The sequence below is a fragment of the Phytopseudomonas argentinensis genome, assembly GCF_900113905.1.
Taxonomy (GTDB): Bacteria; Pseudomonadota; Gammaproteobacteria; order Pseudomonadales; family Pseudomonadaceae; genus Aquipseudomonas; species Aquipseudomonas argentinensis.
This window is the reverse complement of record NZ_FORC01000001.1, coordinates 1,015,576-1,071,886: the sequence shown is the minus strand read 5'-3', so window position 1 is coordinate 1,071,886 and position 56,311 is coordinate 1,015,576. Positions and strand designations below refer to the sequence as shown.

At 65.0% G+C, this 56,311-nt stretch carries 52 protein-coding genes (2 of these 52 running past the window's edge); 17 read left to right on the top strand and 35 right to left on the bottom strand.

Annotated elements, in window-relative coordinates; translation table 11 throughout:
* A protein-coding gene (gene prfH, locus BM154_RS04890; protein ID WP_074881241.1) for a peptide chain release factor H crosses the window boundary here: on the top strand, positions 1–323 show its 3' portion. The gene continues 298 nt to the left of window position 1, outside the view; 323 of the gene's 621 nt are visible here — the last part of the coding sequence; the start codon falls outside the window, past its left edge; it ends in the stop codon at positions 321–323.
* 63 nt (positions 324–386) lie between these two features.
* Here the strand turns inward: prfH and BM154_RS04885 are convergent, their stop codons facing one another.
* From BM154_RS04885 to BM154_RS04875, 3 genes are all read right to left on the bottom strand, one after another.
* A complete protein-coding gene (locus tag BM154_RS04885; protein ID WP_074881240.1) occupies positions 387–1,160 on the bottom strand; it encodes a TerC family protein in 774 nt (257 codons plus the stop codon).
* Positions 1,161–1,262: 102 nt separating this feature from the next.
* Complete coding sequence (locus BM154_RS04880) at positions 1,263–2,567, bottom strand: CitMHS family transporter (protein WP_074881239.1); 1,305 nt, start codon at positions 2,565–2,567, stop codon at positions 1,263–1,265.
* 297 nt (positions 2,568–2,864) lie between these two features.
* On the bottom strand, positions 2,865–3,824 hold the full coding sequence (locus BM154_RS04875; protein WP_208609421.1) for an AEC family transporter: 960 nt from the start codon (positions 3,822–3,824) through the stop codon (positions 2,865–2,867).
* A 44-nt stretch (positions 3,825–3,868) separates the two neighbouring features.
* On the opposite strand from BM154_RS04875, the gene BM154_RS04870 reads away from it, so the two are divergent.
* The 7 genes from BM154_RS04870 (at position 3,869) to BM154_RS04840 (ending at position 10,446) form a co-directional block, all read left to right on the top strand.
* Positions 3,869–4,273 carry a GFA family protein gene (locus tag BM154_RS04870; RefSeq protein ID WP_074881237.1) on the top strand — a complete coding sequence of 135 codons (405 nt, stop codon included), beginning with the start codon at positions 3,869–3,871 and terminating at the stop codon, positions 4,271–4,273.
* A 228-nt stretch (positions 4,274–4,501) separates the two neighbouring features.
* On the top strand, positions 4,502–6,463 hold the full coding sequence (locus BM154_RS04865) for a methyl-accepting chemotaxis protein (RefSeq protein WP_074881236.1): 1,962 nt from the start codon (positions 4,502–4,504) through the stop codon (positions 6,461–6,463).
* A gap of 144 nt (positions 6,464–6,607) precedes the next feature.
* Positions 6,608–6,997 (top strand): response regulator, encoded by a 390-nt coding sequence (locus BM154_RS04860; RefSeq protein ID WP_074881235.1) that lies wholly within the window; start codon positions 6,608–6,610, stop codon positions 6,995–6,997.
* Positions 6,998–7,087: 90 nt separating this feature from the next.
* The gene (locus BM154_RS04855; RefSeq protein ID WP_074881234.1) at positions 7,088–7,408 is read left to right on the top strand and encodes a hypothetical protein; all 321 of its coding nucleotides are present in this window, start codon (positions 7,088–7,090) and stop codon (positions 7,406–7,408) included.
* A 110-nt stretch (positions 7,409–7,518) separates the two neighbouring features.
* On the top strand, positions 7,519–8,487 hold the full coding sequence (locus BM154_RS04850) for an XdhC family protein (RefSeq protein ID WP_074882380.1): 969 nt from the start codon (positions 7,519–7,521) through the stop codon (positions 8,485–8,487).
* A gap of 3 nt (positions 8,488–8,490) precedes the next feature.
* Complete coding sequence (locus BM154_RS04845) at positions 8,491–9,045, top strand: nucleotidyltransferase family protein (protein WP_074881233.1); 555 nt, start codon at positions 8,491–8,493, stop codon at positions 9,043–9,045.
* Positions 9,046–9,333: 288 nt separating this feature from the next.
* A complete protein-coding gene (locus tag BM154_RS04840; RefSeq protein WP_074881232.1) occupies positions 9,334–10,446 on the top strand; it encodes a metallophosphoesterase in 1,113 nt (370 codons plus the stop codon).
* A 2-nt stretch (positions 10,447–10,448) separates the two neighbouring features.
* On the opposite strand, the gene BM154_RS04835 is transcribed toward BM154_RS04840, so the two are convergent.
* Positions 10,449–11,435, bottom strand: coding sequence for a LacI family DNA-binding transcriptional regulator (locus tag BM154_RS04835; RefSeq protein WP_074881231.1), 987 nt, complete (start codon positions 11,433–11,435; stop codon positions 10,449–10,451).
* 158 nt (positions 11,436–11,593) lie between these two features.
* Here BM154_RS04835 and BM154_RS04830 point away from each other — a divergent pair, with 158 nt between their 5' ends.
* From BM154_RS04830 to BM154_RS04820, 3 genes are read left to right on the top strand one after another with little or no spacing between them, the layout of a single operon-like run.
* Positions 11,594–12,748, top strand: a complete 1,155-nt coding sequence (locus BM154_RS04830; protein ID WP_074881230.1) for a Gfo/Idh/MocA family protein — start codon at positions 11,594–11,596, stop codon at positions 12,746–12,748.
* Positions 12,745–13,812 (top strand): sugar phosphate isomerase/epimerase family protein, encoded by a 1,068-nt coding sequence (locus BM154_RS04825; RefSeq protein ID WP_425272806.1) that lies wholly within the window; start codon positions 12,745–12,747, stop codon positions 13,810–13,812. The genes BM154_RS04830 and BM154_RS04825 overlap by 4 nt, the downstream gene beginning before the upstream one ends.
* A 39-nt stretch (positions 13,813–13,851) precedes the next feature.
* Positions 13,852–15,087, top strand: coding sequence for a nucleoside permease (locus BM154_RS04820; protein ID WP_074881228.1), 1,236 nt, complete (start codon positions 13,852–13,854; stop codon positions 15,085–15,087).
* Between the two features lie 25 nt (positions 15,088–15,112).
* Here BM154_RS04820 and BM154_RS04815 read toward each other — a convergent pair whose 3' ends face one another.
* From BM154_RS04815 to BM154_RS04805, 3 genes are read right to left on the bottom strand one after another with little or no spacing between them, the layout of a single operon-like run.
* Positions 15,113–16,783: a phosphoethanolamine transferase gene (locus tag BM154_RS04815; RefSeq protein ID WP_074881227.1), complete on the bottom strand. Its 1,671-nt coding sequence runs from the start codon at positions 16,781–16,783 to the stop codon at positions 15,113–15,115.
* Positions 16,784–16,793: 10 nt separating this feature from the next.
* The gene (locus BM154_RS04810) at positions 16,794–17,333 is read right to left on the bottom strand and encodes a cytochrome b/b6 domain-containing protein (protein ID WP_074881226.1); all 540 of its coding nucleotides are present in this window, start codon (positions 17,331–17,333) and stop codon (positions 16,794–16,796) included.
* Positions 17,333–17,599, bottom strand: coding sequence for a PepSY domain-containing protein (locus BM154_RS04805; protein ID WP_074881225.1), 267 nt, complete (start codon positions 17,597–17,599; stop codon positions 17,333–17,335). The genes BM154_RS04810 and BM154_RS04805 overlap by 1 nt, the downstream gene beginning before the upstream one ends.
* Before the next feature lie 151 nt (positions 17,600–17,750).
* Here BM154_RS04805 and BM154_RS04800 point away from each other — a divergent pair, with 151 nt between their 5' ends.
* Positions 17,751–18,416 carry a response regulator gene (locus tag BM154_RS04800; protein ID WP_074882378.1) on the top strand — a complete coding sequence of 222 codons (666 nt, stop codon included), beginning with the start codon at positions 17,751–17,753 and terminating at the stop codon, positions 18,414–18,416.
* Positions 18,413–19,774 carry an ATP-binding protein gene (locus BM154_RS04795; protein WP_074881224.1) on the top strand — a complete coding sequence of 454 codons (1,362 nt, stop codon included), beginning with the start codon at positions 18,413–18,415 and terminating at the stop codon, positions 19,772–19,774. Before BM154_RS04800 ends, BM154_RS04795 begins: the two co-directional genes overlap by 4 nt.
* Positions 19,775–19,828: 54 nt before the next feature.
* On the opposite strand, the gene BM154_RS04790 is transcribed toward BM154_RS04795, so the two are convergent.
* The 15 genes from BM154_RS04790 to BM154_RS04720 all read right to left on the bottom strand — a co-directional run bounded on the left by BM154_RS04790 (position 19,829) and on the right by BM154_RS04720 (position 38,201).
* Positions 19,829–20,866: an HlyD family secretion protein gene (locus tag BM154_RS04790; protein WP_074881223.1), complete on the bottom strand. Its 1,038-nt coding sequence runs from the start codon at positions 20,864–20,866 to the stop codon at positions 19,829–19,831.
* The gene (locus BM154_RS24270) at positions 20,863–22,953 is read right to left on the bottom strand and encodes a TolC family protein (protein ID WP_074881222.1); all 2,091 of its coding nucleotides are present in this window, start codon (positions 22,951–22,953) and stop codon (positions 20,863–20,865) included. Before BM154_RS24270 ends, BM154_RS04790 begins: the two co-directional genes overlap by 4 nt.
* Before the next feature lie 14 nt (positions 22,954–22,967).
* Positions 22,968–24,296: a glycosyltransferase family 2 protein gene (locus BM154_RS04780; RefSeq protein WP_074881221.1), complete on the bottom strand. Its 1,329-nt coding sequence runs from the start codon at positions 24,294–24,296 to the stop codon at positions 22,968–22,970.
* Positions 24,296–25,672 carry a TackOD1 domain-containing metal-binding protein gene (locus BM154_RS04775; protein ID WP_074881220.1) on the bottom strand — a complete coding sequence of 459 codons (1,377 nt, stop codon included), beginning with the start codon at positions 25,670–25,672 and terminating at the stop codon, positions 24,296–24,298. The genes BM154_RS04780 and BM154_RS04775 overlap by 1 nt, the downstream gene beginning before the upstream one ends.
* 115 nt (positions 25,673–25,787) lie before the next feature.
* Positions 25,788–27,737 carry an Lnb N-terminal periplasmic domain-containing protein gene (locus BM154_RS04770; RefSeq protein ID WP_074881219.1) on the bottom strand — a complete coding sequence of 650 codons (1,950 nt, stop codon included), beginning with the start codon at positions 27,735–27,737 and terminating at the stop codon, positions 25,788–25,790.
* Positions 27,734–28,054, bottom strand: coding sequence for a DUF2388 domain-containing protein (locus BM154_RS04765; protein ID WP_074881218.1), 321 nt, complete (start codon positions 28,052–28,054; stop codon positions 27,734–27,736). The genes BM154_RS04770 and BM154_RS04765 overlap by 4 nt, the downstream gene beginning before the upstream one ends.
* Before the next feature lie 75 nt (positions 28,055–28,129).
* Positions 28,130–28,447 carry a DUF2388 domain-containing protein gene (locus BM154_RS04760; RefSeq protein ID WP_074881217.1) on the bottom strand — a complete coding sequence of 106 codons (318 nt, stop codon included), beginning with the start codon at positions 28,445–28,447 and terminating at the stop codon, positions 28,130–28,132.
* Positions 28,448–28,782: 335 nt separating this feature from the next.
* Positions 28,783–28,995 carry a DUF1127 domain-containing protein gene (locus BM154_RS04755; RefSeq protein ID WP_074881216.1) on the bottom strand — a complete coding sequence of 71 codons (213 nt, stop codon included), beginning with the start codon at positions 28,993–28,995 and terminating at the stop codon, positions 28,783–28,785.
* Positions 28,996–29,383: 388 nt separating this feature from the next.
* Entirely contained in the window at positions 29,384–30,820 is a 1,437-nt protein-coding gene (locus BM154_RS04750; protein ID WP_074881215.1) for an NAD(P)(+) transhydrogenase (Re/Si-specific) subunit beta, read from the bottom strand.
* A 3-nt stretch (positions 30,821–30,823) separates the two neighbouring features.
* On the bottom strand, positions 30,824–31,135 hold the full coding sequence (locus BM154_RS04745) for an NAD(P) transhydrogenase subunit alpha part 2 (RefSeq protein ID WP_074881214.1): 312 nt from the start codon (positions 31,133–31,135) through the stop codon (positions 30,824–30,826).
* A gap of 54 nt (positions 31,136–31,189) precedes the next feature.
* Positions 31,190–32,308 (bottom strand): Re/Si-specific NAD(P)(+) transhydrogenase subunit alpha, encoded by a 1,119-nt coding sequence (locus tag BM154_RS04740; RefSeq protein WP_074881213.1) that lies wholly within the window; start codon positions 32,306–32,308, stop codon positions 31,190–31,192.
* Positions 32,309–33,036: 728 nt separating this feature from the next.
* Entirely contained in the window at positions 33,037–33,408 is a 372-nt protein-coding gene (locus BM154_RS04735) for a hypothetical protein (RefSeq protein WP_074881212.1), read from the bottom strand.
* A 26-nt stretch (positions 33,409–33,434) separates the two neighbouring features.
* The gene (locus tag BM154_RS04730) at positions 33,435–34,244 is read right to left on the bottom strand and encodes a putative RNA methyltransferase (protein WP_074881211.1); all 810 of its coding nucleotides are present in this window, start codon (positions 34,242–34,244) and stop codon (positions 33,435–33,437) included.
* Complete coding sequence (gene dapE / locus BM154_RS04725; protein ID WP_074881210.1) at positions 34,244–35,386, bottom strand: succinyl-diaminopimelate desuccinylase; 1,143 nt, start codon at positions 35,384–35,386, stop codon at positions 34,244–34,246. Before dapE ends, BM154_RS04730 begins: the two co-directional genes overlap by 1 nt.
* A gap of 205 nt (positions 35,387–35,591) precedes the next feature.
* Positions 35,592–38,201 (bottom strand): glycosyltransferase, encoded by a 2,610-nt coding sequence (locus tag BM154_RS04720; RefSeq protein WP_074881209.1) that lies wholly within the window; start codon positions 38,199–38,201, stop codon positions 35,592–35,594.
* A gap of 218 nt (positions 38,202–38,419) precedes the next feature.
* Between BM154_RS04720 and tcdA the strand changes: the two genes are divergently transcribed.
* Positions 38,420–39,232, top strand: a complete 813-nt coding sequence (tcdA, locus tag BM154_RS04715) for a tRNA cyclic N6-threonylcarbamoyladenosine(37) synthase TcdA (protein ID WP_074881208.1) — start codon at positions 38,420–38,422, stop codon at positions 39,230–39,232.
* Here tcdA and BM154_RS04710 read toward each other — a convergent pair.
* The 4 genes from BM154_RS04710 to BM154_RS04695 all read right to left on the bottom strand — a co-directional run bounded on the left by BM154_RS04710 (position 39,229) and on the right by BM154_RS04695 (position 42,424).
* Positions 39,229–39,633 carry a SufE family protein gene (locus BM154_RS04710; protein WP_074881207.1) on the bottom strand — a complete coding sequence of 135 codons (405 nt, stop codon included), beginning with the start codon at positions 39,631–39,633 and terminating at the stop codon, positions 39,229–39,231. The genes tcdA and BM154_RS04710 overlap by 4 nt on opposite strands.
* Positions 39,630–40,835, bottom strand: coding sequence for an aminotransferase class V-fold PLP-dependent enzyme (locus BM154_RS04705; RefSeq protein WP_074881206.1), 1,206 nt, complete (start codon positions 40,833–40,835; stop codon positions 39,630–39,632). The genes BM154_RS04710 and BM154_RS04705 overlap by 4 nt, the downstream gene beginning before the upstream one ends.
* Positions 40,836–41,004: 169 nt before the next feature.
* Positions 41,005–42,039: a 2,3,4,5-tetrahydropyridine-2,6-dicarboxylate N-succinyltransferase gene (gene dapD, locus BM154_RS04700; RefSeq protein ID WP_074881205.1), complete on the bottom strand. Its 1,035-nt coding sequence runs from the start codon at positions 42,037–42,039 to the stop codon at positions 41,005–41,007.
* Positions 42,040–42,076: 37 nt separating this feature from the next.
* Positions 42,077–42,424 (bottom strand): ArsC family reductase, encoded by a 348-nt coding sequence (locus BM154_RS04695; RefSeq protein WP_074881204.1) that lies wholly within the window; start codon positions 42,422–42,424, stop codon positions 42,077–42,079.
* A 183-nt stretch (positions 42,425–42,607) separates the two neighbouring features.
* Between BM154_RS04695 and BM154_RS04690 the strand changes: the two genes are divergently transcribed.
* On the top strand, positions 42,608–44,248 hold the full coding sequence (locus BM154_RS04690) for a Na+/H+ antiporter (RefSeq protein WP_074881203.1): 1,641 nt from the start codon (positions 42,608–42,610) through the stop codon (positions 44,246–44,248).
* A 535-nt stretch (positions 44,249–44,783) separates the two neighbouring features.
* Here BM154_RS04690 and BM154_RS04685 read toward each other — a convergent pair.
* From BM154_RS04685 to leuS, 6 genes are all read right to left on the bottom strand, one after another.
* A complete protein-coding gene (locus tag BM154_RS04685; protein WP_074881202.1) occupies positions 44,784–45,935 on the bottom strand; it encodes an acyl-CoA dehydrogenase family protein in 1,152 nt (383 codons plus the stop codon).
* A gap of 220 nt (positions 45,936–46,155) precedes the next feature.
* A complete protein-coding gene (locus tag BM154_RS04680; protein ID WP_074882376.1) occupies positions 46,156–47,448 on the bottom strand; it encodes a lytic murein transglycosylase in 1,293 nt (430 codons plus the stop codon).
* Positions 47,449–47,519: 71 nt separating this feature from the next.
* Complete coding sequence (gene arfA / locus BM154_RS04675) at positions 47,520–47,672, bottom strand: alternative ribosome rescue factor ArfA (protein ID WP_013792548.1); 153 nt, start codon at positions 47,670–47,672, stop codon at positions 47,520–47,522.
* An 87-nt stretch (positions 47,673–47,759) separates the two neighbouring features.
* Entirely contained in the window at positions 47,760–48,794 is a 1,035-nt protein-coding gene (gene holA, locus BM154_RS04670) for a DNA polymerase III subunit delta (protein ID WP_074881201.1), read from the bottom strand.
* 196 nt (positions 48,795–48,990) lie between these two features.
* Positions 48,991–49,596, bottom strand: a complete 606-nt coding sequence (locus BM154_RS04665; protein ID WP_074881200.1) for an LPS-assembly lipoprotein LptE — start codon at positions 49,594–49,596, stop codon at positions 48,991–48,993.
* A gap of 97 nt (positions 49,597–49,693) precedes the next feature.
* Positions 49,694–52,300 carry a leucine--tRNA ligase gene (gene leuS / locus BM154_RS04660; protein WP_074881199.1) on the bottom strand — a complete coding sequence of 869 codons (2,607 nt, stop codon included), beginning with the start codon at positions 52,298–52,300 and terminating at the stop codon, positions 49,694–49,696.
* A gap of 176 nt (positions 52,301–52,476) precedes the next feature.
* On the opposite strand from leuS, the gene BM154_RS04655 reads away from it, so the two are divergent.
* Both BM154_RS04655 and BM154_RS04650 read left to right on the top strand, forming a co-directional pair.
* Positions 52,477–52,842, top strand: a complete 366-nt coding sequence (locus BM154_RS04655; RefSeq protein WP_074881198.1) for a hypothetical protein — start codon at positions 52,477–52,479, stop codon at positions 52,840–52,842.
* Between the two features lie 54 nt (positions 52,843–52,896).
* A complete protein-coding gene (locus BM154_RS04650; protein WP_074881197.1) occupies positions 52,897–53,661 on the top strand; it encodes a YdcF family protein in 765 nt (254 codons plus the stop codon).
* Positions 53,662–53,842: 181 nt separating this feature from the next.
* Here BM154_RS04650 and lnt read toward each other — a convergent pair whose 3' ends face one another.
* The 3 genes in view from lnt to ybeY are tightly spaced (at most 55 nt apart) and all read right to left on the bottom strand, a layout consistent with a single transcriptional unit that may run on beyond the window.
* Positions 53,843–55,360 carry an apolipoprotein N-acyltransferase gene (gene lnt / locus BM154_RS04645; RefSeq protein ID WP_074881196.1) on the bottom strand — a complete coding sequence of 506 codons (1,518 nt, stop codon included), beginning with the start codon at positions 55,358–55,360 and terminating at the stop codon, positions 53,843–53,845.
* A gap of 55 nt (positions 55,361–55,415) precedes the next feature.
* Positions 55,416–56,252 (bottom strand): HlyC/CorC family transporter, encoded by an 837-nt coding sequence (locus tag BM154_RS04640; protein ID WP_074881195.1) that lies wholly within the window; start codon positions 56,250–56,252, stop codon positions 55,416–55,418.
* Between the two features lie 24 nt (positions 56,253–56,276).
* Positions 56,277–56,311, bottom strand: the 3' portion of a protein-coding gene (gene ybeY, locus BM154_RS04635; protein ID WP_074881194.1) for an rRNA maturation RNase YbeY. The gene runs 424 nt beyond the window's last position; 35 of the gene's 459 nt are visible here — the last part of the coding sequence; the start codon falls outside the window, past its right edge; it ends in the stop codon at positions 56,277–56,279.

Here is a 56,311-nt window from a genome sequence, read left to right as displayed (position 1 = left end):
CGCCTGCCCAGGAACTGGCGGGCGAAATCCGCTTCGAAACCCTGCGCTCGTCCGGGCCGGGTGGCCAGCACGTCAACACCACCGATTCGGCGGTGCGTGCTACGCATGTGGTCAGCGGCATCAGCGTCAAGGTGCAGAGCGAGCGCAGTCAGCACGCCAACAAGCGTCTGGCATTGCTGCTGATCGCCCAGCGCTTCGCCCTGCATGCCCGGGCGCAAGCCGATGCGGCACGGGCGCAGCGTCGTGATGCCCACTTGCAGGTCGAGCGCGGCAACCCGCATCGTGTGTTTCGTGGCGAGCGTTTCGAACCCGCAATGGATTGAGCAACAGCCTAAAAAAAAACGGGGCCTCGAAGGCCCCGTTTTTATTGCATCAGCCTCAGTCAATCACTGGCCGGGCACGTCCTTGCGCAGCTTCACCGGCTCTACGTCGTCCTTGCCTTCGGCGCGGCGGCGGGCGGTGCGCATGCGGATGTTCAGCGCTTCCACGGCCAGGGAGAAGGCCATGGCGAAGTAGACGTAGCCTTTCGGCACGTGGACTTCGAAGCTCTCGGCGATCAGTACGGTACCGACCACGATAAGGAACGACAGAGCCAGAATCTTCAGGCTCGGGTGTTTCTCGATGAAGTCGCTGATGGTGCCGGCGCAGATCATCATGACGATGACCGCAACGACGATGGCCGCGACCATGACCGGCACGTGGGAGACCATGCCCACTGCGGTGATGACCGAGTCCAGCGAGAAGACGATGTCGATGATGGCGATCTGGATGATGGTACCCAGGAACTGCTTGCCGGCGCCCGAGGGCTGCTCGGGGCTTTCTTCCTCGCCTTCCATGCCGTGGTAGATCTCGGTGCTGCTCTTCCACAGCAGGAACAGGCCACCGAAGAACAGGATCAGGTCACGGCCGGAGATGCCCTGGCCGAATACGTGGAACAGGTCAGTGGTCAGGCGCATGATCCAGGTGATGGAAAGCAGCAGCAGGATGCGCGTGACCATGGCCAGGGCCAGGCCGAAAAAGCGGGTGCGCGCCTGCAGGTGCGGCGGCATGCGCGACACCAGAATGGCGATCATGATGATGTTGTCGATGCCCAGAACGATTTCCAGGGCGGTCAGAGTCAAGAAAGCAACCCAGATTTCCGGGTTGGTGAGCCATTCCATTAGAGGTTCCTTGTGGGTGATAGAAAAACTGGCGCGAGCCATCGGCATGGATGCCGAAGTCTAGCGCCAGCAATGTGAAAATTTCGTCAAAATGTTTGCGGATCAGCTACCGAACAGCGGAAATACGCCAAGTACCAGGGCCGTCGCCAGGATCGCCATGCACACCAGCACCGCCCACTTGAGGGTGAAGCGCTGCAGGTCGCCGAACTCGATCTTCGCCAGGCCGATCAGCAGGTAGGTGGACGGCACCAGCGGGCTGAGCAGGTGCACTGGCTGGCCGACGATAGAGGCGCGGGCCATTTCCACGGCGCTGATGCCATAGCCGGAAGCGGCCTGGTTCAACACCGGCAGGATGCCGTAGTAGAAGGCATCGTTGGACATGAAGAAGGTGAACGGCATGCTTACCAGCGCGGTGATCACCGCCAGGTGCGGGCCGAGGGCGTCCGGGATCACCGCCAGCAGGCTCTTGGACATGGCGTCGACCATGCCGGTGCCGGTCAGGATGCCGGTGAAGATACCGGCCGCGAAGATCAGGCCGACCACCGCCAGCACGTTACCGGCATGGGCAGAGATACGGTCCTTCTGCTGCTGCAGGCAGGGGTAGTTGATGATCATGGCGATGCTGAAGGCGATCATGAACAGCACCGGCATCGGCAGCAGGCCGGCGATCAGGGTGGTCATCAGCACGATGGTCAGCAGGGCGTTGATCAGGATCAGTTTCGGGCGGCGGGCCTCGGGATACTGGGACACGCTGATCTCGTCCTGGGTGATCTTGCCTTCCGGCAGCTGCAGCACGCCCAGGCGCTTGCGCTCACGCAGGCCATAGAGGTAGGCCACGCCGAACAGCACGATGGCGCCGACGATCATGCCGGGAATCATCGGCACGAAGACGTCCGACGGGTCCACATGCAGGGCGCTGGCGGCGCGAGCGGTCGGGCCGCCCCAGGGGGTCATGTTCATGATGCCGCCAGCCATGATGATCAGGCCGGCCATGATGGTCGGGCTCATTTTCAGGCGGCTGTACAGCGGCAACATGGCGCCGACGCAGATCATGTAGGTGGTCGAGCCGTCGCCATCGAGGGACACGATCAGCGCCAGGGCTACGGTGCCGACGGCAACCTTGAGCGGGTCACCCTTGACCATCTTGAGGATCAGGCGCACGGGCGGATCGAACAGGCCCGAGTCGATCATGATGGCGAAGTAGAGGATGGCGAACATCAGCATCACGCCGGTGGGCGCGAGCTTGCTGATGCCTTCGAGCATCATCGGTCCGATCTGCGCCGCGAAGCCGCCGATCAGGGCGAAGATGATCGGGATGATGATCAGGGCGATAAGCGCTGACAGGCGCTTGCTCATGATCAGGTACATGAAAGTCGAGACCATGGCGAAGCCAAGGAATGTGAGCATGGGAGTTCTCCGGACGGGATTCGGCTAGGGGCGGGTAACGCGAGTGGCTAGCTAGCTTCGAGGCGAGCGGAGGGGGCGATGCAGGCGTGAGGAACGGGGGCGCAGCATGGTTAATCACCTGTTTTGTTCTTGTTGACGGCAGCTGCGGGCCTCACTGGCGGCAGCTCATCGACCGATCTTTGTCGGTCAGTGGGCGGATGCTAGAACACGAAGCTTTCAGCCAGCTTTCGCCAGGCTCGCCAAATCGAGCAACCCGCGATGATCGGCGCGCGCCCTGCAGCCCGCGCCGTTGCTGGTCTAGAGCAGATGCTCGAGCAAAAACAGCATGGCCACCAGCGAAGCGGCGGCTAACAAGTGCTGCAAAGTGATGATGCCGGCCATCAGGTTGGCATCGCCGCCAAGCTGGCGGGTCAGCACATAGGCGGTCGGCGCGGTGGGCAGGGCGAAGAACAGCACCAGCACGGTGCTTTCCATGGTCGGCAGCTGCAGCCCATAGGCCACCGCCAGGGCCAGCAGGGGCATCAGCAGCAGGCGCAGCAGGCTGTTCCAGGCCAGGGCCGGGATCTCGCCGCCGAGCTGTTCGGGTTTCAGGGCGGCGCCCACGCAGAGCAGGCCCAGGGGCAGGCTCGCGGCGGCCAGCAGGCTGAGCAGCCGGCCGCTGCCGCCGGGCAGGCCCAGGCCGCTCAGGTTCACCAGGGCGCCGGCCAGGCAGGCCAGGATCAGCGGGTTGCGGATGATCGGCAGCAGCAGGCTGCGGGCGCTGACCCCACGTTCGGCGGTCAGTGACCAGACCGACAGCACGTTGACGGCCGGCACCATCAGCGCCAGCATCAGGGCTGCCAGGGTCAGGCCCGGCTGGCCGAACAGGCTGCCGACGGCGGCCAGGCCCAGGTAGGTATTGAAGCGCAGAATGCCCTGGCTGAAGGCGCCGAAGCGTGCCGCCGGCCAACCGCGCAGGCGGCGCATCACCAGCAGGGCCAGCCAGGCGATGCCCAGGCCGAGCAGCACGGCCAGTGCCATGCGCGGCAGTTGCGGGTTATCCAGCGGTGCGGTGGCCAGGCTGTTGAACAACAGCGCCGGGAACAGGATGAAGTAGTTGAGGCGTTCGGCGCCGGGCCAGAAAGCCTCGTTGGGAAAGCCACGACGGCTGAGCACGTAGCCGCCGACAATCAATGCAAAGAGTGGCCAGAGGGCCAAGAGCAGTTCGGTCACGGGAGCCCCCGGTGGTGGTGAGGGTGCATCTTCGCCAGTGCCGATTGATCAGGCAAGCAGCGATACCACAGTGTCTTCAGGAGGACAGGATGAGTAATCTGCATCAAGGCGGCTGCCAGTGCGGCGCAATGCGTTACCAGTTTCGCGCCCCCTTGCGGGATATCGCCCACTGCCACTGTTCTGTCTGCCGACGCAGCACCGGCGGCATCCTGGTGACCTGGATCACCGTGCCGCGCGACGCCTTTACCTGGCTGCAGGGTGAGCCGGCCTGTTTCGCTTCCTCGCCCAGCTGCGAGCGTTACTTCTGTGCGCATTGCGGGGCTCACCTGGCATTGTTCACCACCTTGAGCCCCCATAGCCTGGATGTGACCATCGCCACCCTGGATCACCCCGAGCGGGCCGCCGCGGATCGGCACATCTGGACGCAGGACCGACTGCCCTGGCTAGAGGTCGACCCCAGCTTGCCGTGCGAGCAGCAGGAACATATCGACTAGCACTGCAGGGCGGCCAAGCCACCGAAGCTAACGCGTCGCCTGGCGTTGCGAACTTTATTAAAGAATGGCTGTCGCGCGCCGATTATCCCTCTGTATCTCGTCTATTGCCTCTCGTGCCGCATGCCAAATGCGTCCTCCTGTTCAACGTGCCGCGCAGACGGCGTGACAACAGGCAACTCTTTCGCTTCGTTATCGAACTGCCGAAGTATTTTGAATAGGTGACCCACCGTGCTCAGAAACATCCCGTTGAGCCTCAAGCTCCTGTTGATCCTCGCCTGCCCGCTGCTGGGCTTCCTTTGGCTCGCCGCCCTGGAGGTCAGCGATAGCTACCAGACCTTGCAGGAAATGGATCAAACCCAGGAGGCCAGCGTCGTCGCGCAGAAAGTCAGCCAGCTGATTACCGTGTTGCAGCGCGAGCGGGGCGCCAGTGGCGTATTCCTGGGCAGCCAGGGCAAGAACATGCAGGACGTGCTGCTGCGCATGCGCGGCCAGACCGATGCTGCCCTGGCCGATGCACGTGCCCTGGCCGGTAGCGCCGATGCCGGGCTCGATGAAGCGCTGGCCAACCTGAGCGGGCTGGATGCCATGCGTGGGCAGATCGACAAGCTGGCAATCAACAACCGCGAATCCGGTGCGCGCTTCACCGATATCATTCGCAAGCTGATCGGCTATACCCATGCCGTCGAGCGTTCGGTCACCGACCCGACACTGTCGCGCGCCCTGTCGTCGCTCAACCAGTTCATCGAGATGAAGGAACGTGCCGGGCGCGAGCGCGCGACCCTTGGCGTGGTGTTCAACCAGGATCGTTTCGATGCCGATCTGCTCTCCACCTTCAGCCGCAACCTGGGCGAGTTCACCGCCTACTCGGAAGGCTTTCGCCGCAACGCTTCGCCTGAATTCCTGCGCAAGCTCGACGAGAAGATGCAGCAGCCCAGCGCCCTCGAAGTGGCGCGCCTGCAGAAACTGGCCTTTGATACGCCGCTTGGCCAGCCACTGGGCATCAAGGCCACCGACTGGTTCCAGACCTCCACCGCGCGCATCGACCTGATGGGCGAAGTGGAAACCGAGCTGGGCCAGAGCGTGGGTGAGCTGGCCGCCCAGGCCCGCGCCAAGGCCTCGGCCATGCTGTGGATGACGGCCATCAGCGTGCTGGTCGCCATGGCCGTGGTGGCCGTGCTGTCCTACCTGATCATCAGCAACATCAAACTGGCCGTGGGCGAGGCCAATCGGGCCCTGTTGTCGCTGTCGCAGCGCGACCTGACGGCCCGTTCGGCCTATGTCGGCAAGGACGAGTTCGGCGAGATCACCCGTAACCTCAACATCATGACCGAGGAGCTGACGCAGATCGTCCAGGAAATCGGTTCGGCCACCGCCCAGGTCGCCACCGCGGCCGAAGAGTGCTCGGCGGTCACCCTGCAGACCAGCAACAGTCTGGAGCGCCAGCGCCAGGGCACCGAGCTGGTGGTCACTGCCATCAACGAGATGAGCGCCACGGTTCGCGAAGTGGCGCAGAGCACCAACGACGCCGCGGAAATGTCGCGCCAGGTCAACGTCAACACCACCCAGGGCCGTCAGGAAATCGAACGCACCGTCGAGGTGATTCGGGAGCTGTCGACCCAGGCCGACGACACCGCGCGCATCATTGGTGAGCTCAAGCACGAGAGCGATTCGATCTCCTCGGTACTCGACGTCATCCGTGGGATTGCGGACCAGACCAACCTGCTGGCCCTCAACGCGGCCATCGAAGCGGCGCGCGCCGGCGATCACGGTCGCGGCTTCGCGGTAGTGGCCTCCGAGGTGCGCACCCTGGCGCAGAAGACCCAGGAGTCCACCGGCAACATCCAGGAGATGATTGCCAACCTGCAGCGCGGCTCCGACCTGGCCACCCAGTCCATGCAGGAAACCCTCGGCAAGGCCCGGGCCGGTGCCAGCAACATCGAGCGCGCTGGCGACCTGCTGGCCGAAATCGCCTCGGGCGTGTCCAGCATCAGCGACCGCAACATGCAGATCGCCGCCGCTGCCGAGGAGCAGAGCGCGGTGGCCGAGGACATCAACCGCAACGTGGTGGAGATCAACGACGTGGCCATCCAGGTCAGCTCCGGCGCCGAGCAGACCGCCGTGACCAGCCAGGAGCTGGCGCGCCTGGCCGATCACCAGCAGAAACTGGTGAGCCGCTTCCGCCTGGCCTGACCGACCGCGGCGAGTCGCCGCCCGGCCGATCCTGGCGGGCGGCGATCCAGCCGGTGTACACCGCCAGTCGGTGCCACGAAAAATTAATGAATTCTTGGCCGCCCAGGCCGGTCAGAGCCTGACCCTTACTGCTGGATCCCTGCAATGCCATTGATAGTCATAGCCGAAGACGAACGCTCCATCAGGGAGCTGCTCGTGGAAATCTTCGAAGATGAAGGCCATGAGGTCAAAGCCTTCCCCTGCGCTGACGACGCCTGGGATTACCTCTCCAGCAGCGACGGCCAGGTGGACATGGTGCTCACCGATTTCAGCATGCCGGGCGATATCGACGGGATCTTTCTCGCCCATCTGATTCGAGACCGTTTCCCGGATCTGCCGATCATCATCTCCTCCGGTTTCCTGGAAGGCACCACCGATTTCGACGGCCTCAACGTGGCCGTCATTCCCAAGCCCTGGAGCGTCAGCCAGTTGCTCGCCATGTGCGCCTCGATGACCCCAGCCAAGGCGCTGCCGCCAGGCATCGCTGGCGCCTGACCCCTCCTGTACCTGCCTGACAGGTGACTGCGCAGAAACCGCGGCAGATATGTAAAATCGCCGCCCCGTTTTACTGCTGGAGATGTCACCTTGGCCATTCACTACTCGCCGTCCTCGAACACCATCGCCTGCGGGCGCAGCGGCGCGAGCCTCAGCGCCACCGAGGATCAGGCGCAGGTTTCCTGCAAACTCTGCCTGCGCTCGCTGGACAAGGCGACGGCTCCCGTGGCGACCAATCGCACCCCAACCCTGGCCGAACTGCGCGCTGCAGCCCGTGCCGCCAAAGCACCAGCGGCCAAGCCGGCACTGCCAGCAACCGTCAGCGTGAAAGCTGCCTGGCAGCAGAAACTCGAACAGCTGCCTGGGCGCAACCGTCTGCCGCGTGGTGTCGCGCGCCAGTCCTTTGTCTAAGCTCCTTCACTGGCCGCAAAAACACTGAACCGAAGTGATGGCCTGGCTACCAACTTGCATGCCCGATATCGTCCGATTTGACGCACGAGGGGATGGCTGAGGTGGAGTCGATGAAGCAACTTGACCTGCAGGTGGTTCAGCAGGCTCGCAACTGGCTACAGCAGGGCCGTGCCGTGTGGCTGTGCACGGTGCTGTCCACCTTCGGCTCGGCGCCACGGGCGCCAGGGGCGATGCTGGTGGCGCTGCCGTCCGGCGAGTCCTGTGGTTCGCTGTCCGGCGGCTGCGTCGAGGAAGATTTTCTCGAGCGGGTGCAGAGCTCGGCATTCGCCCCATGCAACCAGATCGTGCGCTACGGCGAAGGCGGCTTGACGCCCACCCGTGCGCTGCCCTGCGGTGGCGTGCTGGACGTGCTGGTCGAGTACCTGCAACCGGGCGAGGCCACCGAGCGGATGCTCGGCCAGGTCGAACAGGCGCTTGGCGGTGGTGAGCTGCTGGTGCGCGAGGTGCCCCTGGGCGAGGGCGCCAGCCGCTGCCGGCCGGGCAGCATGGCGGATGCGAAGATCCAGCGCAGCGCCGAGCAGGTGTCGATTCGCGTCGGTGCCGTGCTGCGTGTGATCCTCGCCGGCTGGTCGCCGGTGGCCGAATTCTGTGCCGGCTTTGCCGTGGCACTGGGCTATGAGGTGATCGCCTGCGACCCTCGCGCCGAGGTCGTCGCCGACATCAGCGTGCCAGGCGTGCAGGCCATCGAAATTCTTCCTGCGCGCTTTATCGCCGAGCAGGGCGCCCATGCTGCCACGGCGATCCTGGCGCTGACCCATGACCCGCGCCTGGACGACCCGACCCTGATCGAAGCGGTGCGTACCGAGGCCTTCTATATCGGCGCCATGGGCTCCCAGCGTACCAGCGACAAACGCCTGGAGCGGCTGGCACGACTGGGCGGCTTGAGGCCCGAGGCCATGGCGCGTATCCATGCACCCATCGGCCTGCAACTGGGCAGCAAGTCGCCGGCGGAAATCGCCCTGGCGACCCTGGCCGACGTGCTACGGGTCGCCAACGGCATCGACCGCAGCGCGCTGTAACCCATGGCAACGAACAGCCCCGTGGTCATCGTGCTCGCCGCCGGGCGCGGCACGCGCTTTCAAGCCTCCGGCGGTGCCGGCAGCAAGCTGCAGGCCGACCTGCACGGCAAACCGGTGCTCGACCATGTGCTGGCGGCGGTCGAGCGCTCGGGGCTCGATCATCATGTTGTTCACAGCGCTGACGGCGACGGCATGGCCGATTCGATCGCCGCCGGTGTGCGGGCCACGGCAACGGCCTCGGGCTGGCTGGTCCTACCCGGTGACCTGCCGCTGATCAGCGCGCCCAGCCTGCACAGCGTGGCTCGGGCATTGGCGCAGCAGCCAGTGGTCGTGCCGACCTTCGAGGGCAGCAGGGGCCACCCGGTCGGGTTCGCCCGTGAGTGCTTTGCGGCGCTGGCCGCCCTGAGCGGTGAAGCCGGCGGTGCTGCGGTGGTTGAGGGTTACCGTCGTGAAGGCCGAACCCTGCTGTTGCCGCTGGATGATCCGGGCATTCTCACCGACGTCGACACGCTCACCGATCTGCAGCGAATCCACGCTCTGCTGGCCGCTGCCAAGTAGCGCCATCAGCGGGCCGCGGCGAAAAACGGCAGCCCCTCGATTATCACTATCGACGCAAATGATGGGGTGCTTCAGGGCTTTACCGATACCCTGTACCTCGATGAACACAACACCATGGGCTTTCGAAAGAAGCCGGTGGTCTCTCCGGTTCATCATCCTTTGGTTACCGCCTCTAGTTGGGGCGGTTTTTTTTGCCCGGCGAAAATGTCACGCATGTGAAGTGCACCCGTGGATGGCCGCGGTGTCACAGAGGGCGGCCTCCGATCCATCCTGAAGAGCGAGATAACGGTGTTTCATCTGATCACGGGCGCCCTGGCCCTGTATGTATTCTGGCGAATGGTGTGGCTGCAGCCCTGGCCGCGAGCGACCAAGGCGCTGCTCGGCGTGTTGCTCCTGGCGGTTGCCCAGCACCATCTGGTGACCCGCTATTTCTTCGGCAGCATGGCCTCGCCGGAAATTCCCGGCACCCTGCTGATGGCGCTGGGCTGCGCATTCGGCGCGTTGATCATCAGCGCCATGGCGCTGTCGGTGCTGGATATCGCCGCGCTGCTGCCACGCTTGCGGACGGCCCTTGGCGCTCCGCGGTTGCGTGCTGGGGTGGGTGTTGGAGCGATCCTGTTGTCGGCCCTGGGCGTCTGGCAGGCGGTGCGGGTGCCCGATGTGCGCGAGGTGGAAATCACCCTGGCGCAGCTGCCCGCCGAGCTGGACGGCCTGCAACTGGTGCAGCTCACCGACCTGCACGCCAGCCGTCTGCTGCAGCGCCCGTGGATGGAGGCGGTGGTGGCCAGGACCAACGCCCTGCAGCCGGACCTGCTGGTGATTACCGGTGATCTGGTCGATGGCACTGTGGCTGCGCGAACTGCCGATGTGGAGCCCTTGCGCGATCTGCGTGCTCGGCTGGGCGTGTACGCGATTGCCGGCAACCATGAGTACTACGCCGAGTATCAGCACTGGCTGGAGCACTTCGCGCAGCTGGGCCTGCCGATGCTGCTCAACAGGCATGTGACCATCAGAGACCGTGGCGCCAGCCTGGTACTGGCCGGTATCACCGATCCCGCTGCCGCGCGCTTCGGCCAGCCGCTGCCGGATATCGACGCAGCATTGGCCGGTGTGCCTGAGGACGCCGCGGTGATCCTGCTCAGCCACCGGCCCCTGGCTGCCGCGGGCAATGCCCTGGCCGGCGTCGACCTGCAGCTGTCCGGGCATACCCACGGCGGCCAGGTGCTGGGCATGCATTGGGTCACCCAGGCGTTCAATGAGGGCTACGTGTCGGGCGAATACGCGGTGGGCGACATGCGCCTGTACGTGAGCAACGGCACCGGCCTGTGGAACGGCTTTCCGCTACGCCTGGGCAAGCCTTCGGAGATCACCCGCATCACCCTGCGCTCGGCCAAGGGCTAGGGTCAGGCCGAGACGGCGGTACTTGCGCGTACCACCAGCTGGAAGGGCAGCACCTGGTGCCGCTCGCCGCTGGCCTTGCCGTCCAGCTGCGCCAGCAGCATGGCCACGGCGTGCTGGCCGAAGGCTTCGGCTGGCTGGGCAATGGTGGTCAGCGGTGGGCTGCAGAAGGCGGCGAAGGAGATGTCGTCGAAGCCGGCCACCGCGATGTCCTCGGGAACTCGCAAGCCGGCCTGGCGAATGCACTGCAGGGCGCCCATGGCCATCTCGTCGTTCTCGCAGAAGATTGCCGTCGGCCGCCCTTCGGTCTGCAGCAGAAGCGCCGCGGCGGCATGGCCTGACGGGCAGTCGTAATTGCCGTATTGCAGCAGGGCAGGGTCGACTGCGATGCCTGCGGCCTCGAGGGCGTGCTGGTAGCCGGCGAAGCGCTCGCGGGTCAGCGGGCTGTCCGCCGGGCCCTTGATCAGCCCGATGCGTCGATGCCCGAGGGCCAGCAAGTGCTCGGTCATGGCCCGTGCGGCGCCGCGGTTGTCGAGGCTCACGGTCGGCCAGGGCGCATCGTCGACGATCTCGCAGATGTTCACCAGCGGCGGGTGATCCTGGCGTGCGAACGGGTCGAAGGCGCGCAGCTGGATGACCCCATCGGCCTGGCGGGCATCCACCAGCGCGGCGAACTGCCGCTCGGTCTCGGGGTTGCCCAGGGTATTGCACAGCAACACCCGATAGCCGGCCGCGCTGGCCGCTTCCTGGATGCCGCGAATTACCCGGGCGAAGAAGGTATTGGCGATATCGGGCACCAGCACCACCAGGTTGTGGGTGCGCTGGGAACGGAACTGGATGGCCATCAGGTTGGGCGTGTAGCCTGCCCGGTCAACGGCTTCCAGCACCTTTTCGCGGGTGTCCGGCGACACCTGCTGCGGGCTCTTCAGGGTGCGCGAAACCGTGGCGACCGAAACGCCTGCCAGTGCGGCTACCTTGCGGATATTCGTCATGCATCCTCTGTCTGCTGGCCGGCTCTGCGCCTTTTGCGGCGGCTAGGTTACCCCAAGCCGACGGTCATGGCGCGCTTGACCTGAACCGCTTGGATGTCTATATATCAGCTTATGTAACCGGTTACATTCAATAAGAATAGCGCAATCGGAGTGTTGTAATGGCTGTGTCTCGAGTAAGGCTGGGCATGATCGGCGGCGGCGCCGGCGCCTTTATCGGCAAGGTGCACCGCCAGGCTGCGGCACTGGCTGGCGGCATCGACCTGGTGGCCGGGGCGTTCAGCCGTGACCCGGCCAGCAATGCCGAAACCGGGCGTGACTGTGGCCTGTCGGCGCAGCGTGTGTATGCCAGCTGGCAGGCGTTGCTGGACGGGGAAGGGCGTCTCGACCCTGCCGAGCGCATCAACCTGCTGGCCATCGTCACCCCCAATCACCTGCACGCGCCCATCAGCGGCGCTGCACTGCGCGCCGGTATCCATGTGTTCTGCGAAAAGCCGGCGGCGCTGAGCAGCGCCGAGATCACCGAGCTGGCGCACCTGCTGGCGCAGGGCAAGGCTCTGTATGGCCTGGCCCACACCTACCAGGGTTACCCGATGGTCTGGCAGGCGCGGCACATGGTGCAAGCCGGCGCGATTGGCCGACTGCGCAAGCTGCACGTCGAATACCCACAGGGCTGGCTCAGCGACGATCTCGCCGGCCAGGGCAACAGGCAGGCCGCCTGGCGCGGCGACCCGCAGTTGGCCGGGCAGGGCGGTTGCATTGGCGATATCGGCACCCACGCCTTCAGCCTGGCGGAGTTCGTCAGTGGTCAGCGTATCGAGCGTATCTGCGCGCACCTGGCGACCCATGTGCCGGGTCGTGCGCTGGACGACGATTGCGCCATGCTGTTCACCACCGAGCAGGGTGCCAGCGGCGTGTTGCTCGCCAGCCAGGTGTGCGCCGGTGAGGAGAACGCCCTGAAGATCCGCCTCTACGGCGACAAGGGCGGCCTGGAGTGGCGTCAGGAAGAGCCCAACAGCCTGATTCATCGCGCCCTCGATCAGCCCATGCGCGTGCTGCGCGCTGGAGCCAACCATGGCTGGTTGTGTGACGAAGCGCTGCGGCGCATTCGCCTGCCTGCCGGTCATCCCGAGGGTTATCTGGAAGCCATGGCCAATCTGTACGCCGACTTCGCCCTGGCGATTGGCGGTTCGCGCCGCGCCGCTGCCGCCTTGCCCGGCATCGAGACTGGCGTACGCGGCATGGCCTTTATCGAAGCAGCGCTGGCCAGCCACACCAGCGAGGCAAAATGGACACCCTTGGGAGCGTACCCATGACAGCCAAGACAGGGGGCATCCGCGGCCCCGGTATTTTCCTCGCCCAGTTCCTGGCGGCCGAAGCGCCGTTCGATACGCTTGCCAACCAGGCTCGCTGGGCGGCCTCGCTCGGCTACAAGGGCATCCAGCTGCCGACCCTGGGGCCGCAGTGCATCGACCTGCAGCGCGCCGCCGAGAGCCAGGCCTACTGCGACGAGTTCAAAGGCATCTGCGCCGAGGCCGGGGTGGAGATCAGCGAACTGTCCACCCACCTGCAAGGCCAGCTGGTGGCCGTGCACCCGGCGTTCGACAACCTGTTCGACGACTTCGCCCCGGCGCCACTGCGGGGCCGCCCGCAGGCGCGCACCGCGTGGGCCGTCGACCAGTTGAAGCTCGCCGCCCGGGCCAGCCGGCGCCTTGGCCTGGCGGCCCACGCGACCTTCTCCGGTGCGCTGCTGTGGCCCTATCTGTACCCCTGGCCGCAGCGCCCGACGGGCCTGGTGGAGGAGGGTTTCGCCGAGCTGGCACGGCGCTGGCTGCCGATCCTCGAAGCCTTCGACGAAGCGGGTGTCGATCTCTGCTACGAGCTGCACCCCAGCGAGGACCTGCACGACGGTGTCACCTTCGAACGCTTTCTGGCCGCCGTTGGCGATCACCCGCGGGCGAACATTCTCTACGACCCCAGCCACATGCTGCTGCAGCAGATGGACTACCTGGGCTTCATCGACCGTTACCACCCGCGCATCCGCATGTTCCACGTCAAGGACGCCGAATTCCGGCCCGATGCCCGCGCCGGTGTGTATGGCGGTTACCAGGCTTGGGTCGATCGCCCGGGGCGGTTCCGTTCCCTGGGCGATGGGCAGATCGACTTCAAGGCGATCTTCAGCAAGCTCACCCAGTACGGCTACGCCGGCTGGGCGGTGCTGGAATGGGAGTGCTGCCTCAAGGATTCCGCCCAGGGCGCTGCCGAGGGCGCGGCGTTCATCGAGCGCCAGCTGATCACCCGCGCCGAACGCGCCTTCGACGATTTCGCCGGGGTCGCCAGCAGCACCTCGCGCAACCGAGGGCTGCTTGGCTTGAAGTAGATCGTTTAACGCTGTCTCGTGAACAACAAGGATAAGAACATGAGCACTTTGACTGTCAGGCTGGGCGTGATGATGTTTCTCCAGTTCTTCATCTGGGGCGGCTGGTTCGTCACCCTGGGCACCTTTCTCGGCCGTACCCTGGAGGCCAGCGGCGGGCAGATCGGCATGGCCTACGCGACCCAATCCTGGGGGGCGATCCTGGCGCCCTTCGTGGTCGGGCTGATCGCCGACCGCTTCGTCAACGCCGAACGGTTGTTGGCAGTGTTGCACCTGGGCGGCGCGGTACTGCTCTACCAGCTCTACCGCGCCGAGGACTTCGCCACCTTCTACCCGCTGGTGCTCGGCTACATGGTGGTCTACATGCCGACCCTCGGGCTGGTCAACGCCGTGGCCTTCCGCCAGTTGAGCGACCCGGCGGCGCAGTTTTCCCGGGTACGGGTGTGGGGCACGCTGGGCTGGATCGTCGCCGGCCTGGTGATCAGCTTCGTGTTCGCCTGGGACGCCCAGCAGGCCATCGCCGATGGGGCGCTGCGCAACACCTTCCTGCTCTGCGCCGGGGCTTCGCTGCTTCTCGGCCTTTACAGCTTCAGCCTGCCGGCCACCCCGCCGGTGCCCGGCCAGCACACCGGCCTCAAGCGCCTGCTTGGCCTGGATGCCCTGCAGATGCTCAAGGACCGCGGCTTCGCGACCTTCTTTCTGGCCTCGATCCTGATCTGCATTCCGCTGGCCTTCTACTACCAGAACGCCAACCTGTTCCTGACCGAAATCGGCGTCGCCAACCCCACCGGCATGATGACCCTCGGGCAGGTTTCCGAAGTGCTGTTCATGCTGCTGTTGCCGCTGTTCATCAAGCGCTTCGGGATCAAGGCGACCCTGCTGGTGGGCATGGCGGCATGGGCGCTGCGCTATGTGCTGTTCGCCTACGGCAACAGCGGCGAGTTGGTGGCCTTTCTGGTCGCGGGGATCGTGCTGCACGGTGTGTGCTACGACTTCTTCTTCGTTTCCGGGCAGATCTACACCGACGGCAAGGCCGGCGAGAGCATCAAGAGTTCGGCCCAGGGCCTGATTACCCTGGCCACCTATGGCGTCGGCATGCTGATCGGCTTCTGGGTCGCCGGCGCGGTGTCCGATCACTACGCCACTGCGGGCCTGCACGACTGGCGCAGCATCTGGCTGTTCCCTGCGGTGTTCTCGGCCGGCGTGTTGCTGGCCTTCCTGCTGACCTTCCGCGAGCGCGCCGCAGGCAAGGCGGCCGTGGCCCACCGGGTGGGCTGAGGCGCCTTGCCTCCCGCGACCAGGTTCAACCCTCGCAGCGCGCCTCGGGCTGCTTGAGCAGCATGCTCAGCAGCTGTGGCGGCTGATGAACCAGGCCATCGGGCGTTTCGCAGACGCGCTGGATGAAGTTGTCGGTGAACAGCAGCTTGCCGTGCACGAAGTGCTCGTTGGGGCGCAGGTTGGGATTGTGGATGCGCGTGCCGAGGCGCGCGGCCAGCCACTTGCCGGCCTCGTAGTGGCTGATCCAGCGTTCGGCTGACAAGCCCGCCATGGTCTCGGCCTTGGCCTCGCGGCCGATGACGATCACCGGCACGTCGCTGACTTCCGGCACCAGGTCGTTATGGCCCCAGTGGCCGCCCTCACCGAGGCGTTGGCCATGGTCGCCAGTGATGATCAGGTAACGCTCGCCCTCCAGACGGTCGAAGTCGGCGATCACTTCGGCCAGCAGGCTGTCCAGGTAATGCACCGAGTTGTCATAGGCATTGCTCTGGCCGTTCGGACCTTCATCAACCCAGGGTGCCGGAGTCTTTTCATGGCGGTAGTTCTGCGCGTAGGGCAGGTGCGCGGTGCGCAGGTTGAGCACCACGAAGTTGCGCTCGGCCCAGCGCTGCGCGTCGAGTACGTCGAGCAGGGCGCGATCCTGCTGTTTGAGGAAACGCACCGGGTGGTCTTCGCGGGTGATCGACACGTCCAGGTAACGGCTGCCCAGGTTGGCCAGCAGCTTGGACTCCTGGGAAGAGATCCAGTGGGTGCGAAAGCCCGCCTGCTTGGCGAAGCGGAACAGGTTGATGTCGCCGGTGCGCAGCAGCGCATCCTTGCCTGGCTCGCGAATCGGGTTGATCAGATAGGGCAGGCTGACATCGGTGGCCACCCCGGCGGCGATGCCTGGGCGTACGAAGGCGCTGGGATGCCCGCCCAGGTAGGTGGCCAGTTTCGGCGTGGTATCCCGGTCGTAGCCGAACACGCCAAGACGATCGCTGCGCAGCGAATCGGCGACCACCAGCCAGACGTGTTTCGCCTCGCTCATGCTCGGGCTCAGTGCATAGGGCGCGAAGGATGTGGGCGGCAACTGCACCTCTGGCTTGAATGCCAGGTGCACCGCCCAGGCGGAGAACACGTTGAGGTTGTTGTGCAGGGCGCTGCGGCTCGGGCTGGCGGCGAAGGAGTCGAGGTTGCGGTAGGTGGCGCGATAGGGTTTGGAGAGTAGCACCACGGCGATCAGCAGCAGCGCCCAGCGGCTCTGCGGCAGGCTGACCCGGCCAGGCAGGCGCCAGTGCAGGGCCAGCAGCAGGCCGTAGGGAATGCCCACGCAGAGCAGCACCGGCCAATGTTGGGCCAGGCTGTGGGCGGCGGTCTCGCGCACTTCGCCAGGGTCGTTGAGCAGCGACTGGATGTCGATGGCGGTCAGCGGTTCGCCAAAGAAGCTGATGTTGGCCAGCTGCATCAGTTGCATCACCGCGAACAGTGTCAGGATGCCCATGCTCAGCGGGCGCAGGTTGCACAGCCACAGCCCCAGGCTGAACAGCCAGAGCACGGCCACGTAGCCCGCTTCCAGCTCGGCGTGGTTGTTGGTGGTGAACAGCTGCTGCAGGAAATCATCGGCGAGCAGCAGGGCGCAGCTCAGGGTGGCCAGGGCAAGCAGCGACAGCCAGGCGCGCGGGGCGCTGGCACGGCGAGGCGCAAGCAGGGTCAGCATGGGTCGAGTCTCAGCGATGTTCGGAAGGGGCACGGCGTTTACCGGTGATCATCGACAACGGCAGGTTCTCACGCAGGTGCAGGCTTTCGATCACGGCCGCGGCCAGGTGGATGACGACCAGCGTCGCCAGGCTGTTGGCAGCCCAGGCATGCAGGGTGAGCGGCCAGTCGGCGCCCCACAGGGCATCGACCTCCTGCATCAGAAAGCCGCTGATGCCGAGGGTGGCGATGGCGCTCATCATCAGCAGCATCACCAGGGCGCCAATCGGTGAGTGACCGAGGCGACGGTGCGGCTCCCTCTTGAAGACCAGAGCCAGGTGTTCGCGCAAGCGCGCGCGGGTCGGCCAGAAGTCCGTCCAGCGCGCACTGCGTGGACCGACGAAGCCCCACACCAGGCGCACCGCCAGCCAGGCGCAGGCGTAGTAGCCGAGCCAGGTGTGCCAGTCGTCACCTTCCTCGGTAAAGAAATAGTTGGCGACGAAGACCCCGGCCACCGACACATGGAACAGCCGGATCAGGGGATCCCAGAGTCGTATCGTCGCCGCGTGCATCAGTCTTCGATCTCGGTCTTGATGGCCTTGCCGCTAACCGGATCGTGGTAGATCTCGACCTTGCGCTTGTCCTTGTCGAACCCGTATATCTCGTAGCAGTTGCCCTCCGTGACCTTGAACTTGCTGATCTCGTAACCCTGTTCCTTGAGCTTGGCCTGGAACTGCTCCGGGTCCTGCCAGGTGGAACGATCGGCAGTGGTGCATTCGGTGCTGGCCATGGCCAGCGGGCTGCCCAGCAGCAGGGCGAAAAGCGCGATGTAACGCATGGTGAGACTCCTCATGATGGTGGTCAGGAGCACCTTGCGACGCGAAGCTTAGGAAAGTCTTAATGGGCAAAGGCCGGTAACATCTGACACTGCCAATCGCGCTGGCAGCGGCGCATGATGGCGCCGTTTTATCGATGACGAGGTGCGTGCCTTGCGTGTCCTGCTGGTTGAAGATGATCGTGCCCTGGCGCGGGGCATTCGCGTGGCCTTGCGTGGCGAGGGCTATACGCTGGACTGGCTGGAAGACGGCCTCGAAGCCGCCCACGCCCTACGCAGTGAACAGTTCGACCTGGTGCTGCTCGATCTCGGCCTGCCACGCCTGGATGGCATGACCTTGCTGCGTCAGCTGCGTGCGCGCAGCGAGAACGCCGTGCCGGTGCTGGTGCTGACCGCCCGCGACGCCATGGACGATCGCATCGGGGGGTTGGATGCCGGCGCCGACGATTACCTGGTCAAACCCTTCGACCCTGAAGAGCTCAAGGCGCGCATCCGCGCCCTGCTGCGCCGTAGCCAGGGCCGGGTGCAACCGCTACTGGAATTCGCTGGCGTGACGCTGGATCCGTCTACCCAGGAGGTGCGCTACCAGGGTCGCAGTGTGGCGATGACGCCCATGGAGTATCAGTTGCTGCACCAGTTGCTGATTCGCCCCGGCGTGGTGGTGACCCGCGAGCGCCTTGCCAGCGCGCTGTATGGCTGGCAGGAAAGCGGCCCCGGCAACACTCTGGAAGTGCTGATTCACAACCTGCGGCGCAAGCTGTGCAGCGAACTGATTCGCACAGTACGCGGAGTCGGTTACCTGGTGGAGCAAAAGCCATGATTTCCATCCGCACGCGCATCCTGGCGCCGACCATCGCCCTGGTGCTGGCCGGCAGTCTGGCGCTGGTGCTGCTCGCCCTGCGCGACAGCCACCGGCAGACCGAAGCGGTCTATGATGCCCAGCTGGTACAGGCCGCCCGGGTGTTGCAGGGCATGCTGCAGCAGCCGGATGGACGGCCGGTCGACTGGCAGTTCGTCAGGCATGCGCTGGACAACGCCCTGGATCGCTCTGCCGACGGCGTGTTTTCCCATCCCTATGAGATCAACCTGGCCTTCCAGGTGTGGGATCGTGACGGCAACCTGCTGGTGCGTTCCGAGCAGGCGCCGCACCTGGAGAAACTGCCGTCGCCGGGCATTCACGAATTCTTCTTCAACGACCAGGAGTGGTGCGGCGTGCTGCTCGATGATAGCGCTGGTGGTCTGCGCATCTGGGTCGGCGAGCGCGAGGATCTGCGCCAGGATCTGATCCACCAGATTCTCCAGCACACCCTGATGCCGACACTGGTCTGCCTGCCGCTGCTGGCCGCATTCATCTGGCTGTTGCTCGGCTGGGGCCTGCGCCCATTGCAGCGCCTGGCCCAGCAGCTGCGCGAGCGCCCGGAGCACAGCCTGGAACCATTGCCGGCCGGGCCACTGCCGCCGGAGCTGGAGCCGATGCGCCTGGCCTTGGACGACGTATTGAGCCAGCTGCGCGCCCTGCTCGAACGCGAGCGGCGCTTTATCGCCGATGCCGCCCATGAGCTGCGCACTCCCTTGGCGATTCTCGAGATTCACGTGCGTAACGCGGCGCAGGCCGAAAGCGAGCAGGAGCGTGAGGAAGCCCTGGCGTTCCTCAAGCATGGCGTGCACCGCGCCACCCGCATCGCCAGCCAGTTGCTGACCATGGCGCGCCTTGAGGCTCCGTCGCAGAACCTGCAGCCGCTGGACCTGACCGCCGTGGTGCGCGAGGAGCTGGCCGACCTGGCGCCGTTGGCGATCAACCGCCATATCGACCTGGCCCTGGAGGCTGAAGAGACAGCGCTGATTCAGGGCGACCGCGGCCTGATCGTCATTCTGCTGCAGAACCTGGTCAGCAACGCGCTGACCTTCTCTTCGCCGGGCAGCGAGGTGAGCGTGCGTGTGTGCCGGGAAGGCCAGGGTGTGCGCCTGCAGGTGGTCGACCAGGGGCCGGGCGTGGAAGAAGCGCGCCTGCCGCGCCTTGGCGAGCGCTTCCACAGTGCCGGCAACCCCCAGGGCGCGGGGCTGGGCCTGGCCATCGTCGGCATGATCACCCGCCACCTGGGCGGCTCCATCGGCTTCAGCAATGCCAGCCCGCGGGGCTTCAGTGCGGTGGTGCGCTTTCCTGACGCGGTAGCCTGATTCGCCAACCTGAAAGACGCACCCGCCTGCCTTGCACAGGCGGATGCACGGTGCCTAGAAGCGCATGCCGAACAGGGTGAAGTGCTCGTTCGGGAAGCGTACCCGCACCGGCAGCGAGTCGACGCGCCATTCGTTGGCCAGCGGCTCGGTAAAGCGTGCCGGCACCATCAGCCCGCGCGTTGGGCTACGGAATGGTTGGCGCAGGTCGCTGGGCAGCGGGTTGGCGCTTTCCGCCGGGTTGATCACTTCGGCCCTGATCCAGTTACCGTCGGGCAGGCGTACGTCGAGCGGTGAGCCCGGGGTCGCGTGCTCGACATCCTTGGGGTCCAGGTACACCCACAACTGCGCCGGGCCGCTGCGCTCCAGGCGCATCAACAGGGTGCCCGGGCCGACGTTCTCGCCGGGCGCGGTAACCACTTCGGCGACCCGGCCAGGTTCGCTGGCGCTGACCTTCATCTGCTCCAGCTGCCCGGTCAGCCACTGGCGTTCCAGCCCCTGCTGGCGCTCGTAGCGCTCGGTCTCACTGCTGCCAGCGCCACTCAGGCTGCGCTCGAAGGCCAGCAATTCGGCCTGGCGGCTGTCCAGGGCGTTCTGTGCCTCGACCAGCTCGCCGCGGGTCGCCGCGCCTTGCTGTACCAGGCGTCGGGTGTCGTTGACCCGTTGTGAGGCGCGGTTGACCAGGCTCTGCAGCACCGCACGGTTGCGCGTGCCAAGGTCGCCAACCGGCGCGGCCTGGGGGGCTGCGCTGCCTTGCAAGAGGTTCAGGCGCAGGCGCCATTCGGGGTTGTCGAGCTCCACCAGCGGCGTGCCGACATCCACGTGATCGCCGGCCTGCACCGGGATGCTCTTCACCTGGCCGGGCTGCATGGCGCGCACCTCCATGCTGGGCAGGCGCACCAGTGCCGGCGCTTCGACGCGTATCAGCTCCAGCCCGTAGCGCCCGGCCAGCCACAGGGCGGGCAGCAGGATCAGAAACAGGATCAGGTACCAGCGCAGGCGGAAGGCCAGGCGCTTGCCGGGGGCATAGAGCACCTGCATGCCGTGGTCCTGGGTTGGGTGTCGTTCTTTGGGGCTATTGAAACGTATCTTCATTGGCTTCTCGGGTAATCGGTCCAGGATTGCCAGTCGATACCGCCCACTCCAGCCGGGCGCAGAGCGTTCTGCCAGTTCACTACCTGTTGCTGCAATTGTGTAGGGGAAGCGTCGGCCCAGCTCAGGTCGGCGGGTTGATCCGCCTCCACGCTCTGCGCCAGGCGCAGCTTCAGGGCCGGCCATTGTCTGGCGATGGCCAGGGCCCGATTGGCGCTGCTTTGCGGGTTGCGGGTGTAGATCATCAGGCTGACCTCGCCGACCCCGATGCGCTGCAGCTCGCAGGGCACGCAGGGTTGGCGGTTGGCCTGCTCGTCGAACCAGCGCGGGTGGCTGGACAGGTTGATCGGCCAGGGCGCTGCCGCTTTGGCCTCGCGAACCGTGTCGAGCCAGTCGTGCAGGCGTTGGTCGGGCACCGGCCAGCCGAGCTGCTCGACTTCCAGATCCAGGTGCAGGGCAGCGAAGGGCAGGTCGCGCAGCTGGCCGATCAGCTCGATCAGCCCCTGGCGCTTGCGCGGTTTCATCCAGTCCGGATCGCCGAGCAGCAGGGTGACCTGCATGCCCCTGGCGTGGGCGGCCTGGATCAGCTCGCGCAGTGCCTGATGGGTGCGCCTGATGTCGGCGACCTGCAGGCTGGTCAGGCCGACATGCAGTTGGCTGATGCCGGCCTGCTGCAAGGCGCTCAGCTGGCCAGGGCGCTGGCGTGGGTCGAGCAGGGCGGCGCTGTCCCAGATGTACACGCCCTGATTCCATTGGGTCTGGGCGGCCACCTGGACCGGCATGACGCCGTTGTCGCCCTGCCAGTGCAGCACGCGGCTGCCGAGCAGGCGCTCGAAGCCCTGGCTGTCATCGCCGAACAGGCGCAACGCGGAGTCCTGCAGCCAGGCCCCGTGCCAGGCGGAAATCTGTGCGAAACCGGCGTTGTAGTGATCGACCTCGGCCTGCAGCAGCCGCAGGCTGGCCTCACCCGAATCCAGGCTGCCGCGTTGGCGGCGCTCGGCGATGATGCTGTCCAGCGCCGCGCGGCGCTCGCTGCGCCACTGGTATTCGTTGAGTTCGCGGCGTTGCTGTTCCAGCACCTTGCCGAGCTCGCGCAGCACGCTGCCACGTTCACGCTCCAATGCCTGCACGGCAGCCTGGTAGCGCGCCTCGCCTTCACGGCCGCGGGCCGAGCCGTAGTCGAGCAGGTCGAAGGGCGCCGAGAAGGTGACACCGGCGCTCAGGCCGCTGCCATCATCGCTGGCGCCGCTGCGTTGCTCCAGGGTCTGGGCGACGTTGACGTATGACTCGATGGCGCTGTACCAGGGCTGCTTGCGGCCCAGTTCGGCGTTGGCCAGCTCGGCGTTGCGCCCGGCCACCCGTGGGCTGCTTTCGAGCTGCTCCTGCCAGGCTTGCAAGGGTTGCGGTTCGCTGGCCAGGGCAGAGGTAACCGGCGTGTCATTGGCGCTTACCTGCACGCCAAGGCTTTGCAGGCTGGCGCGGATGTCTTCCAGAAGCCCGTTCTGCATGGCGCAACGCTGGGTGACTGCCGTCCATTCGCTACGCATCAGCTGTGCATCGGAGGGCAGAATCCAGTTGCCTTGCAGGCGCGCCCGCACCTGCTCGTCGGCGTTGCGGGCGGCCTGCTCGACGCCTTCACAGAGGCGTTGTTCTTCATGGGCGCGCCACCAGTCCGCATAGGTACTGCGGATGGCCAGGCGCTGCTGGGCACGGCGATAGCCTTGCTCGATTTCGGCGAGGCGAATGTCGCGCTCGCTGTCGCGCACAGCGTCCATGCGCCGGCGCAGGCTGCCGAGCAGCGGATAGCGCACGCCGACCGCGAAGCTGCGACCGTAGTAATCGTTGCGTATATCGTCGGTCACCAGCTCGCGGTAGCGGCCGACGTTGGCATTGCCGAACATTTCCCAGCCCGATTCGCTCTCGCGCTGGTCGCGGGCGGCATAGCGCGCCTCCAGTTCGGCGTTGGCTGCGGGGCTGCCGTCACCGGCCTGTTGCAGGGCCTGCTCGAGCGTCAGGGGGGCGGCGTTTGCCAGCAGCGGCGCGCAGCACAGCAGCGCCAGCAGCAGACGTGAAGGTCGTGGTGCAGTCATTGAGTAGTAACGCCTTAGAATCGATTGGCCCGTTTGAGCACCCACCAGGGCGCCATGCTCGATTCCTCGTGCCCGCGCCGCAGGGTTTCATTGAGAATGGCGACCACGCTCCAGCAGCGCAGGGCGTACATCGCCAGCGGATAGAACGGCAGCACCCAGATCAGCCGCAGGTCCTGCCGCGGCCGCTCGCTGACCATCAGCATCAGGCCCAGGTACAGCAGCGTGCTCATCGCCAGGTACAGCGCGTAGATCAGTAGCGAATAGAACAGCAGCGCGGTGAACGGCAGGATGATCACTGCCACCAGGCTGTAGCCGAGGATGATGAACGGCAGCACCAGCTGGAAGAACAGGCCACTGACCATCAGCATCAGGAAGTTCGGCCAGCCCAGCAGGCGCGGGGTGAACACATGGCGGTGCTTGCGCACGTAGACGAAGAACAGGTCGCCGTCCCAGCGCAGGCGCTGGTCGAGAAAGCTGCGCAGGGTCGCCGGTGCATCGGTGTGGCCGATGGCCTGGGGCTCGAACGGAATGCGCAGGCCGTAGCGGCGGAAGTACGCCTTGATACGCAGGGTCAGGTCCAGATCCTCGGCGGTGTGGGTGTCCCAGCCGCCGATCTGTTGCAGGAAGCTGCGGCGAAAGGCGCCGAATGCCCCGGACACGTTATTGACCAGGTTCCACTCGGCCAGGCCGATCTTGCACATGTGGATCGACAGCAGGTATTCCAGGGCCTGGATACGCGCCACCCAGGATTGCCCGGCATTGCGCACGCGCAGGCTGCCGGCCACCGCCGGTACCTTGGGGTCACGGAAGTGACTGACCATGCGCACCACCATGTCGTTGTCGAACGAGGTGTCGCCATCGACGTTGATGAGAATCTCGCCGGTGCTGTACGCCAGGCCGGTATTGAGCGACGACACCCGGCCGCCGCGCTGCCACTTGGCGATGGGGCGGATCACCCGGTTGCGCGGCATGCGCTGCTCGGCCTTGAAGCGCCGCACCACCTCGGTGGTGGCCTGGTTCGCGGCCGCACCATCGACGATCGGAATGATCTCGATCATCCCAGGGTAGGTCTGCTCGGCAAGGCTGCGCAGGGTCAGCTCGACATCGCGGCCCTCGCTATAGCAGGTGATGATGCACGACACCCGCGGATGCCAGGTGTTGTGCAGCGGCAGCGCGCTGCGCTTGCGCACGAACCAGCGCAGGGTGCCGAGCAGCACCATCAGGTTGAGCGGCACCTCCAGCAGCAGGAAGTACGGGAAGACCATGAGAAACAGCCGCCAATGGCCATTGGCGCCGTAGACCTCGCCCAGCCAGGCGTGCAGGTGCTCGACCAGCGCGTTCATCAGAGTTCTCCGGCAAGGCGGGCCATCAGCAGTTCGGCATCTTCCTTGTCGATCAGGCCGCTGGGCGCCACGCAGCCGCTGGTGGTCAGGCGGATGTCCTGCAGGTCCTCGCCAACGAATAGCTCGCTGATTTCATTGATGCGTTCGGTGACCCGGCGCAGGCCGGCCGAGTCGGTGTACATCAGCAACAGCCAGAGTTGCTCTTCGCTGGCGCGGGTGCAGCGGTCGGTATCGCGGATGGCCACCTGGATGCGCTCGATCAGCGTGTCGAGCAGCGCGTGGCCGCGTTGCGGGCCGAGGCGTTCGAGCACCCGGCCGAGGTTGCGAAAGCGCATGCCGAGCAACGCGAAGGTCGGCGCCTTGTGCCGTTCGATCAGTTCCAGCTGCCAGTCCAGCAGGGTCTTGAAGGTGTTGACGCCCACCACCGACAGGCCGTTGAAATAGTGGTCGGTGTTGCGCTCCAGGCCCTGGCGCGCGGTCAGCAGGCCGCCCTCGGAAAGCTGGTAGTCGCGGATCTCGCGCACCTGCAGCTCGTCCGGAGCGTGCTGTTCGCCACAGTCCAGGCAGCGCGCCTGCACGTCGGCGTCGACGAAGAAGGCATCGCAGCTGTTGCAGTTGTAGTTTTCCAGCGGCCGGTCGTAGTCGGTGCCGATATGGCGCAGGCGGGTCAGGCAGTTGGGGCAGACCAGAGCGCCGTCCTTGAGATACTCGGTCTGCGCGCCGATGTGCCCGCAGGTGAAGCAGTGCAGCGATGGCTGGCGGGCGATGTCCAGGGAGTTGCACTCCACGCACACGTCGACGTAGTTCAGGTGCCCGCTGCCGCAGCTGCGGCACAGGCGAATGCGGTCCACCAGTGCGGTGCTGTCGAGCAGGTTGCGCTGGGCCAGGTTCTGTACCAGCGCCAGGCCGTTGACCTGATCATCGCCCAGCGCTTCGACCAGCGGGTAGACGTAGTGCCTGGCCGACGAGGGCGCGCGTACCGCCTTGAGGGTGCCAGGCGCACGCAGCCACAGGTAGGCGAGCAGCTGCGCTTCCAGGCCCTCGGGGGCACGGCCGTTGTTGAACAGGGCGAGGCGCTCGCGCCATTGCTGCCAGGCCTGCTGCAGCCTGTCCGGCTGGGTGGGCGCCGGGCCGTCGCCCAGGGCCATGGCCAGCGGCGTCTGGCTGGCGCAATAGATCAGGCTCAGGCGATAGGCCGGCTGGCGCCGCAGGGCCTGCAGCAGCGCCAGGTTTTCGGCTTCGGTGGCGCTCAGCACAACGACATCGAAGGCCGGTTGCTGCAGCAGGGAGGTGAGTTCGCTGAAACGACTGGCGGCAGGAAACCGCGCGTCGTGGCCTGTGGCTACTTCAGCGATGCGCAGGGTAAGTTCGGGCATCGGCTCTTCCAGTCAGGGGGCGAAAGTCCGACTGGACGCGACTTTGAAAAGTTCTACATAAAAAATCCGCTGTACAGGATTGCCAGCTGGATAGTGAAGCGCTGTACATCGCGCCTTAGAGTTGTAACCCACCGCTCTGCTTGTGCAACTTGCGCAGGTGTTCACCGAGCAGTTTCAGATTGGCCTCGTTGGCCTCCAGTTCGGCCAGGCGCTGGGGTTCGAGCAGGCGGCGCACTTCGCCATCGAGGTCGGCGCTGAGCAGGCTCAGCTGTTGCTGGCGGGTGCGGGTTTCGCTTTCCAGGCGTTGCCATTCCTCGTGCTGCGGCAAGCCGTAGCCGCCTTCGAGCAGCTCGGCCGGGCGGCTCAGGAAACCGGTGTTGGCGAGGATCTGCTCCAGCGCATCACCGGCTTTGTTGAGGCTCGGGTCCTTGGCGGCACGGCCAGTAAGGTAGCGCTGTTTGAGCTCGTCCTGGGAGAGCAGCAGCTGGCGGCGCATGGCCGCCTGTTCGAGCAGCAGCATGGCGGCACTGGCGCGCAGGTCGGCCTGCTCGAACCATTGGCGACGCTGTTCGGACGGTTGTTCGAGCCAGTCCTCGACGCGCTGCTGGCCGATCGGCAGGCGCTGCTGCAGCACCTTGAACATGGCCTGGTAGCGGTCGCGGAACGAGTCGAAGCGGTAACCCAGGCGCAGCGCCTCGCGGGAATCATCCAGCACGCTGCCATCGGCCAGGTCACGGTTTTCCAGCACTTGCAGCAGGCCGATGGGGGTGATGCTGTCGAGGTTCTGCAGGCGCGGGTGGTCGGTGCCGCTGCGCAGCAGCTTGAGGGTTTCCACCGCGCAGTTGTTGGAAATGAAGAAGTAGTCGCCGTCATAGCTCCAGTGCTGCTCGACGGCGCGGGCGACCAGTTGCTCCAGACGCTCGCGCGACAGCTTCAGGGGCACCGAGGCCAGGCTGCGCAGCTCGACCTTGGTGTACTCCTCGATCACCTGGGCCAGGGGCAGCACGAACAGCCGCGACGGGTAGGCACCGGTCAGGCCGTCCCAGCTCGACAGCTGCACGTCGTTGACGAAGGCTCGGTAGGACAGCACCAGGTGCTGATCCAGATCCAGCCGGCAGGCCGGCCCTCGGGGGCGACCCGGCGCGCAGATGACCAGGCGCAGCATGCTGTGGCCCCAGCGGCTGGCCATATTCTGGTTGGCCTCGGCGAGCAGGTAATCCACTTCGTAGACGCGCTCGGGGTCGAGGTTGGCCAGCGCCTGCTTGTCGAAATCGCGCCCGGCGTTCAGGTAGGCGTAGCTGCTGCCGCAGGGGGCCTGGTTGGCCGGCGACCAGCCGAAATGCGCGCTGAAAAACCGCGCCAGGGAGGGGCGGCGGCAGGCGTATTCGGGATCGAGGAGAAAGTACTCCATGTTCACTGCGACGAATTCGCGCGGGTTGCTCAGCTCGTAGCTGTCCGGGCTGCGGGCGACCTGGCCGTTTTGCGTGTCGCGCTCACCGCGTTTGCCGACGCGCTGGGGCCAGCCGGCCAGGTCGAGCAGACGCGGCTCGTCGCTTAGGGTGAAGCGGCGCGCGGTCTGGCCGCGGCACTCGGCACGCAGGCCGACCGGGCCCAGGTCGGCATTGTGCCGTTGGCAGCGACGCAGCAGGGTGCGTTGTTCGGCGCTCCAATAGGCACCGCGATCATAGAGGTGGGTCACTTCATGCAGGACGGTGGCCAGCAATTCCTGGCGCACGGTGCCGTGGGGGCGACCGTTCGGTATGTTCGCGGCGCTGCCATCGGTAAGGCTGGGCAGCAGCTTGGTGTTGAGCTCGACGCCACTGAGGCGCCCGGCTCGGCCATAAATGTCCTCTGGCAAATCGACCCAGCGCACCACGACATCGCGATCCACCGCTTCGCGCAGGCGCGGCGGCAGGGCAACCTGGGCTTCGTCGAGTAGGGTCTGGCTGGCGTGGCGTTGGTCGGGCGTGAGCCCGGAGCCGTCGAGGGAAAATTGCAGCTGGGCATGGCCGGCCGTGCTGACCAGCAAGGTCAGCAGCAGAAGCCAGCCACGGGCGCTTATCACAGCGCGAGAATGGCTTCTGCGAGTGCCTGATCGGAGGCGTTCCGGGCCTCGGGAACCTGGCTGCGCAGCGCGCCAAAGGCGGCCTCCAGCTGGGCGCCGCGGATATCGCCCTGGCTGGCAACGAAGCTGGCGGCATCGTCACGGGCTTCGATCACCACTTTCATGTCGCGGATCGAGGTGGTGGTGTCCGAGGTGAAGTCGATGGTGCGATCCAGCGCGCGGACGATGATGTTGCTGGTGGCCACCAGGGTCTGGGCCTGAACGGCACCGGCGAACAGGGCCAGCGAGGCGGTGGCGGCTAACAACGGACGCTTCATGAACGGTCTCCGAATGGGATTTGATTGGCTGCTTGGACGGGCAACGCCTGCCGCAGTTCCGGCAATGACGAACGGTTAATGGGCGAGGATGGCCTGCGCCAGTTGCGCGTCATCGGCCTGCACGGCTGGCATGCGCGCGCGGATGTGCTGCAGGGCGGTTTCCAGATGAGCGCCACGTACGGCGCCCGCGGTGGCGACGAAGCTGGCGGCATCGTCCTTGGCGGCCAGCACCACCTTGTTGTCGACCACCGAGGAGGTCGCATTGGATGTGGTATCGATGGTGGCGGCGAGGGCGTCCACCAGTGTGTCGGTGGTGACCACGAAACTACTGGCGCTGGCACCGGCGGCAAGGCCGAACAGGCTGAAGAAGGCGAGGGTGCGGACGATGGGCATGGGCTTGGTCTCTGCGGCTCACGGAAAAGCCGCATTCTAACCGCTCTACAGCCTGCGTTGAGAAAGACCTGCACAGTTTGTGTAGTGTTGTTGGCAGTCCGTTGACTGTTTGATTAACAGGCTGTTGAAAAACTACTGCGTACAATACTGCGTTAAAAACAGCCTCAAAAAGCTCATTTACAGCACGTAAATTCCGTTTTTTCGGCTGTTTTTGCCTTGTCTTGGCTGTCTTGCCTACTTGTTTCAACGGCCTGTTAATGCGCTTCCTGAAACGACAAAACCCCGCTGGCGCTGCATGCCGGCGGGGTTTTGCGGGAGAAGCTCAGGTGTCGCGATCAACGCCAGAACGGTTTGCTCAGTTCGGCGTAACGCTGGCTTTCGCTGATGCCGGCATCGGCCAGCAGGCGAGGATCCAGGCGCGCCAGCTGACGGCGGCTGACGATGCGACGCTGCCACAGGAGCAGGGTAGCGAGAATGTTCAGCGGCAGGCTGGTGGCAGATTTGGACGAGTTGTCGACAAGCAGATCGGAACTGAGGGTACGTTCCATGGTGTGCATCCTTCCGCTTTTGGCGGGACTGGTTAAGTTCTGGAGCCTATTTTCGACCTCGCGCGGGGTTTGCAGTAGCCACAGCTGCAGTAAATTAGCTGGGTACTAGATAGGTTGCTTTGTAACTGTTTCGCAGATTTAGTTTGTAACTGTACAGGTGTTTGTGAATTTGCCGTGACTTGGCGTGTTTGGCAGTTTTTTGCTCTGAAATTAATAAAAATTTCAGTGAGTTCGTTGCGGTACAGTTACGATTGTTCGGCATAGTTGCTTAGCTATTTATTTCTCTGAGCACCAATTCTCGTTACCAATCAGCGTTGCTGTGCTTTTCCTCTTGACGTCCAATTGCACCTGAAAAGGGCGCGTCCGCTCTAGCTCGCCCCTTTGCGGATCATTCGACGGCCTTGAGCATGTCCTCGATCACCTTTTTGGCGTCGCCGAACACCATCATAGTCTTGTCCAGATAGAACAGTTCGTTGTCCAGGCCCGCATAGCCGCTGGCCATCGAGCGTTTGTTGACGATGATGGTCTTGGCCTTGAAGGCTTCGAGGATCGGCATGCCGGCAATCGGCGACTTGGGATCGTTTTTCGCCGCCGGGTTGACCACGTCGTTGGCGCCGAGCACCAGCACCACGTCGGCCTGGCCGAATTCGGCGTTGATGTCTTCCATCTCGAACACCTGATCGTAGGGTACTTCCGCTTCGGCCAGCAGCACGTTCATGTGGCCGGGCATGCGACCCGCTACCGGGTGGATCGCGTACTTCACGGTCACGCCCTTGTGCGCCAGTTTCTCGGTGAGTTCCTTCAGGGCGTGCTGGGCGCGGGCCACCGCCAGGCCGTAGCCGGGCACGATGATCACGCTGTCGGCGTTGCCGAGCAGGAAGGCGGCGTCGTCGGCGGAGCCGGATTTCACCGGGCGCTGCTCGCCGCTGCCGGCGGCCGGGCCGGCATCCGTCGCACCGCCAAAGCCGCCGAGGATGACGTTGAAGAACGAGCGGTTCATCGCCTTACACATGATGTAGGAGAGGATCGCACCGCTCGAGCCAACCAGGCTGCCGGCGATGATCAGCATCGAGTTGTTCAGCGAGAAGCCGATACCGGCGGCGGCCCAGCCCGAGTAGCTGTTGAGCATCGATACCACCACCGGCATGTCCGCGCCGCCAATGGGGATGATGATCAGCACGCCGATCACGAAGGCCAGGGCCACCAGAAGGGCGAAGGCGGTGAGGTTGCCGGTAAAGGTGAAGTACAGGCCCAGGCCGGCGATGGCCAGGCCAATCAGCAGGTTGATCAGGTGCTGGCCGGCAAACTGTACCGGCGCGCCCTGGAATAGCCGGAACTTGTACTTGCCGGACAGTTTGCCAAAGGCGATCACCGAGCCCGAGAAGGTGATGGCGCCGATGGCCGCGCCCAGGAACAGCTCCAGGCGGTTTCCGGCAGGAATCGGGTCCGCGATGCTGGCGACGATACCCAGCGATTGCGGTTCGACCACCGCGGCGACGGCGATGAACACCGCGGCCAGGCCGATCATGCTGTGCATGAAGGCGACCAGTTCCGGCATCTTGGTCATTTCCACGCGCTTGGCCATGATCGAGCCGGCCGTGCCGCCGACCAGCAGGCCGACGATCACATAACCGATGCCTTGTAACGCCAGCTCGCTGCCCAGTTTATGGATCAGGCCAAGGGTGGTGAGTACGGCGATGGTCATGCCAATCATGCCGAAGGCGTTACCGCGCCGTGAAGTGGTCGGGTGCGACAAGCCTTTCAGGGCCTGGATAAAGCAGACCGAGGCGACCAGATAGAGAAGGGTGATCAGGTTCATGCTCATCGCTTACTTCTCCACCGCCGCCTTGGCGGCCTTCTTCTTGAACATTTCCAGCATGCGCCGGGTGACCAGAAAGCCGCCGAACACGTTGACCGCCGCCAGGGCCACGGCCAGGGTGCCCATGGTCTTGCCCAGCGGGGTGACGGTCAGGGCGGCAGCGAGCATGGCGCCGACGATGACGATGGCGGAAATCGCGTTGGTCACCGCCATCAGCGGCGTGTGCAGGGCTGGGGTAACGTTCCAGACCACGTGGTAGCCGACGTAGATGGCCAGCACGAAGATGATCAGGTTGTAGATGCCGTCGGAAATCAGATCCATCGCAGTGATCCTTTTTTGTAGTGAGTGGCCCTCTCTATAAGGAGAGGGCGGCCATCATTTATTGATGCGCACGATCTCGCCGCCTTTGCACATCAGGCAGGCGGCGACGATGTCGTCTTCCAGGTCGAGGTGGAAGGCGCCGTCCTTGATCACCAGCTTTAGAAAATCGAGCAGGTTGCGCGCGTACAAGGCCGAGGCATCGGCGGCCACCAGCGCCGGCAGATTGCCGTGGCCGACCAGGGTCACGCCGTGCTTGACCACTACCTTGTCCAGTTCGGTCAGCGGGCAGTTGCCGCCCTGGATGGCGGCCAGGTCGATGACCACGGAGCCCGGCTTCATCTCGGCGACGGTAGCTTCATGCAGCAGCGTTGGCGCCTTGCGACCCGGAATCAGAGCGGTGGCAATGACGATATCGGCCTGCTTGGCGCGTTCGTGTACAGCATTGGCCTGGCGCTCCATCCACGAGGCCGGCATCGGTCGGGCATAACCGCCAACGCCAACAGCGCATTCGCGCTCCTCGTCGGTCTCGAAGGGCACGTCGACGAACTTGGCACCGAGGGATTCGATCTGCTCCTTCACGGCCGGGCGCACGTCGGAGGCCTCGATCACCGCACCCAGGCGCTTGGCCGTGGCGATGGCCTGCAGGCCGGCGACGCCAGCGCCGAGGATCAGTACGCGAGCGGCCTTTACCGTGCCGGCGGCGGTCATCAGCATGGGCATGAAGCGCGGGTAGTGATTGGCCGCCAGCATCACCGCCTTGTAGCCGGCGATATTGGCCTGGGAACTGAGCACGTCCAGGCTCTGGGCGCGTGAGGTACGCGGCGCCGCTTCCAGAGCGAAGGCGGTGACGCCGGCTGCGTTCAAGCGCGCGATGGTTTCATTGCTGAACGGGTTGAGCATGCCGACCAGCACGGCGCCGCTGTTCATCAGCGCTAGCTCGGTGTCGCTGGGGGCGACCACCTTGAGGATCAGCTCGGCACCGAACGCCGCCGCGGCATCGCCGATGCTGGCGCCGACAGCTACATAGGCCGTGTCGGTAATGCTGGCTGCCACGCCAGCGCCAGTCTGGACGGTGACCTGGTGGCCCTGGCCGATCAGCTTCTTGATGGTTTCCGGCGTCGCGGCTACCCGCGTTTCGCCTGCCTGGGTTTCGAGAGGAACACCAATATGCACGCTTGCATCTCCTGCGATCGTTGCAGATTCACCCAGAGGGCGGCAGAGGGACGGTGTCGACTAAAGTCGTACCGCGGCATTCTGCAAACAGAGCAGGTCGGTAAGCAATATTCATGGAGTAATTATTTTTCATGACTACAAGTTATCGGAGATATTGTTATTTTTCATGCTGAATTATCCCGATAAGATATTGGCTTCTTGCAGGTAAAAGAGGTCTTCATGCGTCTATAATGAATAAATGTGTAGGAAGAGTGCGTTATAAAATCTTTATAGGTGCGGCGCGATGTCGCGCCGTTCAAAATCATTTACAGGTGTGAAAAATGGCGTTTTTGAGATTTTTGTAGTCGTTTTTACTGGTCGCTACTGGTTCCTCGAGGTAGGCCCGATCCATTCCGCGATAAGTTGGGCTTAGAACCTGTTTACGATTTTCTGGGCGACATAAGAGTGAAGCAGACATCGGGCGCTGCCGCTTTTTATAGGATGGGCCGGGTGGCGATCCGCTTTAGCCCTGAGCTTTTATTAGGGTGCGAAGAGCTTGGCTAAAGCCCCTCCTAAGAGTTACGCGACCGGCCGCGGTGAACGATCGACCAGGTTCATACAGCGAGGCGGCAAGCGGGGAGGGGTTCAGAGACGGAGCAAGGCAGCGTGTGAGGGAGCGGTGCCAAAGCGCCCAAAGCCGAGTGGTCGACTTTGGGCGGGATGAGGGGGGTAGGCTGAGGGGAGGGCTGTCAGCCCGTACGCCAGGTAATTTCCTGCACGCCATCGGCGCTGATGCGTAGCCATTGATCAGCCTGCTCGTCGCTTTCTTCCTCTTCCCAGCTACCCGGGGCGCAGCGAATTTCCACGTTCAGTGCCGCATAGGCAGCCTTGGCGCAGGCCAGGTCGTCGTCCCACGGGGTGGCGTCGCTTGCCAGGTACAGGCTGTGCCATTTGCCTACGGCTTTGGGCAGCCAGGTCACCGGCACGTCGCCGGCGCGGCACTGGAAGGTCTGGCCTTTCTGCTGCCAGTCGGAGCAAGGGCCAAGGGCCTGGGTCAGCCAGGCGGCAATGGCCTGGTGATCGGCATCCTTCAGGTATATCTCGATATCCGGTTGGCGCATTTGGATCCTCAATTCGTTCGGGGCGCTCAATGCGCGTCTCGCTCGATCCAATCGTAGCGGATAGCGACGGTGACTTCGAAGCTTTCGGCAATGACGGCGGCGCGGCGTTCGGCACTGGCGCGCCAGCCGTGGGGCGTCATCGCCAGTAGGTCGGCACGGGCTTGCGGTGTGTCTAGCAGCAGCCGGAAGCTCAGGGTTTCACTGTGCGCCAGGTGCATGCCCGGCGGGATCAGTTCGAGGTGTTTCTGATCGTCGTAGTCGCGCACTTCGTCGTACAGTTTCTGGCGAAGCTCCATCAGGTGCTCACGGGTCGGGCCCATGCGCAGCAGGCCGCCGCCGGGCGCGAGCAGGCGCTTGGCTTCCTGCCAGTCGAGCGGGCTGAACACGCTGGCCAGCAACCCGCAGCTGGCATCTGCCAAGGGCACCCGGGCCATGCTGGCGATCAACCAGTTCAACTGCGGGGCGCGCTTGCAGGCGCGCTTGACCGCTTCGCGGGAAATATCCAGCGCGTAGCCTTCGGCCTCCGGCAGAGCATCGGCGATCTGGGCGGTGTAGTAACCCTCGCCACAGCCGATATCCAGCCAACGCTGTGGTGCATAGCCCGCGGCCAGCTGCGCCAGTCGGGCGGCCAGCGGGGCGTAATGGCCGCCATCAAGAAAGCGTCGGCGGGCTTCCACCATGGCGGCGTTGTCGCCGGGGTCGCGGCTGTTCTTGTGCTGTACCGGCAACAGGTTCAGGTAGCCCTGGCGCGCGCGGTCGAAACGGTGGTTGGCGGGGCAGGCCACGCCATTGTCGACGGCGGCCAGCGGCGCCTGGCAGATCGGGCAGGCGAGCATCAGGCGAGCAGCTTGACCAGGGTCTGGTAGTAGATCTCGGTGAGTATCTCGAGGTCGCTGGCCAGGACCCGTTCATTGACCTGGTGGATGGTCGCGTTGACCGGGCCGAGCTCGACCACCTGGGTACCGAGGGTGGCGATAAAGCGCCCGTCCGAGGTGCCGCCGCTGGTGCTCGGCGTGGTTTCGCGGCCGGTCACCGTACGGATGCTGGCGCTGACCGCATCGAGCAGCGCGCCCGGCTCGGTGAGAAACGGCAGGCCCGACAGCGCCCAGTCGATTTGATAATCCAGGCCGTGCTTGTCGAGGATCGCATTGACCCGCTGCTGCAGGTCTTCGACCGTCGATTCGGTGGAGAAGCGGAAGTTGAACACCGCCGTCAGCTCGCCGGGAATCACGTTGGTCGCGCCGGTGCCCGAGTTGAGGTTGGACACCTGGAAGCTGGTCGGCGGGAAGAAGGCGTTGCCGTCGTCCCAGTGCTCGGCGGCCAGTTCGGCCAGCGCCGGCGCAGCCAGGTGAATCGGGTTCCTGGCCAGGTGCGGGTAGGCCACGTGGCCCTGGATGCCCCGCACGGTCAGGGTCGCGCCCAGCGAACCACGGCGCCCGTTCTTCACCACGTCGCCGATCAGGGTGGTGCTCGACGGTTCGCCGACGATGCACCAGTCCAGGCGCTCGTTGCGCGCGGCCAGGCGTTCGACCACGGCCTTGGTGCCATGGTGGGCCGGGCCTTCCTCGTCACTGGTGATCAGGAAGGTGATGCGCCCCTTGTGGTTCGGGTACTCGGCGACGAAGCGCTCGACGGCGATGATCATCGACGCCAGGCTGCCCTTCATGTCCGCCGCACCGCGGCCGCAGAGCATGCCCTGCTCGTCGATCAATGCCTCGAACGGACCATGCTGCCAGGCCTGCAGCGGGCCGGTCGGCACCACGTCGGTGTGGCCGGCGAAGCACAGCACTGGGCCTTCGTCGCGGCCATGGCTGGCCCAGAAGTTGTCCACATCCTCGATACGCATCGGCTCGACGGCGAAGCCCAGTGCGGCCAGGCGGCGCATCATCAGCTCCTGGCAGCCCTCGTCCAGCGGGGTGACCGAGGGCCGGCGGATCAGGTCGCAGGCGAGTTCGAGGGTGGGGGACAGGGCCGTCATGGGAACTCCGGTAAAACAGTGCAGGGCGAGAAGGGCGCATAGCTTAAAGCAAAACGCCTGGCTCTCGTAGGCGTTCGGTGCCCTGCCTGGGTCGCTGGCCCCCTTAACCCGGGCCATGCACGCGAAGGCACCCGGCAGCGCTCGCCTGGCCGCAAACAAAACGGCGGCCAATTGGCCGCCGTCGTCGTGCTGCGCTACCGGTGATTCAGGCCTTCTGCACCTCGTCCGGCGCATCGCTCTGCACCACCGGAATTTCCAGCGGCTTGGGCTGCGAGGAGAGTAGCGCCATGATCAGCGCGGCGAGGTAGGGCAGCGACTGCACCAGCAGCATGATCACCCAGAACTTCACATCGTAGCTGGGCAGACCCTGCACGATGGCGATGCCCAGGGCCGCGCCCCACAGCAGCAGCATGATGAACACTTCTTCGCGGGCCTCGGCCAGGGCCACCATCAGGCCGTGGCTGGAGCGCATCTTCGGGGTGCGGAAGAACGGAATGGTCTTGGTGAACATGCCGTACAGCACTGCCTTGGCGATGGTGTGCGACAGCGCCAGCCCGGCCACCGCCGCGCAGAAGGCGTCCTTGAGGTTGACGCCCACCGCTCGCTGGTAGAGGAAGATGATCTTGCCGACCTTGAACAGGAACAGCGCCAGGGGCGGAATCGCGAAGATCAGCAGCGGCGGGTCGACCCGTTGCGGCACGATGATCATCGCCGCCGACCACAGCAGGGCGCCAATGGTAAAGAAGATGTTCAGGCCATCGGCGACCCACGGCAGCCAGCCGGCGATGAAGTGGTAACGCTGACCACGCTTGAGCTCGCTGTCCTTGCCGGCCAGCAGCTGGCGGGCGTGGCCCTTCATGATCTGGATGGCGCCATAGGCCCAGCGGAAGCGCTGCTTCTTGTAGTCGATGAAGGTGTCCGGCATCAGCCCCTTGCCGAAGCTGTCGTGGGCGTAGGCGGCCGAATAGCCTTTCTCGAACACGCGCAGACCCAGCTCGGCATCCTCGCAAATGGTCCAGTCGGCCCACTTCAGTTCGTCCATCACGGTACGGCGGATCATGGTCATGGTGCCATGCTGGATGATCGCGTTGCGGTCGTTGCGGGTCACCATGCCGATATGGAAGAAGCCCTTGTACTCGGCGTAGCAGAGCTTCTTGAAGGTGCTTTCCTCGCCATCGCGATAGTCCTGCGGTGACTGCACCACGGCAATCGCCGGGTCGGCGAAGTGCGGCACCATGTGCTTGAGCCAGTTGCGGTCGACGCAGTAATCGGAGTCGATCACCGCCACCACTTCGGCGTCCGGCGCGGTATGCGGCAGGATGTAGTTCAGCGCGCCACCCTTGAAGCCGTGCAGCGGCGCGACGTGGAAGAAGCGGAAGCGCGGGCCGAGCTCCGCGCAGTAGTCGCGCACCGGCTCCCACACTGCCGGGTCCTTGGTGTTGTTGTCGATGATCAGGACTTCGAAGTCCGGATAGTCGAGGTTGGCCAGGGCGTCGAGGGTCTGTTTGACCATCTCCGGCGGCTCGTTGTAGCACGGCACGTGAATCGACACCTTGGGCCGGTAATGGCTGTCGCCGACCACCGGGGTGAAGGGCCGGCGCCGCTGCGTCCACACCGTCTCGGCCAGCTCGTGGGCCTCGGTGAGCAGCACGATGAACACGCCGATGGCACCGACGCCGAGCAGCACGCCGACCAGGGTGCTGAACCAGGTGCTGTACTGCTGGCTGTAGTCGTAGCCGATCCACACCAGAGCCGAGCCGCCGGCGAACGCCACGAAGGTCAGGAAGGTGCGGCCACGCTGACGCAGGGCACTGCCATCGATCAGCATCAGGGCCAGCGACAGCAGCGCCATGACCACCGAGGCGACCGCCAGCATGCGCCATTTCGGAATCGCCACCACCGGGCCTTCGAAGTTGAATTTCGGCTGGCGGTCGAGATTGTACACGCCCCAGTAGGCGCCCACCGAGCCTTCGTCGCCGGCCTTCCAGGGCTGGTCGAAGGCTTCGATGACGAAGTAGTTGTAGCCCTGGGCGTTGAGCGTGGTTACCAGGGTGCGCAGGTAGATGGCCTGGTCGGCCTGGGAGGCCTCGGCGCCGCCGCGTACCCGGCCGTTGCTCGGCCAGCCGACCTCGGAAAGCAGCAGGGGCTTTTTCGGGAACAGTTTTTTCAGGTCGCGGGCGCGATCCAGGGTGAACTGGGTGGAGTCCTTCATGGGAATGAATTCCCAGTAGGGCAGCACGTGGGCGGCGATCAGGTCGGCGTGGTCGGCCAGCTCCGGGTACTCCTCCCAGATGTGCCATTGCTCCGACGTGGTGACCGGCACCTTGACCGCCGAACGCACCCGGTCCATGTAGGCGGTCAGCTGCTTGACGGTGACTTCGCGGCGGAACAGCGCCTCGTTGCCCACCACCACACGCACCACGCTGCGCGAGTTGTTGGCGATCTCGATGGCCTTGGTGATCTCGCGCTCGTTGCGTTCCTCGTCGGGGCTGATCCACACACCCAGGGTCACGCGCAGGCCGAACTCCTCGGCTAGCAGGGGGATGCGATCCAACGCACCGTCCACCGAATAGGTGCGGATGCTGTCGGTCTGCTGGGACAGCAACTCGAGATCCTCGCGCATCTCCTCATCGCTGGGATATACGCCGGTCTGCGGGCTTTCGCCCTGGCGGAAGGGCGAGAACGAATAGCCGGAGATCTGTTCCGGCCAGGCCGGGGCCGTGATCGGACGGTTGTAGAGCGCCCAGATTCCGGTGAACAGAGCGGCAATAGCCAGGAAAACAATCAGATTGAGGCCGAACTTGCGCGAAAGCATGCTGTGTAGGGTTCCGAAGGGTGGAACGGGGAGAAGACCGGCGAGCGCCGGCTGGCGCGCATGCTACTCCGTCGATGAATGACTGTATAGCACAGCTCCGGGGAGCTGCCCGGCGATGTTTGCCCGCTGTGCATCGCCTCGCTACAAGTGCCGGCCCGATGGTGCTTGGGAAGCGCTGCTCGCCTTCTTATAATGCGCGCCCGGAAAGAGGAGCCCCCATGTCGTTCGATGAACAGCGTTTTGCCGGTATTGCCCGGTTATATGGCCGTGCAGGCGCAGAGCGGCTGGCTGCCGCCCACGTGGCCGTGGTCGGTATCGGCGGCGTCGGCTCCTGGGCGGCCGAGGCGCTGGTGCGCTCCGGGGTCGGTGAGATTTCCCTGTTCGACCTGGACGACGTCTGCGTCAGCAACACCAATCGCCAGGCCCACGCCCTGCAGGGCCAGGTCGGGCGCGCCAAGGTCGAGGTGATGGGCGAGCGCCTGCGGGCCATCAATCCGGCCTGCGTGGTGCATGAGGTCGCGGATTTCGTGACCCGCGAAACCATGGCCGAGTACATCACCGTCGAGCTCGATGGGGTGGTCGACTGCATCGACAGCGTGGCGGCCAAGGCGGCGTTGATCGCCTGGTGCAAGCGCCGCAAGATCGCCCTTATAACCACTGGCGGCGCCGGCGGGCAGATCGACCCGGCGCAGGTGCAAGTCGCCGACCTCAACAAGACCTTCAACGACCCTCTGGCCGCCAAGGTGCGCTCCACCTTGCGCCGCGACTACGGCTTCTCGCGCACGCCGGGGCGTACCTACAGCGTACCCTGCGTGTTCTCCACCGAGCAGTTGCGCTACCCGGGCGCGGACGGCGGCGTATGCCAGAGCAAGGCATTCGTCGGCGAGGGCGTGAAGCTCGACTGTGCCGGCGGCTTCGGCGCGGTGATGATGGTCACTGCCACCTTCGGCATGGTCGCCGCCGCGCGTATCGTCGACAAGCTGGTGGCCGGTGCACGGCGGCCAAGCGAGCGGATGGCGCCGTCGGCCTAAGCCGCTTCGCTCAAGCGGCGCATCTGCTGCACCACGGCGTTCATGCCACTGGCGCGTGAAGGCGACAGCTGGCGGGACAGGCCCAGCTGGGCGAACCAGTCGGCGATATCCAGTGCGGCCAGCTCGCTCGCGTGCAGGCCGTTGACCCGGGCCAGCAGCACGGCCAGCAGACCGCGTATCAGGCGCGCATCGCTGCTGGCGCGAAAGTGCCAGCGGTCGTCCTGTCGCTCCCCGCTCAACCACACCTGGCTTTCACAGCCGTGCACGCGGTCCGCTTCACGTCGCTCGGCGAGCAGCTCCAGGCGTTCGCCCCAGTGCATCAGCAGGCGCGCGCGCTGCTCCCAGCCGGGGCAGGCCGCAAAGGCGTCGAGGGCTTGTTGGGCGGCGCTCGGCAGGCTCATCGCAGCAGCTCCAGGGCTTTGTCCAGGGCGGCGAAGAGGCGCTGCAGGTCGGCTTCGTCGTTGTACAGACCGAGGGACACGCGGATCGCGCCTGCCACGCCCAGGCGCTGCAGCAACGGCATGGCGCAGTGGTGGCCGCTGCGCACGGCGATGCCCTGCTCGGTAAGCAGGTGGGCGAGGTCGCCGCTGTGCACGCCTTCTACGGTAAAGCAGGCCAGGGCCGCTTGCGGCTCGCCAAGCAGGCGCAATCCCGGGAAGTTGCCCAGCCCTGCCAGCAGCATGCGGTGCAGCGTGGCCTCATGGCGAGCGACCGCGTCGCCGTCGAGACGCTCGAGGTAGTCCAGGGTCGCGCCCAGGGAGATTACCCCCGAGACCGTCGGCGTACCGGCCTCCAGGCCAAGCGGGGCCGGGCGGAAGGTCGAGGTGTGGTAGTCGGCCTGCTGGACCATTTCCCCGCCGAACTGCCAGTGACGCAGGCGCTGCAGGGCGTCGCGGCGGCCGTAGAGCAGGCCGACGCCATCCGGGCCATAGAGCTTGTGACTGGAGCAGACGTAAAAGTCGCAGCCCAGCGCCTGCATATCCTGGCGGCCATGCACCACGGCCTGGGCGCCGTCCATCAGGGTCAGGGCACCATGCTGTTGCGCCTGGCGAATCAGCGGCTGCACGTCCTGCCAGCGCCCCAGTACGTTGGACAGCTGGCTAAGGGCGAGCAGGCGAGTGCGTGGGCCGATCAGCGTGGCGGCCGCTTGCGGGTCGATATCGCCGGCCGGCGTGAGCGGCAGGATCACCAGTTTCAGGGATTTGCGCGCAGCGAGTTGTTGCCAGGGCAGCATGTTGGCGTGGTGTTCGGCAGCGCTGATGAGGATTTCATCGCCGGCTTCGAACAGGTGTTCCAAACCATAGGCGAGCAGGTTGAGGGACTCGGTGGCGCCGCGGGTGAAAACGATCTCGTCACGGCTGGTCGCGTTCAGCCAACGGGCGGCCTGGTCGCGAGTCGCCTCGAAGGCGCGGGTGGCACGCTCGCCCGGCAGGTGCTGGGCCCGGTGCACATTGGCGGCGCCGCCAGCGTAGTAGGCCAGCAGGGCATCGAGTACCGCCTGCGGTTTCTGCGCCGTGGCGGCGCTGTCGAGGTAGGTCTGGCCGTCGGCATCGAGGGCCCGCAGGCCCGGGAAGTCGGCGCGCCAGGGGGAAATCAGGGGCATGGCTTATCCAGAAAGAATCTGGTGGCTAAAAAGTTGGGTTTAACGCGTTGCGAGCGAAGCTCAGGCAAGGCGCCCCAAGACGAGGACGCGGAGTTTACTGGTGTAAATGAGCGTTCGAGCCTTGGGGCAACGCAGCATGGGCGAGCGCAGCCGCGTTAAACCAACTTTTTCAGTTGTGAGCGTGCAGGGCTTCGTTCAGCTCTATCGCCGACTTGTTGGTCTTGCATTCGACGGCGCCGCTTTGCGAGTTGCGACGGAACAGCAGGTCAGCCTGACCAGCCAGGTCGCGACCCTTGACCACCTTGACCAGGTTATTCTGGTCGTCGAGCAGGGCGATCTTGGTGCCGGCGGTCACGTACAGGCCGGCTTCGACGATGTTGCGGTCGCCCAGCGGAATGCCGATACCGGCGTTGGCGCCGATCAGGCAGCCTTCGCCCACGGAGATGACGATGTTGCCGCCACCGGACAGGGTGCCCATGGTCGAGCAGCCGCCGCCCAGATCCGAACCCTTGCCGACGAACACGCCTGCGGACACGCGGCCTTCGATCATGCCCGGGCCGGCGGTACCGGCGTTGAAGTTGACGAAGCCTTCGTGCATCACGGTGGTGCCTTCGCCGATGTAGGCGCCCAGGCGAACACGTGCGCTGTCAGCGATGCGCACGCCGGTCGGCACCACGTAGTCGGTCATTTTCGGGAACTTGTCCACCGAGAAAACTTCCAGCAGGTCGCCTTTCAGGCGCGCTTCCAGCTGACGCTCGGGCAGCTCGACCAGGTCGACCGCGCCCTGGCTGGTCCAGGCGACGTTGGGCAGCAGCGGGAATATGCCGGTCAGGTTCAGGCCGTGGGGCTTGACCAGGCGATGGGACAACAGGTGCAGCTTGAGGTAGGCCTCGGGGGTGCTGGTCAGCGCGGCGTCTTCGGCCAGCAGGGTGGCGACCAGTGGCTTGGCGCTTTCAGCCAGGCGAGTGAGCAGCGCGGCCTGTACCGGGTCGACGTGCTTCAGGGCGCTGGCCAGTTCACCGGCTTGCTGATTGGTGATGGCGATGGCCTGGTTGCCGCCGTTGTAGCCGAGTTTCTCGGTGACCTTGGCCACCAGTTCGGCACTCGGGTTGAGCAGGGGCTGGGCGTAGAACACTTCCAGCCAGGTGCTTTGGCGGTTTTGGGTGCCGACCCCGAAGGCCAGACTGAACAACGTATTGGACATGAGCTTTTCCTTGCAGCGAATTCGATTGGGGGCGATATCAGGCCAGTTCGGCGGCGTAACGCTCGGGTTTGAAGCCGACCAGCGTGCGGCTGCCGAGATCCAGCACCGGACGCTTGATCATCGACGGCTGGGCCAGCATCAGGTCGATGGCCCGGTTCTGGTCGAGATCGCTTTTCTGTGCGTCCTCGAGCTTGCGGAAGGTGGTGCCGGCGCGATTGAGGATGGTTTCCCAGCCGTGTTCGTCACACCATTTCTGCAGGTTGCCGCGGTCAATGCCGGCGGTCTTGTAATCGTGAAACCGGTAATCGATACCCCGCTCGTCGAGCCAGGTACGGGCCTTCTTCATGGTGTCGCAGGCCTTGATGCCATAAAGCACGTAACTCATTGGTCTACCTCTAGAGGATTCCACTCGTCGAATCCGCTTCATGCTTGTGAATACCGAAGCCGCGATTATGCCACGTCGCTTCGGCTTGCGGCGCATCCGCCTGCACGGCTCGCCGCACCTGGCGTTAGAATGACCTGGCCCTCGCCAGCGGGGCGGCCGTTCTCGTAAAGGATCCTTCCCTCCATGCAGCTTCTCTACACCATCCTGACCATGTTGCTGGTGGTCAGTGGCACCCGTATCAGCGCCCAGTTCATTCCCTTGCCGCTGCCCATCCTGCAGATCCTCATCGGCGCACTGCTGGCGATTCCGGTGCTGGGCCTGCATGTGCGCCTCGACCCCGAGCTGTTCTTGTTGCTGTTCATCCCGCCGCTGCTGTTCGTCGATGGCTGGCGCATGCCCAAGGGGCAGTTTCGCAAGTTGCGCACACCGATCCTGTTTCTGGCCTTCGTCCTGGTCTTCGTGACCATTCTGGGCGCCGGATATTTCATCCATTGGTTGTTGCCGCAGGTTCCCCTGGCGGCCTGCTTCGCCCTGGCGGCGGTGCTGTCGCCCACCGATGCGGTAGCGGTGTCGGCGATCACCCACGGGCGCCTGCCCAACACCCTCAATAGCCTGTTGCAGGGCGAGGCACTGATGAACGATGCCTCGGGCCTGGTGGCGTTCAAGTTCGCCGTGGCGGCAACGCTGACCGGCATGTTTTCCTTCGCCGATGCCAGCCTGCAGTTCGTGCTGGTGGCCGTTGGTGGTCTGTTGATCGGGATGGCCCTGAGTTACCTGCTCGGGCGCCTGCGCGCCTGGATGATCGCCCGCGGCTGGGAGGAGCCGGCGCCCCATGTCCTGCTGATGCTGTTGCTGCCGTTTGCCGCCTATGTGGCGGCCGAGCATCTGGGCCTGTCGGGCATTCTCTCCGCGGTGGCCGCGGGCATGATGCAGAGCCGCCTCGACCTGCTGCCGCGGCAGACCACCACACGGCTGCTCAACCGAGGCGTGTGGGCGATGCTCGAATTCACCTTCAACGGTTTGATCTTCCTGCTGCTGGGCTTGCAACTGCCGGACATCATCAAGGCGGTGATCGGCGATCATGCCGATGCCTGGCATCTGCTGCTAGGGGCCCTGGGCTACGTGTTGGCGGTGTATGCGGTGCTGATGGCGCTGCGTTTTGCGTGGGTGTACTGCTACTGGCGTACCTCGGGCATGCTGCGGCGCTGGCGTGGCAAGCCGACGCGCTTCGCCGGGCAGTCGCGCATTGCCCTGACGGCGGTGCTGAGCATCGGTGGCGTGCGCGGTGCGGTGACCCTGGCAGGTGTGATGTCGCTGCCGTTGCTGCTCAACAACGGCGAGGCGTTTCCGGAGCGGGATCTGCTGATCCTGATCGCCGCCGGGGTGATCCTGCTGTCGCTGCTGGTGGCCAGCGTGCTGCTGCCCAGGCTGCTGCCCTTGCTGCCGCAAGACAACGTGGCGCTGCAGGAGGCCGAGCTCAATCGCCATCGCGCCCAGGTGCTGGAGGCGGCGATCCGCTGCCTGGAGAAGGATGAGGAAAAGGCCACGGATACCGATAGCGCGATTGCCACGGCCGAGATTCGCGCCAAGCTGATGAGCGAATACCGCGACCTGCTAGAACGTACCCGCACGCGTCGCGCCGAGGAGTCGCGTGAGTATCAGCGCCAGGCCGATCAGCTGGAATACCGCATGCGCCTCCAGGCACTGCGTACGCAGCGCCTGGAGCTGTATCGGATGCGCAAGGACAATCAGCTGGATGACGACATGCTGGCCGAGATCCTCCGCGATCTGGATAACGCGGAGGCGCGGCTGCTCAAGGGCTAGTGAAGACTGCTCATGATCTTTCAGCGCAAGTTCGTCGATTTTGGCAGCCAAGTGGCGGGAGCGGCCATTCGTCCACGTTAGGGAGGCTGGTGATTATCTGTGGGAGCGGGCCATGCCCGCGAAAATAATGGACATAGCCCATTCTTCAGAATGAGTCCGCCAGCGTTACCGAGTTGCTTGTGCGCTCGGCTCCGCTCTGGCGAGCGGGTTTCTTTTGGCATTGCCCGGATGGCCGGCCCCGCCAAAAGAAACCAAAAGGTCTAGCCCCGACATCCGGCCCCGGCTCCGCCGGGGTTCCCTCGCTCCATCATCGTTTCGGGGGCCGGCCTGGAAGGGCCGTCCATGGCCCATCAGGCCTCTCGCCGCATCCATGCGGCTCGTCCCCCTGCAAGATGATTCCACTCGGCCTCCTGAAGGGGCGATTGGCGTCGTCAGTTACTTTTGCACGAGAGAAACATAAAAAAGCCAAAGCGCTGGATGTCCGCTTTTGCCTTGTAGCTGCCGCTTCATGCACATAACGATCGTGAACAGGTTCTTACAGCGCGTAGTGCTTGAGCTCGCGGGCGATCAGCAGGCGCTGGATCTCGCTGGCGCCTTCATAGATCTGGGTGATGCGCGCGTCGCGGTAGTAACGCTGCACCGGGAAGTCCTCCAGGTAGCCGTAACCGCCGTGGATCTGCAGCGCCTTGGAGCACACCCGTTCGGCCATTTCCGAGGCGAACAGCTTGGCCTGGGAGGCCTCTGACAGGCAGGGCTGGCCGGCACTGCGCAGGCGCGCGGCGTGCAGGGTCAGCAGGCGCGCGGCGTTGATCTGGGTGTGCATGTCGGCCAGCAGGTTGGCGATGCTCTGGTGCTCACCGATGGGCTTGTCGAACTGCACCCGCTCGCGGGAGTAGAGCAGGGCAGCCTCGAAGGCGGCACGGGCGATACCGACCGCTTGAGCGGCGATGCCGATGCGCCCGCCCTCGAGATTGGACAGGGCGATGCTCAACCCCTTGCCGCGCTCGCCAAGCAGGTTGGCGGCGGGAATGCTGCAGTCGTCCAGGGTAATGGCGCAGGTGTCCGAGGCGCGAATGCCCATCTTGTGTTCGCTGCGCTCGATGCGAAAGCCCGGTGTATTGGTGGGTACCAGGAAGGCTGAAATGCCCTTTTTGCCAAGCGTGGCATCGGTCACCGCGAAGACGATGGCCAGCCCGGCGCGGCGGCCATTGCTGACGAACTGCTTGGCGCCATTGAGCACCCAGCGGCCGTCACGCAGTTCGGCGCGGGTGCGCAGGTTGTGGGCCTCGGAGCCGGCCTGGGGCTCGGTCAGGCAGAAGCAGCCGATCACTTCGCCGCTGGCCAGGCGGGCCAGCCATTCGCCTTTCTGCTGATCGCTGCCGTAATTGAGCAGTGGGCCGCAGCCCACCGAGTTGTGCACGCTCATCAGGGTACCGGCGGCGGCATCGGCGGCGGACACTTCTTCCACGGCCAGGGCATAGGCCACGTAATCGAGATAGCTGCCACCCCAGGTATCCGGCACTATCATGCCCAGCAGCCCCATGTCGCCCATCTGGGCCACCGCCGCATCGTCTATCCAGCCAGCCTTTTCCCAGTCCTGGGCGTGGGGGGCGATGGCGCGCCTGGCGAACTGCCGGGTGCACTCGCGGATCATGCGTTGTTCTTCGTTCAGCTCGATGTCGTGCATAGCGACCTCTCTGTTGTCAGTGACCCGCGCCGGATCACGGCAGGCGGGTAGCCAAAACCGCCCTGGATCACAGGGCGGTCAGGGGCCGTTGACGGCGCTATTTCTGGCGGCAACGCGGCTTGCGTTGCAACGTCAACAGACCCTGCTACAGAGTCGCCCAGGAACGGGCGAATCGCAAATGCGCAGAACGCGTGGTGACGGCCATCACCACGCAGTAACCTCAGTGCGGCTGGCGCAGCTTTTCGAGCAGGTTGATGTCCGGGTAACCATCGGCCGGCCAACCCAGCTGCAGCTGGAAGGCTCGGATGGCCTTGCGGGTATTGGCACCGATAATACCGTCGGCATGGCCGGAGTCGAAGCCGCGGGCATTGAGGCGCTCCTGCAGTTCGACGCGCTCGCTGCGGCCCAGCTGGCGGTCGCCCTCGGGCCAGCTGCCCTGCACGCCGTTGCCACCACGCAAGCTGTCGGACAGCAGGCCGATGGCCAGGGCATAGGAGGTCGAGTTGTTGTAACGCAGGATGCTGCGGAAGTTGCCGAATAGCAAGAATGCCGGGCCGCGGTGCCCGGCTGGCAGCAGCAGGGTGGCGCTAGCATCGTCGCGCGGGGTGCTCAGTGGCTGCCCCATTGGATGAATGCCGAGGGCTCGCCACTGTGCCACGCTGCGCCGTACTTCCGGGTCGGCCAGGGCGTAGTCGAACCCTTGCGGCAGCTGCACCTCGTAACCCCAGGGCTGGCGCAATTGCCAGCTGGAACTTTGCAGGTAATGGGCGGCCGATGCCAGGGCGTCCGCTGTCGAGGTCCACACGTCACGCTTGCCGTCGCCGTCGAAATCCACGGCGTGCTCGTTGTAGGTGGTGGGCATGAACTGGGTCTGGCCCATGGCGCCGGCCCAGGAGCCGACCAGGCTCTCCGGGGCGATGTCGCCATGCTGGAGAATCTGCAGCACGGCCAGCAGCTGGCTGCGCCAGAAGGCCTGGCGGCGGCCTTCGTAGGCCAGGGTGGCCAGGGAGCGCACTACGTTGTGGCTGCCGATATTGCTACCGAAGTTGCTCTCCAGGCCCCAGATGGCCACCAGGGTTTCGGCATCCACGCCGTAACGCTGCTCGATCTGGTTGAGCATGGCGCGGTTCTGGGTCAGCAGGATGCGCCCGCGGGCGACCCGGCTCGGCGACACCGCGCCCTTGAGGTATTCCCATACCGGGCGGCTGAATTCGGGCTGGCTGCTGTCGGCCTTGACCACATCGGGGTTCGGCACCACGCCGGCGAAGGCCCGGTCGAACAGGGTCGGGCTGATGCCGGCGGCGATGGCGTCGCTGCGCAGCAGGTCGCGCCATTGTTCGAAGCTCAGTTGCTCTTCACCAGGCTGGTTGGCAGCAGCAGGAGCGGAGGTGGTACCGGGTAGCCCACTGGAGGAAGTCAGCGGCTGGGCAGGGGCATCGGCACAAGCCGTGAGCAAAAGCAGAAAGCTGGCCGCAGCGGTGGCAGGCAGGCCGCGAATGAACAGGTTGGGCATGGTCATCTCAACACGTTTTGCAGGCGACCACCTTAGCACGGATGAGCAGAAATGCGGGCTGGGCGAGGTTTTCAAGCCGCCTTAAATGAACAAGCCTCCCAGTTTTGCTGGGAGGCTTGGCGGTTGTAGCTGCCTTTTCCTTTGCCGGGGCGCTCCTGGCGTGAGCGGAACAGCGGCTGGGCGATGATGGATTTGGCCTTGTTGGGGCGCTTCTTCTTGCTCATGGCAGATCCTCGATCGGTGCTCGCCCAGATAGCGAGCGGTGCGAATGATGCGCCGCCGGGCAGGCGATGTCCATACGCGCGGTGGGACTAAGCGCCGAGCTTCAGGCGTTGGCCGGCCATCGTCAGCACCAGGCGCGACAGGCTGGCCCAAGGATCGCCCGGCGCCTGGCCCTTGACCTGCGCGTCGATCTGCTGGGCGTCCATCAACAGGGCATTCCAGCGCGCCGGTGAGTGGCGCTGCAGGGCCTTGCTGACCAGCGGTCGGCGCTTGTCCCATACAGGTGGGCGGGCAGAGGCGAAGGCCTTGTCGAGCGGGATACCCTGGCTGTACTGGTAGGAAATGTTGGCCAACTGGCGCAGCTCGCGGGCCAGCATCACCACGATGAACAGCGATTCCTGGCCCTCGCCACGCAGGCCGTCGAGCATGCGCAGGGCATGGGCGGCCTCGCCATTGAGAATCGCGTCGATCAGGCCGAAGACGTCGTAACGGGCGCTGTCGGCCACTGCAGCCTGCACGGTGCCGGCATCGATCTGCTGGCCGTCGGCAAGCAGCTTGAGCTTTTCGATTTCCTGGGCGGCCGCCAGCAGGTTGCCTTCGACGCGCGCGGCGATCAGGTCGATGGCCTCGGCGCTGGCGTTCATGCCGCCCTGGGCCAGACGCTGGCGAATCCACTGTGGCAGCCCGTTGGCGTCCACCGGCCAGATCTGCACGAACTGGCAGTTGGGCCCGTCGATCAGGGCCTTGGCCCACTTGGTCTTCTGTGCGCTGCCGTCGAGCTTGGGCAGGGTGATCAGCAGCAGGGTGTCTTCCGGCGGCCGGCCAAGGTATTCGAGAATAGCCGCCGCGCCCTTGTCACCCGGCTTGCCATTGGCGATGCGCAGTTCGATGACGCGCTTTTCGGCGAACAGCGACAGGCTGGCGCCCGCCTCGTAGAGCATGCCCCAATCGAAATTGGCCTCGGCGTGGAATACCTCGCGCTCGGTGAAACCCTGGGCGCGGCTGGCGCTGCGGATAGCGTCGGTGGCTTCCTGGCAGAGCAGGGCTTCGTCGCCACAGACCACGTAGACCGGGGCGAGCGCACCTTGCAGGTGTTTGCCGAGTTGGGCGGGAGCGAGTTTCATGGGTAAACCTGAGAGGCCTCGTCCGTCTTGGAACGTCTACAGATCTTTCGAGCTAGAGCCCTGCAAGGCCTAAACGGCCCCACAAAAACAGGCGAGGAACGGTCGGAGTCGCGGGCGACTGTACTTTTGTACATGAGCATTCCGCGTCTGTTTTTAACGCCGCAGGGCCGACGCGCAGCAGATCGTAAACAGGTTCTTACTGGACAGGTAGTTCGATGGGCGATTGCTGCGGCTGCGCCGCTTCACGCTGACGGGCCGCTTCCAGGGCGTCGGCTTCGGCTTTCGCCTTGGCTTCGGCAGTCTGCTGCAGCTCGTCGAGTTGCGTAGGGGTGATCTGCTGCAGGCGCTGGGCCAGCTGCTGCACCAGGTCGCGGCGCATTTCGGTGCGCAACTGGGCGGCCTGCTGGTCGTTGCCGATCAGGTTGTTGGAGTCCTGTACGTAGTAGCTCTGCACTTCGAGCTTGTTGCTCAGCAGCAGCAGGTTCTTGGCGCCACGGATCTCGTAATCCAGGCTCATGGTGCGCTCGTATTCCACGCTGCGCGCCGAGCTGGTGTAGCTGGCCGAACGCTGGCTTTCCTGCTCGCCAGCCAGGTACAGCTTGTAGGCAGCGCCCGGGAACACGCGAACGCCGTTGTTCTCCAGCACGTCCTTGACGTCCCGCACGGTGTCGCCGTAAGTGTCGCGGGCGCTGACGTCGAGTTCCTTGAGGGCGAACTGCACGTCGCCAGTGCCACGCAGCTGGAAGCCGCACGCACCGAGCAGGCCAGCCAGGCCGATTACCAACAGATTGCGCTTGATCATCTCGTATCCCCTTGTCCTGCCGGCTCCGCTGGCCGGCATGGCCGAAACTCTAGACCGGATGCCGGCCGCCAGAGGCGACCGGCCGTTCCCTGTCGCCTCAACTGGCGACGATGTTGACCAGCTTGCCAGGCACCACGATGACCTTGCGGATCGTCAGCCCTTCGGTGAAGCGTTGTACGTTTTCATTGCTGCGCGCTGCCGCTTCGACCGCCTCGCGGCTGGCGTCGGCCGGTACTTCGATCTGCCCGCGCAGCTTGCCGTTAACCTGGATCACCAGGGTCAGGCTGTCCTGCACCAGGGCCGATTCGTCCACCACCGGCCAGCTGGCGTCGATGATGGCTTCCTCGTGGCCCAGCTCCTGCCACAGTTCGTGGCTGATGTGCGGGGTGATCGGCGCAAGCAGCAGGGCGACGGTTTCCAGGCCTTCCTGGAGCAGGGCGCGCTGCTGATCGTTGTCCTGCGGGGCCTTTTCCAGCACGTTCATCAGGGTCATCACCTGGGCGATGGCGGTGTTGAACTTGTGGTGCTGGCCGACATCCTGGGATGCCTGCTTGATTGCCAGGTGGATGGCGCGGCGCACCTCCTTGCCGGCGTCGTCCAGGGTGGCGACATCCAGCACGCCCGGCAGCCCCTGGCTGACGTGGGCCTGGGCCAGGCGCCAGACGCGGCGCAGGAAGCGGTTGGCGCCTTCGATGCCGGCATCCGACCACTCGCAGCTCATGTCGGGCGGCGAGGCGAACATCATGAACAGGCGGCAGGTGTCGGCGCCATAGGCATCGATCATCGCCTGCGGGTCGACGCCGTTGTTCTTGGACTTGGACATCTTCTCGGTACCGCCGATCTCTACCGGCAGGCCGTCGCTGGTCAGCTTGGCGGCGATCACCTTGCCCTTGGCGTCACGCTCGACGGTGACATCGGCCGGGTTGAACCAGTCCTTGCCACCGTTATCGAGCACGCGGTAGTAGGTCTCGGCGACCACCATGCCCTGGGTCAGCAGGTTCTTGAACGGCTCGTTGGAGGTCAGCAGGCCTTCGTCGCGCATCAGCTTGTGGAAGAAGCGCGCATAGAGCAGGTGCAGGATGGCGTGCTCGATACCACCGATGTACTGATCCACCGGCAGCCAGTGGTTGGCGGCGGCCGGGTCGACCATGCCACCGGTGTAGTGGGGCGAGGCGTAGCGGGCGAAATACCAGGACGACTCCACGAAAGTGTCCATGGTGTCGGTTTCGCGCTTGGCCGGTGCGCCGCATTTCGGGCAGCTGCATTCGTAGAATTCGGGCATGCGCGCCAGGGGCGAGCCGGCGCCGTCCGGTACCACGTCTTCGGGCAACACGACCGGCAGCTGGTCTTCCGGCACCGGCACGTCTCCACAGCTGTCGCAGTGGATGATCGGGATCGGGCAGCCCCAGTAGCGCTGCCGGCTGATGCCCCAGTCGCGGAGGCGGAACTGGGTACGGGATTTACCGAGCTGCTTGCGCAGCAGCGCCGCTTCGATGGCGTCGAAGGCGCCTTCGAAGTCCAGGCCGTCGAATTCACCGGAGTTGATCAGCTGGCCGTGTTCGCCATAGGCGTCCTGCCATTCGCTGCCCACTTCATCGCCTGCGCTGGTACGCACCACGGCCTTGACCGGCAGGTCGTACTTGCGGGCAAAGGCGAAGTCGCGCTCGTCGTGGGCGGGAACCGCCATCACCGCGCCGTCGCCGTAGTGCATCAGCACGTAGTTGGCGACCCACACCGGCAGCTTCTCGCCGGTCAGCGGGTGCTCTACAGACAGCGAGGTCGGCAGGCCTTTCTTTTCCTGGGTTGCCATGTCGGCTTCGGCAACGCTACCGGCCTTGCATTCGGCGATGAACGCCTGCAGTTCGGGGTTGTTGCGGGCGGCCAGGGTAGCCAGCGGGTGTTCGGCGGCTACGGCAACGTAGGTCGCGCCCATCAGGGTGTCGGGGCGGGTGGTGAACACCTTCAGCGCACCGGCTTCGCCGATCGAGTCGACGTCGTAGGGGAACTGCACTTCCATGCCGCGGGATTTGCCGATCCAGTTGCGCTGCATGGTCTTGACCTGTTCCGGCCAGCCATCGAGTTCGTCCAGGCTGCTCAAGAGTTCATCCGCGTAGGCGGTGATCTTGAAGTAGTACATGGGAATCTCGCGCTTTTCGATCACCGCACCGGAACGCCAGCCGCGGCCGTCGATGACCTGCTCGTTGGCCAGCACGGTCTGGTCGACCGGATCCCAGTTGACGGTGCCGTTCTTGCGATAGATCACGCCTTTCTCGAACAGGCGGGTGAACAGCCATTGTTCCCAGCGGTAGTAGTCCGGCTTGCAGGTGGTGACTTCACGGGACCAGTCGATGGCCAGGCCCAGGCTTTTCAGCTGGGTCTTCATGTAGTCGATGTTCTCGTAGGTCCACTTGGCCGGGGCCACGTTGTTCTTCATCGCGGCGTTTTCCGCCGGCATGCCGAAAGCGTCCCAGCCCATGGGCTGCAGCACATTCTTACCTTGCATGCGCTGGTAACGGGCGATCACGTCACCGATGGTGTAGTTGCGCACATGCCCCATGTGTAGCTTGCCGCTCGGGTAGGGGAACATCGACAGGCAGTAGAAGGTGTCCTTGCCGGGCTGTTCGCTGACTGCAAAGGAGTTCTGCGCGTCCCAGTGGGATTGCGCGGCGGCTTCGATTTCACGTGGCTGATACTGTTCGTGCATGGCTACTTGCGCTAGGGAAAGGGGCTTTCGGGAAACGCCGTAGCATACATGACCCCCCTCGGCAGAGGGAAACGCTGATTGCGCGGTAGCGGCCGGCAATGCCGTTGGTCGTCGCAGGCGGCCGGCTGGAGGGTGGCGGCTAAGCTGATTCGAGGCGTCGTGCCTGGAGGTGAGTGATGCAAGTTCCGGTAAAGACCCATAAGCAACGCGATCCCTATGCAAGGTTGCTCGATCGCCTGACCCTGGCCCTGGACGAAGCCGACAACCTGGCGCACCTGACCAGCGAGCCGCCCCCGGACATGGAGGTGCGCGGCCTGTCGCCGGACGAACTGGCGCTGATCACGGCCTACCTGGTCAATGATCGTGCCTGGCTCAACGGCTGGCATGCCACGGCCGCGCGTTACTATCAAGCGGCGGTGCAGCCGCCGCCGTTCGAGCGGCAGCCAGCGTTGCCGGTGGCCGGCGGGGCGGCACGGCTGTGGGCGAGCGCCACCAGCGCTGAGCAGTCGGCCAGGAGGCTTGGTGGCGGCGGCTACCTCTGACTTGCGCGCTAATCGCTCCAGGCTCTAGGCTTCGAGGCTTTTCGGAGGTGCTCGATGCCGCTGCGTTATCTGCTCAAGCAGTTTTTCATGCCGCCCGGCATTCTGTTGCTTCTTATCGCCCTGGCCTGGTTCCTGCGCCGACGTTTCCCGCGGCTGGCCCTGTGCTGCTTCAGCCTTGGCCTCGGCGGCCTGTGGCTGATGAGCCTGCCGGTGACCGTGGAGTGGATGGCCAGGGCGATCGAGCGTGAGCCAGCCATCGCCCAACAGCAGTGGAGCACATTGGCCCAGCAGGCCGACGTCATCGTCGTACTTGGCGGTGGCCGCGACTCGAACGATCCCGCCTGGGGCGGTGAGCAGCCCAGTGCCATGGCGCTGGAGCGAACCCGCTACGCGGCGCGGCTGGCAAAGGCCTCCGGGCTGCCGGTGCTGACCACTGGTGGGCTGCATTTCGGCCGGCCACCCAGCGAGGCGGCGCTGATGGCCGAGGTGATGCGCGAGGACCTGGGCGTCACGGTGCGCTGGCAGGAAGAGCGCAGCCGCACTACCTGGGAAAATGCGACCGAGACCGCTGCGCTGCTCAAGCCTGAAGGCTTTCGCCGGGTACTGCTAGTCACCCAGGCCTGGCATATGCCGCGCTCGCGCTGGTGCTTCGAGCAGGCCGGCTTCGAGGTGGTGACGGCACCGGTGGGCTTTCTCGGCGTGCCCAATGGCCGCCCAATGGGCGGCTGGCTACCGGAGGGCAAGGCCTTCTGGCAAAGCACCTTGCTGCTCAACGAGGTGATAGGCGCATTGGCCTACCCACTGGCCTACGGGCGCTAGCCCCACGTGGCGGGCTGAAGCCCACCCTACCTCGCGGACTGCGCCGCTGGCGCCATACCCGTGATCGTCGCGCGCATGGACTCGGCGTCCCCGCGCGCTCCCACAGGCTGTAACGCCTATCCGGATGACCAGGGTGGGCTGGCGTCGATCCGCTTCAGCCCAACACCTGAGTTCGAATCCGTTACTTGGCGTCTCGGCGACGCCGCACCAGCGCCCAGCCGGCCAGCAGGCTGCAGAGAATGATCAGCGGCCAGGAGCGCCATTGCAGGTAAGGCGTCAGGTGCTGCATCGGCTGCACCTCGCCGTACAGCGTGGCCTGTTCGAATTGTGGCAGGCGCTCGGTGATGCGCCCGAACGGGTCGATCAGCGCGGTCACGCCATTGTTGGTGGAGCGAATCATCCAGCGGCCGGCTTCCAGAGCGCGCATCTGCGCCATCTGCAGGTGCTGCAGCGGGCCGATCGATTTGCCGAACCAGGTGTCGTTGCTGACCGTCAGCAGCAGGTCGCTCTGCGCGGCCATCGCAGCGGCGAATTCGGGATAGACCACTTCGTAACAGATGAAGGTCGCCAGGCGATGGCCCTTGGCTTCCAGCAGGGGCTGGTCGGGCTCGCCGCGGGCGAAGTCGGACATCGGCAGATCGAAAAAGGCGATCAGCCCGCGCAACAGGTCCTGCAGCGGTACGTACTCGCCGAACGGCACCAGGCGCTGCTTGAGGTAGTCGCCGCTGCCCTGGCCGACCACACTGACGCCGTTGTAGTAGCGTATTTCACCTTCGGCATTGGGCTGGCGAATCGGCACACCGGTGATCAGCGCGCTTTGCCGGTCGCTGGCGAAGCGATCCATCATGCTCAGGTAGCCGATGGCCTGCTCCTTGAGCACCGGCACCGCGGTTTCCGGCCATACCAGGATGTCCACTGGCTTGCTGGCGAAACTCATGTCGCGGTACAGCGCCAGCTGGGCATTGAGCTGCGCCGGGTCCCACTTGAGGTTCTGTTCGACGTTGCCCTGGATCGCTGCGACGCTCAGCGGCTCGCCAGCCGGCGCGGTCCAGGCGTGATCCTTGAACGCTGCACCGAGCAGCCAGGGAGCGATCAGCAGCACTAGTGCCTCGGCCAGTTGTGGCTTGTTGCGGTAAAGGCGCGGCAGGTTGACCAGCAGCGCTGCGCTGAGTGCCAGGGCAAACGACAGCAGCCATACGCCGCCGACCGGTGCCAGGCCGGCCATGGGGCCGTCGAGCTGGCTGTAGCCGGCATACAGCCACGGGAAGCCGGTGAGGAACCAGCCGCGAAACGCCTCCTGGGCGACCCACAGTGCGGCGAATGCCAGGGCATCGCCCAGTGGCGCGCTGTCACGGCGTAGCCAGATCGCCCATAGCCAGCTGGCGAGGGCGAAGAACAGGCCGAGGCCGGCGACGAAACCCAGGGTCAGCAAGGCGGCGAGTGGCGGCGATGCCGCGCCGTAGTCATGAATGCTCACGTACACCCAGCTGGTGCCCGAGGCGAACAGGCCGAACCCGTACCACCAGCCGCGCCAGGCGGCCTGGCGCGGCGTCAGTGCGCGCAGGCCGCGGTAGAGCAGGGCGATGGACAGCAGCGCCAGCGGCCAGATGCCATAGGGCGCCAGCGCCAGGGTGGTCAGCGCGCCGCCCAGCAGGGCGATCAGGTTGCCGGGCCAGCCGGGTTGGAACAGTCGGTTCATCGAGGGACTCACGCAAGAAGTAAGCAAACACCCCGCCGGGTGGCGGGGTGTCAGGTCAGCGGGCCAGCGGTGTCAGGCGCAGCAGATGCACGCGGCGGCTGTCGGCGTTGAGCACGCGGAAGCGGAATTCGCCGATCACCGTCACTTCGTTGCGCTTGGGCAGGTGGCCGAAAGCGCTCATCACCAGGCCGCCGACGGTGTCGAACTCGTCGTCGGAGAAGGCGGTGGTGAAGGTTTCGTTGAAGTGCTCGATGGGCGTCAACGCCTTGACCAGGAAATCGCCGCTGGGCAGCGGTTTGACGTAGCTGTCTTCCTCGACGTCGTGCTCGTCCTCGATATCACCGACGATCTGCTCCAGCACGTCCTCGATGGTCACCAGGCCGGCGACACCGCCGTACTCGTCGATCACCACCGCCATGTGGTTGTGGTTGGCGCGAAACTCGCGCAACAGCACGTTGAGGCGCTTGGACTCGGGCACGAAGGTGGCCGGGCGCAGCATGTCGCGGATGTTGAAGTCAGGCTGATCGGCCAGCAGCAGTGGCAGCAGATCCTTGGCCAGCAGGATGCCGAGCACGTCGTCGAGGGTCTCGCCGATCACCGGATAGCGCGAGTGCGCCGCTTCGATGATCACCGGCAGGAATTCCCGGGGAGACTGGCTGGCCTTGATGGTCACCACCTGGGAGCGCGGCACCATGATGTCGCGAACCTGCAGGTCGGCGACCTGGATGGCGCCTTCGACGATGGCCAGGGCCTCGCTGTCGAGCAGTTTGTTCTGGTGGGCATCGCGCAGGACTTCCAGCAATTCCTGGCGGTTTTTCGGCTCATGAGCAAAAGCCTGGGTCAGTTTGTTCAACCAGGACTTTTGCTCGTTGCTCGATCGGTCTTCGCTCATGGCGTTTTACTCGGGATCCCTATGTCATTCGTCGCCGGCATACGGGTCGGGATGACCCA

Bases quoted from the DNA above. Each gene is read 5' to 3' on its own strand.
- BM154_RS04760 (WP_074881217.1), bottom strand. From the start codon at position 28,447: ATGCCCATCGTCCGCACCCTCGCCTTCTTCAGCCTGTTCGGCCTTGCC.
- lnt (WP_074881196.1), bottom strand. From the start codon at position 55,360: ATGAACCGACTGTTCCAACCCGGCTGGCCCGGCAACCTGATCGCCCTG.
- arfA (WP_013792548.1), bottom strand. From the start codon at position 47,672: ATGAGCAAGAAGAAGCGCCCCAACAAGGCCAAATCCATCATCGCCCAG.
- BM154_RS04640 (WP_074881195.1), bottom strand. From the start codon at position 56,252: ATGAGCGAAGACCGATCGAGCAACGAGCAAAAGTCCTGGTTGAACAAA.
- BM154_RS04835 (WP_074881231.1), bottom strand. From the start codon at position 11,435: ATGACGAATATCCGCAAGGTAGCCGCACTGGCAGGCGTTTCGGTCGCC.
- BM154_RS04790 (WP_074881223.1), bottom strand. From the start codon at position 20,866: ATGAAGATACGTTTCAATAGCCCCAAAGAACGACACCCAACCCAGGAC.
- BM154_RS04745 (WP_074881214.1), bottom strand. From the start codon at position 31,135: ATGGATCTGATTTCCGACGGCATCTACAACCTGATCATCTTCGTGCTG.
- BM154_RS04870 (WP_074881237.1), top strand. From the start codon at position 3,869: ATGAGTAATCTGCATCAAGGCGGCTGCCAGTGCGGCGCAATGCGTTAC.
- BM154_RS04825 (WP_425272806.1), top strand. From the start codon at position 12,745: ATGACAGCCAAGACAGGGGGCATCCGCGGCCCCGGTATTTTCCTCGCC.
- dapE (WP_074881210.1), bottom strand. From the start codon at position 35,386: ATGACGGCCCTGTCCCCCACCCTCGAACTCGCCTGCGACCTGATCCGC.
- BM154_RS04735 (WP_074881212.1), bottom strand. From the start codon at position 33,408: ATGCGCCAACCGGATATCGAGATATACCTGAAGGATGCCGATCACCAG.
- BM154_RS04830 (WP_074881230.1), top strand. From the start codon at position 11,594: ATGGCTGTGTCTCGAGTAAGGCTGGGCATGATCGGCGGCGGCGCCGGC.
- dapD (WP_074881205.1), bottom strand. From the start codon at position 42,039: ATGTCCAATACGTTGTTCAGTCTGGCCTTCGGGGTCGGCACCCAAAAC.
- BM154_RS04755 (WP_074881216.1), bottom strand. From the start codon at position 28,995: ATGGAACGTACCCTCAGTTCCGATCTGCTTGTCGACAACTCGTCCAAA.
- BM154_RS04705 (WP_074881206.1), bottom strand. From the start codon at position 40,835: ATGCCCCTGATTTCCCCCTGGCGCGCCGACTTCCCGGGCCTGCGGGCC.
- BM154_RS04650 (WP_074881197.1), top strand. From the start codon at position 52,897: ATGCCGCTGCGTTATCTGCTCAAGCAGTTTTTCATGCCGCCCGGCATT.
- BM154_RS04750 (WP_074881215.1), bottom strand. From the start codon at position 30,820: ATGAGCATGAACCTGATCACCCTTCTCTATCTGGTCGCCTCGGTCTGC.
- BM154_RS04795 (WP_074881224.1), top strand. From the start codon at position 18,413: ATGATTTCCATCCGCACGCGCATCCTGGCGCCGACCATCGCCCTGGTG.
- holA (WP_074881201.1), bottom strand. From the start codon at position 48,794: ATGAAACTCGCTCCCGCCCAACTCGGCAAACACCTGCAAGGTGCGCTC.
- BM154_RS04880 (WP_074881239.1), bottom strand. From the start codon at position 2,567: ATGCTCACATTCCTTGGCTTCGCCATGGTCTCGACTTTCATGTACCTG.
- BM154_RS04765 (WP_074881218.1), bottom strand. From the start codon at position 28,054: ATGAAGCGTCCGTTGTTAGCCGCCACCGCCTCGCTGGCCCTGTTCGCC.
- BM154_RS04690 (WP_074881203.1), top strand. From the start codon at position 42,608: ATGCAGCTTCTCTACACCATCCTGACCATGTTGCTGGTGGTCAGTGGC.
- BM154_RS04845 (WP_074881233.1), top strand. From the start codon at position 8,491: ATGGCAACGAACAGCCCCGTGGTCATCGTGCTCGCCGCCGGGCGCGGC.
- BM154_RS04665 (WP_074881200.1), bottom strand. From the start codon at position 49,596: ATGATCAAGCGCAATCTGTTGGTAATCGGCCTGGCTGGCCTGCTCGGT.
- BM154_RS04820 (WP_074881228.1), top strand. From the start codon at position 13,852: ATGAGCACTTTGACTGTCAGGCTGGGCGTGATGATGTTTCTCCAGTTC.
- BM154_RS04805 (WP_074881225.1), bottom strand. From the start codon at position 17,599: ATGCGTTACATCGCGCTTTTCGCCCTGCTGCTGGGCAGCCCGCTGGCC.
- BM154_RS04655 (WP_074881198.1), top strand. From the start codon at position 52,477: ATGCAAGTTCCGGTAAAGACCCATAAGCAACGCGATCCCTATGCAAGG.
- BM154_RS04850 (WP_074882380.1), top strand. From the start codon at position 7,519: ATGAAGCAACTTGACCTGCAGGTGGTTCAGCAGGCTCGCAACTGGCTA.
- leuS (WP_074881199.1), bottom strand. From the start codon at position 52,300: ATGCACGAACAGTATCAGCCACGTGAAATCGAAGCCGCCGCGCAATCC.
- BM154_RS04680 (WP_074882376.1), bottom strand. From the start codon at position 47,448: ATGCCCAACCTGTTCATTCGCGGCCTGCCTGCCACCGCTGCGGCCAGC.
- BM154_RS04730 (WP_074881211.1), bottom strand. From the start codon at position 34,244: ATGCTCGCCTGCCCGATCTGCCAGGCGCCGCTGGCCGCCGTCGACAAT.
- BM154_RS04815 (WP_074881227.1), bottom strand. From the start codon at position 16,783: ATGCTGACCCTGCTTGCGCCTCGCCGTGCCAGCGCCCCGCGCGCCTGG.
- BM154_RS24270 (WP_074881222.1), bottom strand. From the start codon at position 22,953: ATGACTGCACCACGACCTTCACGTCTGCTGCTGGCGCTGCTGTGCTGC.
- BM154_RS04720 (WP_074881209.1), bottom strand. From the start codon at position 38,201: ATGCTTTCGCGCAAGTTCGGCCTCAATCTGATTGTTTTCCTGGCTATT.
- BM154_RS04885 (WP_074881240.1), bottom strand. From the start codon at position 1,160: ATGGAATGGCTCACCAACCCGGAAATCTGGGTTGCTTTCTTGACTCTG.
- BM154_RS04695 (WP_074881204.1), bottom strand. From the start codon at position 42,424: ATGAGTTACGTGCTTTATGGCATCAAGGCCTGCGACACCATGAAGAAG.
- BM154_RS04775 (WP_074881220.1), bottom strand. From the start codon at position 25,672: ATGCCCGAACTTACCCTGCGCATCGCTGAAGTAGCCACAGGCCACGAC.
- BM154_RS04780 (WP_074881221.1), bottom strand. From the start codon at position 24,296: ATGAACGCGCTGGTCGAGCACCTGCACGCCTGGCTGGGCGAGGTCTAC.
- BM154_RS04685 (WP_074881202.1), bottom strand. From the start codon at position 45,935: ATGCACGACATCGAGCTGAACGAAGAACAACGCATGATCCGCGAGTGC.
- BM154_RS04810 (WP_074881226.1), bottom strand. From the start codon at position 17,333: ATGCACGCGGCGACGATACGACTCTGGGATCCCCTGATCCGGCTGTTC.
- BM154_RS04860 (WP_074881235.1), top strand. From the start codon at position 6,608: ATGCCATTGATAGTCATAGCCGAAGACGAACGCTCCATCAGGGAGCTG.
- tcdA (WP_074881208.1), top strand. From the start codon at position 38,420: ATGTCGTTCGATGAACAGCGTTTTGCCGGTATTGCCCGGTTATATGGC.
- BM154_RS04710 (WP_074881207.1), bottom strand. From the start codon at position 39,633: ATGAGCCTGCCGAGCGCCGCCCAACAAGCCCTCGACGCCTTTGCGGCC.